The 57,671-nt window shown below is 64.2% G+C and carries 49 protein-coding genes and 1 pseudogene (2 of these 50 cut by a window edge); 23 read left to right on the top strand and 27 right to left on the bottom strand.

The annotated features are described in order from the left end of the window. The 7 genes in view from AC0L3C_RS09520 to AC0L3C_RS09490 are tightly spaced (at most 41 nt apart) and all read left to right on the top strand, a layout consistent with a single transcriptional unit that may run on beyond the window. A protein-coding gene (locus tag AC0L3C_RS09520) for a xanthine dehydrogenase family protein molybdopterin-binding subunit (protein WP_007593027.1) crosses the window boundary here: on the top strand, window positions 1–316 show its 3' portion. Its footprint begins 707 nt before the window's first position; 316 of the gene's 1,023 nt are visible here — the last part of the coding sequence; its start codon lies beyond the left edge, outside the window; its stop codon occupies window positions 314–316. A gap of 7 nt (window positions 317–323) precedes the next feature. Further along, the gene (locus AC0L3C_RS09515; protein WP_473258084.1) at window positions 324–1,205 is read left to right on the top strand and encodes an AAA family ATPase; all 882 of its coding nucleotides are present in this window, start codon (window positions 324–326) and stop codon (window positions 1,203–1,205) included. Further along, on the top strand, window positions 1,202–2,323 hold the full coding sequence (locus AC0L3C_RS09510) for a vWA domain-containing protein (RefSeq protein ID WP_473407784.1): 1,122 nt from the start codon (window positions 1,202–1,204) through the stop codon (window positions 2,321–2,323). Before AC0L3C_RS09515 ends, AC0L3C_RS09510 begins: the two co-directional genes overlap by 4 nt. Next, complete coding sequence (locus tag AC0L3C_RS09505) at window positions 2,320–3,204, top strand: amidohydrolase family protein (protein ID WP_473258088.1); 885 nt, start codon at window positions 2,320–2,322, stop codon at window positions 3,202–3,204. The genes AC0L3C_RS09510 and AC0L3C_RS09505 overlap by 4 nt, the downstream gene beginning before the upstream one ends. A 41-nt stretch (window positions 3,205–3,245) precedes the next feature. Further along, window positions 3,246–4,094, top strand: a complete 849-nt coding sequence (locus AC0L3C_RS09500) for an MBL fold metallo-hydrolase (protein WP_027569306.1) — start codon at window positions 3,246–3,248, stop codon at window positions 4,092–4,094. Between the two features lie 18 nt (window positions 4,095–4,112). Continuing rightward, complete coding sequence (locus AC0L3C_RS09495) at window positions 4,113–5,681, top strand: isochorismatase family protein (protein WP_473407783.1); 1,569 nt, start codon at window positions 4,113–4,115, stop codon at window positions 5,679–5,681. A gap of 3 nt (window positions 5,682–5,684) precedes the next feature. Then, window positions 5,685–6,311: an FMN-dependent NADH-azoreductase gene (locus AC0L3C_RS09490; protein WP_473407782.1), complete on the top strand. Its 627-nt coding sequence runs from the start codon at window positions 5,685–5,687 to the stop codon at window positions 6,309–6,311. A 23-nt stretch (window positions 6,312–6,334) separates the two neighbouring features. Here AC0L3C_RS09490 and AC0L3C_RS09485 read toward each other — a convergent pair whose 3' ends face one another. From AC0L3C_RS09485 to AC0L3C_RS09460, 6 genes are read right to left on the bottom strand one after another with little or no spacing between them, the layout of a single operon-like run. Next, the gene (locus AC0L3C_RS09485) at window positions 6,335–7,384 is read right to left on the bottom strand and encodes a LacI family DNA-binding transcriptional regulator (protein ID WP_473407781.1); all 1,050 of its coding nucleotides are present in this window, start codon (window positions 7,382–7,384) and stop codon (window positions 6,335–6,337) included. After that, a complete protein-coding gene (locus AC0L3C_RS09480) occupies window positions 7,381–8,025 on the bottom strand; it encodes a ThuA domain-containing protein (protein WP_473258096.1) in 645 nt (214 codons plus the stop codon). The genes AC0L3C_RS09485 and AC0L3C_RS09480 overlap by 4 nt, the downstream gene beginning before the upstream one ends. A 10-nt stretch (window positions 8,026–8,035) precedes the next feature. After that, the gene (locus AC0L3C_RS09475; protein WP_473407780.1) at window positions 8,036–9,133 is read right to left on the bottom strand and encodes a Gfo/Idh/MocA family protein; all 1,098 of its coding nucleotides are present in this window, start codon (window positions 9,131–9,133) and stop codon (window positions 8,036–8,038) included. 22 nt (window positions 9,134–9,155) lie between these two features. After that, complete coding sequence (locus AC0L3C_RS09470) at window positions 9,156–10,004, bottom strand: carbohydrate ABC transporter permease (RefSeq protein WP_473407779.1); 849 nt, start codon at window positions 10,002–10,004, stop codon at window positions 9,156–9,158. Continuing rightward, a complete protein-coding gene (locus tag AC0L3C_RS09465) occupies window positions 9,997–10,938 on the bottom strand; it encodes a carbohydrate ABC transporter permease (RefSeq protein WP_473258384.1) in 942 nt (313 codons plus the stop codon). Before AC0L3C_RS09465 ends, AC0L3C_RS09470 begins: the two co-directional genes overlap by 8 nt. A gap of 2 nt (window positions 10,939–10,940) precedes the next feature. After that, complete coding sequence (locus AC0L3C_RS09460; RefSeq protein WP_473407778.1) at window positions 10,941–12,200, bottom strand: extracellular solute-binding protein; 1,260 nt, start codon at window positions 12,198–12,200, stop codon at window positions 10,941–10,943. 164 nt (window positions 12,201–12,364) lie between these two features. On the opposite strand from AC0L3C_RS09460, the gene AC0L3C_RS09455 reads away from it, so the two are divergent. After that, window positions 12,365–13,123 (top strand): SDR family NAD(P)-dependent oxidoreductase, encoded by a 759-nt coding sequence (locus AC0L3C_RS09455; RefSeq protein ID WP_473407777.1) that lies wholly within the window; start codon window positions 12,365–12,367, stop codon window positions 13,121–13,123. A 34-nt stretch (window positions 13,124–13,157) separates the two neighbouring features. Here the strand turns inward: AC0L3C_RS09455 and AC0L3C_RS09450 are convergent, their stop codons facing one another. The 3 genes from AC0L3C_RS09450 to AC0L3C_RS09440 all read right to left on the bottom strand — a co-directional run bounded on the left by AC0L3C_RS09450 (window position 13,158) and on the right by AC0L3C_RS09440 (window position 17,596). After that, entirely contained in the window at window positions 13,158–14,306 is a 1,149-nt protein-coding gene (locus AC0L3C_RS09450) for an ABC transporter substrate-binding protein (RefSeq protein WP_473258106.1), read from the bottom strand. Window positions 14,307–15,263: 957 nt separating this feature from the next. Further along, a complete protein-coding gene (locus AC0L3C_RS09445) occupies window positions 15,264–16,289 on the bottom strand; it encodes a glycoside hydrolase family 5 protein (RefSeq protein WP_473407776.1) in 1,026 nt (341 codons plus the stop codon). Continuing rightward, entirely contained in the window at window positions 16,286–17,596 is a 1,311-nt protein-coding gene (locus AC0L3C_RS09440) for an O-antigen ligase family protein (RefSeq protein ID WP_473407775.1), read from the bottom strand. The genes AC0L3C_RS09445 and AC0L3C_RS09440 overlap by 4 nt, the downstream gene beginning before the upstream one ends. A 227-nt stretch (window positions 17,597–17,823) precedes the next feature. On the opposite strand from AC0L3C_RS09440, the pseudogene AC0L3C_RS09435 reads away from it, so the two are divergent. Further along, window positions 17,824–18,959: pseudogene (locus AC0L3C_RS09435) on the top strand (GNAT family N-acetyltransferase). Between the two features lie 27 nt (window positions 18,960–18,986). Here the strand turns inward: AC0L3C_RS09435 and AC0L3C_RS09430 are convergent. Continuing rightward, a complete protein-coding gene (locus AC0L3C_RS09430; protein WP_473407774.1) occupies window positions 18,987–20,210 on the bottom strand; it encodes an FAD-dependent oxidoreductase in 1,224 nt (407 codons plus the stop codon). A gap of 433 nt (window positions 20,211–20,643) precedes the next feature. Here AC0L3C_RS09430 and AC0L3C_RS09425 point away from each other — a divergent pair, with 433 nt between their 5' ends. Beyond that, a complete protein-coding gene (locus tag AC0L3C_RS09425) occupies window positions 20,644–21,990 on the top strand; it encodes a lipopolysaccharide biosynthesis protein (RefSeq protein WP_473258120.1) in 1,347 nt (448 codons plus the stop codon). A gap of 54 nt (window positions 21,991–22,044) precedes the next feature. On the opposite strand, the gene AC0L3C_RS09420 is transcribed toward AC0L3C_RS09425, so the two are convergent. Continuing rightward, complete coding sequence (locus AC0L3C_RS09420; protein WP_473407773.1) at window positions 22,045–24,138, bottom strand: GumC family protein; 2,094 nt, start codon at window positions 24,136–24,138, stop codon at window positions 22,045–22,047. A 281-nt stretch (window positions 24,139–24,419) separates the two neighbouring features. Here AC0L3C_RS09420 and AC0L3C_RS09415 point away from each other — a divergent pair, with 281 nt between their 5' ends. Continuing rightward, window positions 24,420–25,595, top strand: a complete 1,176-nt coding sequence (locus AC0L3C_RS09415) for a glycosyltransferase family 4 protein (protein ID WP_473407772.1) — start codon at window positions 24,420–24,422, stop codon at window positions 25,593–25,595. Between the two features lie 30 nt (window positions 25,596–25,625). Then, window positions 25,626–27,158, top strand: coding sequence for a glucosamine inositolphosphorylceramide transferase family protein (locus AC0L3C_RS09410; protein WP_473258127.1), 1,533 nt, complete (start codon window positions 25,626–25,628; stop codon window positions 27,156–27,158). Here AC0L3C_RS09410 and mdlC read toward each other — a convergent pair. The 6 genes from mdlC to AC0L3C_RS09380 form a co-directional block, all read right to left on the bottom strand. Next, a complete protein-coding gene (mdlC, locus tag AC0L3C_RS09405; RefSeq protein ID WP_473407771.1) occupies window positions 27,155–28,762 on the bottom strand; it encodes a benzoylformate decarboxylase in 1,608 nt (535 codons plus the stop codon). The genes AC0L3C_RS09410 and mdlC overlap by 4 nt on opposite strands. A 35-nt stretch (window positions 28,763–28,797) precedes the next feature. Then, complete coding sequence (locus tag AC0L3C_RS09400) at window positions 28,798–30,246, bottom strand: aldehyde dehydrogenase (RefSeq protein WP_473407770.1); 1,449 nt, start codon at window positions 30,244–30,246, stop codon at window positions 28,798–28,800. A 33-nt stretch (window positions 30,247–30,279) separates the two neighbouring features. Further along, window positions 30,280–31,605 (bottom strand): MFS transporter, encoded by a 1,326-nt coding sequence (locus AC0L3C_RS09395; RefSeq protein WP_473258132.1) that lies wholly within the window; start codon window positions 31,603–31,605, stop codon window positions 30,280–30,282. Between the two features lie 89 nt (window positions 31,606–31,694). Continuing rightward, complete coding sequence (locus AC0L3C_RS09390) at window positions 31,695–33,404, bottom strand: FAD-dependent oxidoreductase (RefSeq protein ID WP_473407872.1); 1,710 nt, start codon at window positions 33,402–33,404, stop codon at window positions 31,695–31,697. 46 nt (window positions 33,405–33,450) lie between these two features. Continuing rightward, entirely contained in the window at window positions 33,451–33,918 is a 468-nt protein-coding gene (locus AC0L3C_RS09385; protein ID WP_473407769.1) for a MarR family winged helix-turn-helix transcriptional regulator, read from the bottom strand. Window positions 33,919–33,961: 43 nt separating this feature from the next. Further along, complete coding sequence (locus AC0L3C_RS09380) at window positions 33,962–34,885, bottom strand: LysR substrate-binding domain-containing protein (protein ID WP_473277866.1); 924 nt, start codon at window positions 34,883–34,885, stop codon at window positions 33,962–33,964. A 108-nt stretch (window positions 34,886–34,993) separates the two neighbouring features. On the opposite strand from AC0L3C_RS09380, the gene AC0L3C_RS09375 reads away from it, so the two are divergent. The 11 genes from AC0L3C_RS09375 to AC0L3C_RS09325 all read left to right on the top strand — a co-directional run bounded on the left by AC0L3C_RS09375 (window position 34,994) and on the right by AC0L3C_RS09325 (window position 45,868). After that, the gene (locus tag AC0L3C_RS09375) at window positions 34,994–35,317 is read left to right on the top strand and encodes a Dabb family protein (protein WP_473277865.1); all 324 of its coding nucleotides are present in this window, start codon (window positions 34,994–34,996) and stop codon (window positions 35,315–35,317) included. Next, window positions 35,314–36,393, top strand: coding sequence for a maleylacetate reductase (locus AC0L3C_RS09370; protein ID WP_473277864.1), 1,080 nt, complete (start codon window positions 35,314–35,316; stop codon window positions 36,391–36,393). Before AC0L3C_RS09375 ends, AC0L3C_RS09370 begins: the two co-directional genes overlap by 4 nt. Before the next feature lie 4 nt (window positions 36,394–36,397). Then, window positions 36,398–37,768: an amidohydrolase family protein gene (locus tag AC0L3C_RS09365; RefSeq protein ID WP_473407768.1), complete on the top strand. Its 1,371-nt coding sequence runs from the start codon at window positions 36,398–36,400 to the stop codon at window positions 37,766–37,768. Window positions 37,769–37,788: 20 nt separating this feature from the next. Then, complete coding sequence (locus AC0L3C_RS09360; protein WP_473407767.1) at window positions 37,789–38,691, top strand: NAD(P)-dependent oxidoreductase; 903 nt, start codon at window positions 37,789–37,791, stop codon at window positions 38,689–38,691. A 15-nt stretch (window positions 38,692–38,706) separates the two neighbouring features. Beyond that, entirely contained in the window at window positions 38,707–39,591 is an 885-nt protein-coding gene (locus AC0L3C_RS09355) for an intradiol ring-cleavage dioxygenase (protein WP_473407766.1), read from the top strand. Window positions 39,592–39,648: 57 nt separating this feature from the next. Continuing rightward, complete coding sequence (locus AC0L3C_RS09350; RefSeq protein ID WP_473407765.1) at window positions 39,649–41,043, top strand: FAD-linked oxidase C-terminal domain-containing protein; 1,395 nt, start codon at window positions 39,649–39,651, stop codon at window positions 41,041–41,043. Beyond that, window positions 41,040–42,566, top strand: a complete 1,527-nt coding sequence (locus AC0L3C_RS09345; RefSeq protein ID WP_473407764.1) for a sugar ABC transporter ATP-binding protein — start codon at window positions 41,040–41,042, stop codon at window positions 42,564–42,566. The genes AC0L3C_RS09350 and AC0L3C_RS09345 overlap by 4 nt, the downstream gene beginning before the upstream one ends. After that, entirely contained in the window at window positions 42,559–43,509 is a 951-nt protein-coding gene (locus AC0L3C_RS09340; protein ID WP_473258157.1) for an ABC transporter permease, read from the top strand. Before AC0L3C_RS09345 ends, AC0L3C_RS09340 begins: the two co-directional genes overlap by 8 nt. Then, entirely contained in the window at window positions 43,506–44,483 is a 978-nt protein-coding gene (locus tag AC0L3C_RS09335; protein WP_473407763.1) for an ABC transporter permease, read from the top strand. Before AC0L3C_RS09340 ends, AC0L3C_RS09335 begins: the two co-directional genes overlap by 4 nt. A gap of 42 nt (window positions 44,484–44,525) precedes the next feature. Then, the gene (locus tag AC0L3C_RS09330; protein ID WP_473258161.1) at window positions 44,526–45,500 is read left to right on the top strand and encodes a sugar ABC transporter substrate-binding protein; all 975 of its coding nucleotides are present in this window, start codon (window positions 44,526–44,528) and stop codon (window positions 45,498–45,500) included. 80 nt (window positions 45,501–45,580) lie between these two features. Beyond that, complete coding sequence (locus AC0L3C_RS09325; RefSeq protein WP_473258163.1) at window positions 45,581–45,868, top strand: YciI family protein; 288 nt, start codon at window positions 45,581–45,583, stop codon at window positions 45,866–45,868. Between the two features lie 178 nt (window positions 45,869–46,046). Here AC0L3C_RS09325 and AC0L3C_RS09320 read toward each other — a convergent pair whose 3' ends face one another. The 10 genes from AC0L3C_RS09320 to AC0L3C_RS09275 form a co-directional block, all read right to left on the bottom strand. Further along, window positions 46,047–47,039 (bottom strand): ABC transporter ATP-binding protein, encoded by a 993-nt coding sequence (locus tag AC0L3C_RS09320; protein WP_473258165.1) that lies wholly within the window; start codon window positions 47,037–47,039, stop codon window positions 46,047–46,049. Continuing rightward, window positions 47,036–48,025, bottom strand: a complete 990-nt coding sequence (locus tag AC0L3C_RS09315; RefSeq protein ID WP_473258167.1) for an ABC transporter ATP-binding protein — start codon at window positions 48,023–48,025, stop codon at window positions 47,036–47,038. Before AC0L3C_RS09315 ends, AC0L3C_RS09320 begins: the two co-directional genes overlap by 4 nt. 19 nt (window positions 48,026–48,044) lie before the next feature. After that, window positions 48,045–48,968, bottom strand: coding sequence for an ABC transporter permease (locus AC0L3C_RS09310; RefSeq protein ID WP_007608574.1), 924 nt, complete (start codon window positions 48,966–48,968; stop codon window positions 48,045–48,047). Continuing rightward, window positions 48,965–49,906, bottom strand: a complete 942-nt coding sequence (locus AC0L3C_RS09305) for an ABC transporter permease (RefSeq protein ID WP_473258171.1) — start codon at window positions 49,904–49,906, stop codon at window positions 48,965–48,967. Before AC0L3C_RS09305 ends, AC0L3C_RS09310 begins: the two co-directional genes overlap by 4 nt. A gap of 17 nt (window positions 49,907–49,923) precedes the next feature. Beyond that, the gene (locus tag AC0L3C_RS09300; protein WP_473258173.1) at window positions 49,924–51,525 is read right to left on the bottom strand and encodes an ABC transporter substrate-binding protein; all 1,602 of its coding nucleotides are present in this window, start codon (window positions 51,523–51,525) and stop codon (window positions 49,924–49,926) included. A 140-nt stretch (window positions 51,526–51,665) separates the two neighbouring features. Next, complete coding sequence (gene nikE / locus AC0L3C_RS09295) at window positions 51,666–53,336, bottom strand: nickel ABC transporter ATP-binding protein NikE (RefSeq protein WP_473407762.1); 1,671 nt, start codon at window positions 53,334–53,336, stop codon at window positions 51,666–51,668. Then, complete coding sequence (locus AC0L3C_RS09290) at window positions 53,333–54,181, bottom strand: ABC transporter permease (RefSeq protein WP_007608569.1); 849 nt, start codon at window positions 54,179–54,181, stop codon at window positions 53,333–53,335. Before AC0L3C_RS09290 ends, nikE begins: the two co-directional genes overlap by 4 nt. Next, complete coding sequence (locus AC0L3C_RS09285; protein WP_473407761.1) at window positions 54,178–55,212, bottom strand: ABC transporter permease; 1,035 nt, start codon at window positions 55,210–55,212, stop codon at window positions 54,178–54,180. The genes AC0L3C_RS09290 and AC0L3C_RS09285 overlap by 4 nt, the downstream gene beginning before the upstream one ends. Window positions 55,213–55,238: 26 nt before the next feature. After that, window positions 55,239–56,858, bottom strand: a complete 1,620-nt coding sequence (locus tag AC0L3C_RS09280; protein WP_473407760.1) for an ABC transporter substrate-binding protein — start codon at window positions 56,856–56,858, stop codon at window positions 55,239–55,241. 119 nt (window positions 56,859–56,977) lie between these two features. Beyond that, window positions 56,978–57,671 carry the 3' end of an NAD(P)-binding domain-containing protein gene (locus tag AC0L3C_RS09275; protein WP_473407759.1) on the bottom strand. Its footprint extends 743 nt past the window's final position, so only the last 694 of its 1,437 coding nucleotides appear in the window; its start codon lies off the right edge, out of view; the stop codon is at window positions 56,978–56,980.

Genomic DNA, 57,671 nt, shown 5'->3' with positions numbered 1-57,671 from the left:
TCACGCGCTCTACGAGACGCCTGAACCCTATTATCCAGACCCTGTCCACGGCCCTCGCGACTTCGTCGAATATGTCATGCCCGGTCCTGGCGACATCTGCCCGCACGACATCGCCGTGTTGGAACGCCCCGCGCCCGATGGCCCTTTCGGCGCCAAAGGCCCCGGCGAAATGTGCGCGAATCCCGTATTGCCGGCCGTTGCGAACGCCATCTTCAACGCCGTCGGCGTCCGCATCGACGATCTGCCGATTACGCCGGAGAAGGTGCTGCGCGCGATCAAGGCTGAGGGCGGCGCGCGCCCTCAGGCGCGGCGCTGAGGGCGCGATGGCCGTCCGCAGCAACATCGTCGGCATCGATAGCCCCGAAGCACTGGAGAAGGCGCTTCGGGCGGCCTATTACCTCGCCGACGAGGGGCTGGCGACCGCAGCCTATCTCGCTCTCGCACTCGGCAAGCCATTGCTGCTGGAAGGCGCGCCGGGCGTCGGCAAGACCGAGGCCGCCAAAGCCATTGCCGCCGTCCTCGGCCGCCGCCTGATCCGCCTGCAATGCTACGAAGGCATCGACGCATCCGCCGCACTTTACGAATGGAACTATCCGCGCCAGATGCTCGCAATCCGCCAGGCCGGCGATGAGAGCATCGACATCTACGGCGAAACGTTTCTGATCGAGCGACCGATGTTGGCGACGCTCCGCGCGCCTGACTCAACTGTGCTGCTGATCGACGAAATCGATCGCGCCGACCAGGAGTTCGAAGCCTTCCTGCTCGAGTTTCTGTCCGACTTCCAGATCTCGATCCCGGAGCGCGGTACGGTGCGTGCCTCGGAGCGTCCGGTCGTCGTCCTGACCTCAAACCGCACGCGGGATCTTCATGAAGCGTTGCGGAGGCGCTGCGTCTATCACTGGATCGACTATCCCTCGGCGGAGCGCGAAGCCCGCATCGTGATGATGCGGGCCTCCAGCGTTGCGGAGGGGACCGCGCGCGCCGTCGTCGCGGCCGTCGAGAAGCTGCGGCGCGAGCCGCTCAGCAAGGCGCCAGGGATTGCCGAGGCCGTCGACTGGGCTGAGGCCGCCACGCTGTTGCACAAGGGCGGCGCGCGGTGGCCCGATGCCTTCAGGCGCTCGATCGGCGTTGCCCTGAAAGACGAGGAGGATCTGCACTTCATTTCGCCGCGGCTGGACGCCCTGCTGGCGGAGGCCTCTGCATGAGCGCCGAACCCGAACTGCCGCGCGCTGCGCGTGTTTTCATCTCGTTCGTGGGGCTCCTGCGAACGAACGGGTTTGCCGTCGCACCGGAACAGACGACCTCGTTCCTGGCCGCGATCCAGTTGCTCGGTCCCCGCAGCCTGGAGGACATTCGGCAGGCAGCCCTCGCGACACTGGCCCCTCCACCGGAGCGTCGCGCAACGTTCGACCGGCTGTTCGATCTGCACTTTCGCGGAAACGAGGCCATCGGGCGCGTCGATGATGGCGAGGACGAGGAGACGGTTCGGCTGCAGGAGGAGGCCCGTGGAAACGACGAGCCGCTGTTGTCGGACGAGGCCAACGAGTCCGGTCTCGCAGCTGCGCGCACCGAAGCTCTGGTCGAGCGCCGCTTTGCGCAGCTCTCGACCACCGATGCGCTGCGCCGGCTGTCCCGCGAGGCGTCCAGGCGCCTGCCGAAGCGGCGCGGCCATCGCCGCATGCGGGCACGCAGCGGTCCCTACGCGGATTTGCGCCGCACCCTGCGCGACTCCGTGCGCAGCGACGGCGAAATCCTCCGGCTGGGACGTTTGAAGCGGCGGCAGCGTCCACGCAAGGTGTTGCTTCTGATTGACGTCTCCGGCTCGATGAAGACCCGCACCGAAGAGAACATGAAGTTCGCGCACACGCTAGTGCAGGCGGCGCCCACCGTCGAGGTCTTCACCTTCGGCACGCGGCTGACCCGCATCACCCGCCCGTTGCGTCTCAAACGCCGTGAGCAGGCGCTCAACGCCGCAGCCTATGCGGTCAGCGACTGGGACGGCGGCACCCGGATCGGCGACGCGCTCCAGGCCTTTCTCGCCGTGCCCCGCTTCAGCGGATACGCGCGGGGCGCTGCCGTGATCATCGTTTCCGACGGCCTGGAGCGCGGCGAACCCGATGTGCTGCGCGATGCGGTCGCGAAACTATCGCGCCGTGCGTGGCGCGTGAGCTGGCTGACGCCGCTCGCGGCTGGTCCCGGCTTTCGCCCGCAGACCGAAGCGCTGGTCGCGATCGAACGCTTCGTCGACGACCTCGTCGATGGAGGATCGAGCGCGTCGATCGTCGCGCACGTGCTGGCGCTGGGACAAAGGAGAGTTGCGTGACCGACATCGTCGATGGGCACCATCATATCTGGCGCCAGGCCGACCTGCCCTGGCTGGTGGGTCCGATGCAGCCGCGCATCTTCGGTCCATACGAGCCGATCCGGCGCGATTACCCGATAGAGGAATATCTCCGCGACCTTGAAGGCAGCGGCGTCACCCGCTCGGTCTATGTCCAGACCAACTGGGCCAATGACCGCTTCGAGGACGAGGCGGCCTGGGTGCAGCAGACCGCCGAGGCGCACGGCTGGCCGCATGCCATCGTAGCTTACGCCGATTTTTCAGTGGACGACGTGCGTCCACAGCTCGACCGCCTGAAGCGCTATTCCCTCGTACGCGGCGTCCGCATGCAACTGCATTGGCACAAGAACCCGCTATATCGCTTTGCCGCGCGGCCGGATCTCTGCACCGATCCCGTGATCCAGCGCAACATCGCCCGCCTTGCGGGCTATGGCTGGAGCTTTGACCTTCAGGTGTTCACACCCCAGATGCCGGATGCCGCACACCTTGCGGAAGCCTGCCCCAAGGTGACCTTTATCCTGCAGCACGCCGGCATGCTGGAGGACCTTTCACCCTCAGGCCGCGCCGCGTGGCGCGCCGGGATGGCCCGCCTCGCAGCCTGCCCGAACGTCGTTTCGAAACTGTCGGGGCTCGGAACCTTCATCCACCGCAACGAGGCCGCGCATATCGCATCCGTCCTGGTCGATACGATCGCGATCTTCGGCGCTGAACGCTGCCTGTTCGGCTCGAATTTCCCAATCGAGAAATTGTGGACCAGCTATCGCGAGCTGATCGATGCGTTCCGTGCCGCAGCGGCGCCGCTACGAGATGATCAGCGCGAAGCCGTTTTCAGAACCACCGCCATGCGCGTCTATCGGCTCTGAGCCTGAGGAAACGAACGAAAACAGACACTGGGAGGGACGGAATGCCGCTGGAGATCAAGATCCTGGACTACGGCGATATCGAGCTGGAATCGAGTTTTCTGGTTCTCGGCCACGACTGCGGCCGCACCCGCCGTGTCCTCACCCTCGGCTTCCTGATCCTCGGCGGCAAATATCCGGTCGTGGTAGACACCGGTTACCGCTCCAACCAGATCATGGAAACGCTGGGCATGCGCGGCCTGCAGTATCACGAGCACATGATCGAGAACCAGCTTGCGCGGCACGGCGTGCGGATGGGAGATGTGCGTTTCGTCTGCCACACCCATCTGCATATCGACCACGCCGGCAAGGACGATCTGTTTCCGATGAACACGACCGTCGTCCTCAACCGCCGAGAGCTTGAATATTCCGTGTCCGGCCTGATGCATCCGCAATATCCGGCGCCGGATATCAAGCATCTGATCGACCGTCTGCACACCAAGAGTGCGCTGCGCTTTCTCGACCTCGAGATCACAGGTCCCATCGAGCTGATGCCGGGCGTCTACTGCGACGCCGCGAATGCGCATACCGAGGGCTCGATGAACATCATCGTCGAAACCGCCGACGGCATCGCCACCATCTGCGGCGACGTGATCTACGATTTTAACGACCAGATCGTGACGCCCTTCAACGAGATCCACGACTGGGAGCCACGCACCACCGGCAACCACGGCACCACCAAGCGCGCCGAGAAGGCTGCCATCAAGAAGCTGCTCAGCAATTCGCGCTATCTGCTGCCAGTCCACGACCGACCCGCCAAGATCGAAGGCGGCAACGTCGTCGGCCGGCTGCACGACCAGGTCCCTGGACCGATCGTGCAATCCCTGCCCCAGCGCAACTGGTTTCCGGCCTAGACGCCAGAGGATCGACCGATGACGCACGTCACCTTGCGTTCCGAATTCGAGACCCTGATCGACCCCTACGCACCGGTCGCCCAAGTCGGCACCGGTTTTGATTTCACGGAGGGACCGATCTGGCATCCGGTCGATCATTATCTGCTGTTCTCCGACATGCCGGGCGACGTACGCCGGCGCTGGGATGCGCGGCGCGGCGTCGCCGAGGTCAAGCGTCCCTCGAACAAATGCAACGGCATGACCTATGACGCCGAGCTCAATTTAATCGTTTGCGAGCACGCGACATCGTCGTTGATCCGCGAGCGGCCGGATGGGCGGCGCGAGGTGCTGGCCTCGCACTTTGGGGGACAGGAGCTCAACAGCCCCAATGACGTCTGCGTGCACTCCTCCGGGGCGATCTATTTCTCGGATCCCTGGTATGGCCGGATGCCGGTCTATGGCGTCGAGCGGCCAAGGCAGCTCGGTTTCCAGGGCGTCTATCGAGTCCTGCCCGGCGCCGAGCCGAAGCTCGTCGTGGACCGCAATCTGTTCGACCAGCCGAACGGGCTGTGCTTCTCGCCGGACGAGAGGCTGCTCTATGTCAACGACACCGTGCAGGCATTGATCCGCGTGTTCGATGTCAATTCCGACGGGTCTCTGTCGACCGCGCGGGTGTTCGCGAGCGGCATCCGCTCTGAGCTCGAGCCCGGCCTGCCCGACGGCATGAAGTGCGACCAGCACGGCAACGTCTGGGTCACGGCACCCGGCGGGGTCTGGGTCTATTCGCCGCGGAGCGAGCTGCTCGGCAAGCTCCGCCTGCCCGAACTCGTCGCCAATCTTACCTGGGGCGGGCCGGATTTCCGCACGCTGTACCTGACTTCGACGCACTCGGTCTATGCCATTCCCACCAAGGTCGGACCGCGCCACGAGCCCTATATGAGCGGCAAGCGAGGCGGCGGCACAGCGGCCGCCGGCTCTGCTTCCGCTGCACCCGTCGTTGCCGAGATGCAGATCGACCCGCGACGCTGTGCCATGATCATCCAGGATCTCCAGAACGACGTCATCATGGACGGGGGCGCATTCGCCGATTCCGGCGCGCCCGGGCATGCGCGCGAGCAGCATGTCGTCGAGAATGTCCGCCGCCTGGCCGAGACTGCGCGCGCGCACGGCGTCGCTATCATTCATGTCTGGTTCGTCGTCGAGCCCGGCGCGCCCGGCGTGACGCTGAATTCGCCGCTGTTCGAGGGTCTCGTCGACAGCAAGGCGATGGTGCGCGGAAGCTGGGGCGCGGCACCGGTATCAGGTCTGGAACCACGGCCCGGCGACTTCGTGGTCGAGAAGGTGCGAATGAGCGCCTGGGAAGGCACGAGGCTCGAAACGATCCTGAGAGCCACCGGCCGCGACATGATCATCAACACCGGCGCATGGACCAACATGTCGGTCGAGCACACGGCGCGGACGGGTGCCGACAAGGGCTACTTCATGATCGTTCCCGAGGATTGCTGCTCGACCATGAATGCCGATTGGCACGCTGCGTCGATCAACTTCGCCATGCAGAACGTCGCCGTCGTGACCAAGGCCGATGCGGTCATCAAAGCGCTGGGATGAGCGGTGGCGAAGCTCCTGCACCTGTCCTGCTCGCCCCGCGACGACTCCTGGTCGAGCGCCGGCGCACGCGTTTTCCTCGATGGCTTTCGCCGAGCCCGGCCCGATTGGGACGTGGACGTCATGGATCTCTGGCGCGAGCGCCTGCCGGAATTTTCAGGCCCGATTGTCGAAGCCAAATATGCACGGATGAAGGCGCAAGCCTTCAACGACGCGCAGCGGGACAGCTTCGCGGAAGCCGAGCGGATGGCGGTGCGCTTAGCGCTCGCCGAGCGGGTGCTGATTTCGACGCCGATGTGGAACTTCGGCATTCCCTATAAGCTCAAGCAATGGTTCGACGTCATCGTCCAGCCCGGGCTCACCTTTCGGTTCGACCCTTCGCTAGGGTATATTCCGCTGCTGAAGGACCGGCCGACCATCGTCATCATTGCCAGTGGCAGCGATTTCGCCACCGGAATGAACCGCGGGCGCATCGACATGGCGACGCCTTACCTGCGCGAAATTCTGCGTTTTGTCGGTATCAACAATGTCCGGTTCATTCCAATCGGACCAACCACCGGACCGCCAGAGCCCATTGAGGCGGCCCGCGAACGAGCCCATCAACGCCTGGCAGCAATGGCCGCGAGCGTCTGATGCACTCCGCAAGCGACTCGAAGTTACGGCAGATTGTCCCGCAGAAAAATATCGATACGAATGCGCTCCTGGTCGGGGCTGATGGGCTCACCCGAACAATGCGCGAGCAGGACTCGCGCCGCAGACCGTGCCTCGTGGCCGGGATCCTGGTTGATGATCGCATCGAGCGCGCCGCGGACCAGGAAACGCCGTGTGTATTGAGTCAGCTCATGGGCAATCCAGACCACCTCGCGCGCGCGTCCCGAGGCCTCGAGCGCGTCGGCGATCCCACGGTTCCCGGCACCACAGCAGTATATGCCGCGCAGATCGGCATGGCGCGCGAGCAGTGCCGCAGTGAGCTCCCGGGTGCGCTCGCTGTCGTCGCGGCCCTCGATCACCGGCAGCGCGAGCAGGTTCGGATACTCGCTGGACAGGATTTGGTGGAAACCGAATTGCCGCTCGGTGTGATCGCGCAGCGACAACGATCCTGCGATCACGGCCACCGTCCCCTCGCGACCAGTTAGGAACCGTCCCATCAGCGTTGCAGCGGTGCGGCCTGCCGCCGGGTTGTCGATGCCGACATAGTGCAGCCGGCGCGAGCTCGGCGCGTCCGACACAAGGGTCACCACAGCGACCCCGCGCGCGGTGAGTTCGTCGATCGCCGCGCGCACCCTGGGATGGTCGAGCGCGATCACGGCGACGCCCTGATAGGCGGGCGAGAGACTTTCCAGCGCGGCGGCGAGTACGTCCGGATCGAACACGTCAACACGGAGTATATCAATGAAGCCGCGCTGGCCGGCGAGCCAGTCCGCGGTGCGCTGGACCTGCTCGGTCAGGTTGCTCATGAAGCTGTTGCTACCGGTCGGCAGCACGAAGGCAAAGCGGAACGTCTGCCCGCGGGCAAGCCGAGCGGCCGCGACGTCGGCTCGATAGCCGAGTTTTGCCACCGCGGCCTCGACCCGCGCCACGGTCTTGGCGCGCACGCCCTCGCGTCGGTTGACGACGCGGTCGACGGTGGCGAGCGAAACACCCGCCGTGCGTGCGACGTCCTCGAGCGTAGCGCGCACCACCGACTGGGTCGCAACGGCTGTCATTCGCGCGCCGCCCACAGCATGCCGCGGGTCATCAACGTCCGGATCTCCGGTACGTCGAGCTCGTAAGCGCGATGGCCGAGGGAGGAGTAGAACACCCTGCCCGCGCCGTATCGCTTCTTCCAGACCACGGGCATCACCACGCCCTCGATCCAGGGCGCGTGCTCGCCAGTGAAGGTCGTGGTCGCCAACACCTCGTTGGCGGGGTCGACATGCATGTAGTACTGCTCGGAACGATGCTCGAAACTCTCTAGACCCTTCATGATGGGATCATCCGGCTTCGTCAAGTCGACCTTGTAGTCGATGATGTTGCCGGGATGCGCAACCCACTGTCCGCCGCACAGGAAATGGTAGTCGACGGAATCGCGGAACGCATCGCCCATGCCGCCATGATGGCCGGCGAGCCCGACGCCGCTCCGGACCGCAGCGCAGAGATTGAGCGCTTCCGCCTTCTCGATCTTCGACATGGTGTAGATCGGGATGATCAGTGACAGGTCGTGAATCGCGGGATCGGCGAACGCGGCGGTGGTGGTTTCGGTCCGCACCTCGAAGCCTTCCGCCTTCAGCCAGCCGCGGATCATCGAAGCGCAGAGATCGGGATCGTGTCCCGGCCAGCCGCCCCATACAATCATTGCCTTGCGCATGGTCATTCCCTCAGTCGATCTGTCCGGTTTCACGCCCGGCCGGCAGCATCGCCGGCCGCTCGACGCGGCTCTCGATCTTGACGCGCCGGCCTTCGTCGGCAGAGACCTGGAACGCCTCCATCACCTCCAGCACGTGGAAAGCGAGCGCGCCGCTCGCACGATGCGGCCGGTTGTTCAGGATCGCGGAAGCCATGTCAGCGACACCGATCGAACGGAACTCGCCGTCGACATGGCCGTGAGTCAGCGGCACCGGCTCCCAGTCGCCGCCGGTCTTCGCGACCTGCACCTCGCCGCCGAAGCGGTTCGGGTCCGGCACCAGCATGCTGCCCTGGTCACCGTAAATCTCGATCGGCGCGTGCCGGTGCTTCGGCACATCAAAGCTCATTGCGATCGAGACGACCGCCCCGCTCTCAAATTCGAGCGTGCCGGCGACATGGGTCGCAACTTCGACCGGGATCAACGTCCCGTTCATCGGCTGACTGGTGACCAGCCGCTCGGATTTCGGACGCGCGGTCGAGCCCATCACGCTCGCCACGGGGCCGAGCAACTGCACGAGATCGGTGATGTAGTACGGGCCCATGTCAAGCATAGGCCCGCCGCCGCGCAAATAATAGAAACCCGGCGCCGGATGCCAGCGCTCGTGGCCGGGGCAGCCGAAGAACGCGCTACCGGCCACGGGCGTGCCGATCGCGCCATCGTCGATCAGCTTGCGCGCGGTCTGGTGCCCGCCGCCAAGGAACGTATCGGGTGCGCAACCAACGCGAAGACCCTTTTGCGCGGCGAGGTCCATCACCTTGCGGGCTTCCGTGACGTTGATGCCGAGCGGCTTCTCGGAATGAACGTGCTTGCCGGCGTTCAGCACTGCGAGGCTGACGTCGGTGTGGGCGAGTGGCACAGTCAGATTGATCACGATCTCGACGTCGTCTCGCTTGAGCAGCTGATCAACCCGCATCGCCGGCAGCCCGAAGGCGGCACCTTCCCGCTCCGCGACGTCGCTGCGCATGTCGGCGAGCGCCTTGATTTCCATGACCGGGAAGCGCTGGGCTGCCTTCAGATAAGCGGTGCTGATATTGCCGCAACCGATGATGCCGATGCCGACTTTTCTCATTGTGATCTCCGTGAGGTACCGCTCATCCCTTGACAGCACCGGCGGTGAGGCCCGCGACGATGTGTTTCTGCGCCAGGAGGAAGAGAATGATCGTCGGCAAGATGGTCAACGTGATGAAGGCCAGGATCAGATGCCACTCGGACGAATACTCGCCCTGATAAACCATGATACCGAGCGGCCAGGGATAGAGCGCGTCGGTGTTGAGCATCACCAGCGGCAGCAGATAGGCGTTCCAGCTGTTAACGAAGGTGATGGTACCGACGGTCGCCAGGATCGGCCGGGACAAAGGCAAGGTCACATAGCGGAAGAATTTGACATAGCTGCAGCCGTCGACCAGCGCGGCCTCCAGCAGTTCGTACGGGATGTCCTTGAAGAAACGCCGCAGCAGCAGCACGCTCATCGCAAGACTGAAGGCCGCCTGAGGCAGGGCAACGCCAAAATATGTGTCGAGCAATCCGAGATCGCGCACTTTGATGAAGAGCGGCAGCACCGCTGTCGCGGCGGGAAACAGCAGGCCCAGCGTCAGATAGCTCAGCAGCATCGAGCTGCCGTAGAACCTGATATGGGCGAAGGTGAACGCCGCCATCGAAGCGACGATCAGGGTCAGGGCGACCGTGAGGGTCGAGATGATCAGCGAGTTGCGCAAGAGCTGCCAGTAACGTGCCGAGAACAGGATGTCAGCATAGTTCTGCCACTCCCAGTGACGTGGCAGGCCGAACGGATTGACGCGCAGTTCGCCGAGCGATTTGAAGCCACCAAACAAGGTCGCGAGCAGCGGCACCATGACGATAGTGGCAACGACGGCGAGGAACACGATCTTGAACAGCATCGAGGGATCGAACGGCGCGCGGGTGGCCTTGGCGTTACTCATCGCGCATGAACCATCGCTTGTACGTGAAAGCAAAGGTCACGCAGATCGCAAACAGGATGACGCCGATGGCGCTGCCGTAGCCGACCCGCATGCGCGAGATGCCGTTGTTGTAGAGAAAGCTCACCATCGTGTTCGAGGAGTCCGCTGGCCCCCCGCGCGTCAGCGGCATGACGAGATCGAACAGCTGCAGCGAGCCGACGATGGCGAAGAACACGGAGAGCCTTATGGTTGGATAGAGCAATGGAATGACCACATGTCGCAAGGCTTGCGATCGGGTCGCGCCGTCGATGCGTGCCGCCTCGACCAGGCTCTTGTCGAGGCTCTGGAGCGCTGCGATGAATAGCATCATGTGGAAGCCAAAGTACTTCCAGACGATTACGATCAACACCGCCGGCATCGCCGTATCCGTCGAGGCCAGTAGATGCGGAGGCTCGGCGCCGAAGGTACGCCAGATCGAGGCCACAAGGCCGTAGTCGCCATCATAGACGAAGCTGAAGATCAGTCCGGTCGCGATCTCCGCCAGGATATAGGGCATGAAGAACAGCATGCGCAGCGCCACGGCCCCGCGAAAGCGTTCGGCCAGCACCAAGGCCAGCGTGAGCGCAAGCGGCAGCTGGACGGCGAGCGAAACAGCGATGATCAGCCCGTTGTTCCGCAGCGCGAGCCAGAAGGCGCGGGTCTCCAGCACGAAGCGGTAATTGTCCAAGCCAATCCAGTTGGTCGGCCTGCCGAACCCATTCCAATTGAAGCCCGAATACCAGGCTGCTTCGCCGATCGGCAACACAACGAACAACGTGAACAATAGCAGCGCCGGTGGCAGGAACAGGATGAGCACCGTGAGCCTGCCGTCCCAACTCGGACCACGAACCGTGACCTGGGGCAGCATCTCGCCAGCAGCACCAATCGCCGACACGCTCGCGGTCCGCCGCGCCACCCTCAGTTGCCCTGCTTCCACGCCGCCTCGATCGCCTTGGCAGCCTCTTGCGGGCTCATGCTGCCGCCGGCGATCTCGGCGGTGACGTCGTTGACTACGCGGCCGACCGACGGACCCAGGCTCTGGTCATAGAAGTTCTGGTGGTAGTTCGACTTCGCCAGATTGGCTGCGATCAGCTTCATGAAGGCGTTGTTGAGGCCAACGTCCGCGCCCTGCACCACCGGGATAATGAAGTTTCCGGCGGCAAGCCGCGTCTGCACCTCCTTGGAGACGAAGTATTTCAGGAAATCGACAGCCTCCTTTGGCGAGCCTTTGGTAATCAGCCAACCGGTAATGCCGCCGAGCGTATCGGTCGGCGCGCCCTTGCCGCCGGTCACGACCGGAAAATCGAACCAGCACATGTTGTCTTCGGTCAATCCGACCTTGTCCGCGGCGAGCGCGCGCTGCAGGTGATAGACCGTGCTGATCGCGAGCGTCATCGCCACCTTGCCGTCGCCGAAATAGCCGACCGCCTGCGGGTTCTTGAAACCCAGGAAGCCATTCTGGAACGGCTGGAGATCCACGAGTTGCTTGAACAGCTCGCCGGATTTCTGGAAGGTTTCCCCGGCGAAGCCGCCGTTCTCGCCACGCAACGCCGCATCGAACGCCGCCTTGCCGCCGATGCGCACCGCAAGATGCGTCCAGTAGAAGTGCAGCGGCCATTTGTCGGCGCCGCCGACCACGATCGGGGTCACGCCAGCGGATTTCAGCGTCTTCACGGCAGCAAGCAGATCGTCCCAACTCTTGATCCCGGCAGGATCGACCTTCGCCTTGGCCATCAGCTCCTTGTTGCAGAGGAAGCCGACCTGCGAGAGCGCCGTGGGCAGACCATAAACCCGGCCGTTGCTGGTGAAGGCGGCGAGTGCCGCGGATGTGAGACTGTCGCTGTAACCCTTCACAGAATCGGTGATGTCGTCGAGCACGCCGGCCTCGATCTGCGTCTTCAGGACACCGCCGGCCCAGCTGTAGATGATGTTGGGCCGGTCCCTGGATTGCAGGATGGTCGGCAGCTTGGCCTTGTAAGCCTCGTTCTCGAGGAACTGCATCTCGACTTTGACGCCCGGATGCGACCCCTCATAGGCGCGCGCAACCTCCTCCCAGATTTTGACCTGGGCCGGGTTGGCCTCGATGTGAAGCCATTTCACCGTCGTATCGGCCGCAGCCAATTTCGCTCCGAACAGGCATGCGACAACAGCCAGTCCCAGTTTCCCGAGCAGTCTCATCACATTCCTCCCAGCGGCTTTTATTCTTTGGTGCAATCCTGCCTTCGATTTTTGAGGTACGCAACTGAAATTCTGATCTATGCACCTCACGAAGGAGATCGCTAAGTTGCGCGGGAGAGTCGGGCGGCGCCTCGCGCTGCCCCAACGCAAATCGAGGGATATCCATGGCTGCCGTTTATTCCGACCTCGCCGGCAAGGTCGTTCTCGTCACCGGAGGCGCATCCGGAATTGGCGCTGCGATCGTGCGGCGCTTCGCCCAGCAGAAATCCAATGTCGTGTTCTTCGACATCAAAGTTGACGAGGGCCAATCCCTGGCACGCGAGCTATCGGATCAAGGTCTTAGCGCGCGTTTTATGCGTGTCGATTTGACCGATATCGCCGCGCTACGTGCCGGTGTCGCGGAGGCGCGCAGCGCGCGCGGCGCGATCAACATCCTCGTCAACAATGCCGCGCATGACGAGCGGCACAGCACCGAGGAAATGACTCCGGAATATTGGGACGACCGCATCGCGGTCAACTTGAAGCACCAGTTCTTTGCTGCGCAGGCCGTGTTGCCGGACATGAAGGCGGCGAACGCCGGCGCTATCATCAATTTCGGCTCGGTATCGTGGATCGCCGGACAAGGCGGCATGGCCGCCTACACCGCCAGCAAATCGGGCGTGATCGGTCTCACACGCTCTCTGGCGCGCGATTACGGTGCCTACAACATCCGCGTGAACGCGATAGCGCCGGGATGGATCATGACCGAGCGCCAGCTCGATAAATGGATGACGCCGGAGGGCGAGGTCGAACTGATGCAGCGACAATGCCTGAAGCGCAAGCTCATGCCGGACGAGGTCGCGAAGTTCACCGTCTTCCTCGCTTCCGACGAGGCTTCCGCCTGCACAGCCCAGCACTACATCGTCGATGGCGGCTGGGTCTGAGGCGGACCTGACCAGATCGTGCAATGACGCGCCGCTACTTTGCCAGGCGGAACTTGCCGCCTTCGACCTTGATCAGAAAGGCCGAGCGCTCATCATAGCCGTTGTGATCGGTCTTGCTCATGTTCGACAGCCCATTGTTGAGATAGATGTTCTGGCCACGCTCGAGTGCATCCCGCAGAGTCGCGCGAAATTCGATTGTGCCAGGCTTTGCCATCTTCAGCGCATCCGGTGCAGCTTTTCCGATCAGCGCCACGACATCCCAGAGGTGAGCGGCGAACATGTTGGGCTTTTGCCCGTTCGCCGCTTCATACGCGGTCACGAACTCCTCCGTGGAGCGACGGAACGGATCTCCCGTGGGAAGATCGGCGGCAATGGTAAAAGCCTCGCCCGCGAATACGGCACCTTCGACGTTCGCGCCACCGAGCTTGATGAACTCCTCACTGGCCACGCCGTGTGTCTGAAATATCTTCCCGGCGTATCCGCGCTCGCGGAGCGCCTGCTGCGGCAAGACCGCTGGAGTTCCTGCGGACGCGATGAAGACGGCATCGGGATTGGTTGACATCACCTTCAGCGCCTGACCGGTGACGCTGGTGTCGGCGCGCGCGTAGACCTCGTGTGTGGTCACGGTCAGCCCCAGCCCGGGCGCAAGGCGGCTCACCTCCTTGTAGTAGCCCTCGCCGTAGCCATCCGAAACGCCGATATAGCCGAGCGTCTTCACGCCTGAATTCGCAATATGCTTGAGGATGGCGGCCGCCATGAGGTCGTCATTGGGAACGACCTTGAAAGCCCAGGCGCGCTTCTCATCCATCGGTTGAACGATGGCGGTAGCGGCGGCGAGCGACAGCAGTGGCGTCTTCGATTCAAGCGCGACATCCAGCATCGGCATGGTCACCGGCGTCAGAGAGGAGCCGACCAGCACATCGACCTTGTCCTGGATCACCAGCCGGCGTGCGTTCTGGACTCCTTTGGTCGAATCCGACTCGTCGTCCAGGACGATATAGGTGACCTTCTCTCCACCGATCTCTTTCGGAAGAGCTGCAACCGTCTTGAGCTGCGGTTGTCCCAATGCGGATCCCGGGCCGCTTGCCGAAATCACAATTCCAATTTTGATGTCCGCGTGAGCAGCATTTCCGTAAAGGACGCATGCCACAAGAAGCGAGGCTCGCGCGAAACCGATCTTCATGTCCTATTCCTCCCTGTCCGCTTTGATGACTCCGCCGGCTGCATCGGGCGCCCCGGCTTGAGCTTGCAGGTGCTCCCCACGAGGCACCGTCGCTCCTCAGAAGGCATGTCGTCCGCCTTACGCGCGTCCTCCTGCGGTCCCGAGCAACCAGGCGGACCATGCTAAGTGGACCGCAGCAACGTGTCTGTCCCTAGCGTTAGGGACAAGACATCGGCGCCCGAACCGGGATCTCGAGGGAGGCGGACGCACCCCTGCGTTCTCGCGGCGCGTTTCGCCCGAGCTTTGCTTGGTCACTTCACCCTCAAACCCAAGAGGGCGCAGGGAAGGCCGGGTGCTGACCTCGCACCCGCGGTCCGCTGCGCGAAAAGCACACGCAGGAAAACCGCACAGCAGCATACAGGTGTAGCCAATCACTCGGCCTTCCCTGCGCGATGGTTGGACGGCTTATGCCGTGATCTCCCGGGAGCCGAGTTCCTGCTGGCCTCCCTCGTCCCAACGAAATTCACCGACACCGCGCCGGTTGACGCAGATGCCGCATTCGCCGGGGCTTGACCGTAGCAACGACGGCCAGGACCACACGGTTTTGCCGTACGCACGGCCCGCCATTTCGCCGCAGTTTTTCCAGCCCTGTCGACGGAGCCGGAAACTTACAGACGAGACGAAGCCTGACAGCGCCGCTCGTCGGAACGAACCCTTGGGCTCACGGAGAGCAATCCGCCCTGCCCACGCCTCTCGCACCCGAACGCTGCCGCGTCCACCGCAAGTCCGGCTCGCGAACGTGACGACCACAAGATCGCCCCTCGAGGATGAGCCGGGATGGGCGACACATAAGCCAATTCCGAATTTCGGTAAAGCGGAATATATTTACCGAAAGGGGTTGACGGGATGGCGGGTGTTTTGCCCGACGGCTCTGACCCGGCACGCCTTCCGCGGAATGAGCGGACTCGGGACGCGATTTCAACGCGTCGGCGGCATCAGCGCACGCAGGATACCCGGCTTCCAGGCCTGGCGCGCACTGTCGAACGCTGCGAAGTCGTGATCGAACTGCCAGTAGGCCCATGACCAGCCGAGCCGGTCGGCGCTTCTCGCCACGAATGACAAATACCGATGCCGGCTGCCGGATGGCGCACGCTCGTACACTCCGAACTCACCGACATAAACCGGGCGCTGCTCTTTCTCCGTCCAGAGGCTCATCTTCCTGAAGTCGGCGGCAGCCTTGGCTTCATCCTCCGGGCTGCCCCAGTCCAGGGGCCCGATCCGGGAAAACGTCGGAGACCACGGCGCGCCCTGATGGGTGAACCGTATCGGCGCGTAATAATGAAACGTGACGATGAGATGCCTGTCCTCGGCCGGCAGAACCAGCTCCTCCACAGGGATCTCATCGGTGTTGAGAACGGCGGCGATGACCGGCCGTTCGGGATTGGTGTGACGGATGATGCCGAGACATTCATTGAGGAGCGAATTCCAGCTGGCGGACGTCATTTCTCCACCAGGCTCGTTCAACACCTCGAAGACGAGTGCCGGATATCTGCCGGCATAGCGCTCGGCGATCTGCCGCCAGAACGCCTTGAGCTTCTCGGCGCATTCGGAAACGTCGCGTTGGCAAAGGTGGGTATCGTGTTCGTCGACGATGGGAACGAGCTTCCTCGCGAGAACCTCCTCGATGACGGCGTCAAGCCGCCTCAGGACGATCTCGTCCAGGACATTCCCCGGGCCCATGAACTTGAAGCCGAAGAAATTGATCCTGACATGCGCGAACCCGGCCTTCTTGATCGCAGTCAGATTTTCCAGGCGAAATGGCGCGTTTTGGCCGCCTTCCCAGATTCCATCGTAGCCGAGAATGTTGATACCGCGACCCAGTTTTGGCGTGTCACGGGCGGCGGCTTGCTCGGCCCCATCGGCGTGGGAGAACAGCGATACAAGAAAAACCGCCGTAGCCGCAAGATTGAAGCTTCTCGGCCAACGCGCGCGCATGGAGGTCATACTGCTTCCATTCCTGGAGCCTGGACTTCCGTCGGCTGCACCGGCCTGCAAGTCGCGAAGAAAAACCCCACCAGGAGCACCGATGTGAACATCGTCGAACGAAGGAATGTCGTCTCCGTAAAATTGGTCTGAAAGCTGAGGACGACGAATCCGATGATGAGGGCACAGTGCGACCGGTCGATCGTGCGAGCGGAGATCAGATGGAGGATCTTGTGCGAGAACAGGAGGACGCTCGCGGTAAAGAGCGTATAGCCCAGAAATCCGGTCTCCATCAGGATCGCGATGTAGCCGCTGTGATAATTGTCGAGCACCCAGCCGTGATTCTGTTCGAAACAATCGTAGATCGACGGGATCGTCCAGAAGCCGTTGATGCCGAAGCCGAGCAGCGGCGCATCGTTGAAATGGCTGATCGCGTAGTGCCAGATGAAGGTCCGTTCGGTGAAATCGATACTGGCATCGCCGATATGGATGGCGTCGTATCCCGTTGCGTAGAAATAGAGGATCAGAAGGCCGGCCAGAATGCACATGACAAACGGCAGGAGCGCATAGAGCCTCATGCAGCCGACCGACCACATCGAGGTCACGAGCATGGCGCAAGCGGCCAGGGCGACAGCGCCGGCGCCACGCGATTCCGACGCGAGCACACATGTTGACGCCAGCAGGAACACGGCGAGGAAGGCCGGCCACCCCTGCCCCGTCATCTTTCGATAGCAGGCCAGGAACATCAGATACGCGCCGACGAAGCCGAGCGTCTGTTTCGATTCGTAGACGCCCTGCCATTGACCGTTGTGCATCCAGCTGTGATCGATCCCGATGTCGGGCACGGCCACCGCGCAGACCGCCGATGCGGCGACCAGTATGAAAAGCCCAAGGGCCGTGGCTCTCACGATTTCGTCGAGGTCGACGCGCGTGACGAGGCAAAATGCGCCGAACGTCGTCATCGCAAGCGCCGCGCTCTTCATGATCGCTGCGACGCTCAGGCTGGACCAGAACACCGAGACAATTGCGAAGGCATAGAATGCGACCAGCGCCACCAGATCGGGATTGACCTGCAGCCGCAGGCGCGGCTGCACGAATGCACTTGCGTAGATCAGGACAGCCCACATCAGAAGGGCTATGGCCTGCTGCAGAAAGCTCAGCTCCGCCGGCAGCAGCGCGGCGTTGAAGATGCCCATCGATGCGACCACGTTGATGGTGATCGAACAGCTGATCGCGAACCTGGCTATCTTCTCGACGCCAACGCTGCGCGTCGTCCAGATCGCGCTCCCGGGTGTCCCGGAATCCACCTCGGTCTGCAGGCTGGCCATGAGATGACCTTCCTTAAGCGCGGTTAATAATTTGCTAGCGCAGGTCGATCTCCATCGCTGCGTCGTGGCGATATTGCGAAATTAACGATTTGGTCACGATATGAGCCCTGCGCGAGGCATTAATGCAAACTGCACGCCGCCGGTGTCTCGCCCGTAACGACCCTGCTATAAAGCGCAGATCCGGCTCGAGCGCCCCGTCCCGAGCTATCCGGTTTCCCTGGTTGTGCATGAACAAAGCTAGCAACACGTTCGACATCGCCATCGAGCAGGAATTCGATTTCCTGTCGCCTGATTACGCGGAGCTGTTTGACAATTCGGCCGCCACCGCGTTCCAGCATCCGCTCTGGCTGGACACCCTCTACACCAGGCTCGCGTCTCATGCAGGCGCAACTCCTCTGGTTGTCGTGGTCCGCCACCGCGCAACGCGCGCCCTTGCGATGGTGCTGCCCTTGCTGCGGATCCGGCGCGGCCCGATACGGACCGTCGAATTCGCCGACCTCCGCGTCTCCGACTATCTGGCCCCGGTGTGCAGCCCGCAGGTGTTTTCCGAGTTGCTCAAGGACGAGAGTGCGTGCGCGGAAATCAGGTACCTCGTCCGCCCGTTCGATCTGCTCCGAATGACCAAGCTGCCGGATGGACGGCTTCCGATCGAGAATCTCCTGGCGACGCCTCGCCGCGTCGCGATGGACTCCAATGCCTATGCGACCGTTCTGGTCGCGCCGTTCGAGCAATGGCGCGCCAGCGCGATGGACCGTTCCTACCAGAAGGAGCTCGCAAAAAAATCCCGGCAGCTCCAGAAGAAGGGCGACCTGAGTTTTTCATGCTGCGGCGACAGCGCCTCCGTGATCGAGGCGCTGGACGTGATGCGGAAATTTCGCGGGCCGCGCTTTCAGGCTCAAGGCGACGGCGATCTGCTCCAGCGCCCCGAATATTACAACTTCTATTCCGAAATGGCACAGCGCGGCCTCGGCTCCTTTGTCCGGCTCTATGCCATGAAGATGGATGGCGAGGTGATCGCCGCCGTGCTCGGGCTCTGCCATCAAGGCAGCTTCCTCGTCATCATGAGCGCCTTCGACATTGCGGATACAAGAGCCAGTCCCTGGGCGCGCTGATGTTCGAGCAGGTCGCGAAGGACTGCATCGAGCGCGGGGATCAGATGCTCGATTTCACCATCGGTGACGAGCCCTACAAGAAACTGTTCGGCGCGCAGCCCTCGCCGATGTGGGCGGTCACGCAGGCCGGCAGCACCGTGGGCGCCATTTCCCTGTTCGCACTGAAACAGGCTCCCTGGCTGAAACTGGCCGCCAAGCGAATGTCGGAGTTCCGGCTCCTGCCGACCCGGACCTCAACGCCCACGCGCTGACCGGCGAGGCCCCGACAGACGCGGCTCTCAGGCCCGCAGCGCGCTTCGAACATGCGCGAGCCAGCCTGGCCGCATTTGATCGACCCGGTGGGTGATACTGCGTCGCAGGAAGTGCAGGCGCCGCCGCACGTCCCAGCCGATATCGTTGCGGGACGTCAGAGCCTGCCGGAAGCGCGCCATCTTCAGCGACTGCTGGTCCGCCGCGACCTTGTCGGGATCGGAATAGAATTCCGAAACCTTCTCCCGGCTCATGCCTTCGGTCACGAGCCAACGCGGCGCATATTCACTGCAGAGGCGGTCGACGTCGACCAGCAGGCGGGCAACGCCGGTGCCGGCGGCAGGGCAATTGGTCTGGAACGCATCGCCGATGAGCACGACGCCGGGTTGGAGATGTCCTTCCACGACGGACAGGTCCATCACCCAATTCTGCACCCGGTCGGTCACGTGGAAATCGCCAAGGTAAGGCCGCAATCCCGGCAGCAGGCGCAGAACCGTCGCTTCCGGTTCGCGGCGCAGCTCGCGCATAACAGGATCGGACGGGTCGCGGAACATGAATAGGTTTGCCCGCATGCCGGCACGCACGGGAAACAGGCTGAGATAATCGATGCCGTCCGTCGTGCGCTCGCCGTAACAGGTCAGCGCTTCGAAATCGAACGGCGCATCGTCCCGGCGCGCGATCGTGAATCCGAACGTGACCGAATGACGCTCGGCCAGCACCCGCCGCTTGATGCCGAGCTTGTAGCCGAGAACTCCCGCCATGCCCGTGGCCAGCACGACGAGGCGTGCAGTTACGCTCCGTCCGGAAGCGAGCTCGACATGCTGGATATCGTCGCTACAGTTGACGGCAGTGACTTCGTCGACGATCAGGCTGGACGGATCAGGCAGTTGGCTGCGCGCCATCGCGACGAGATCGGCATATGGAAGTCCGTAAGCCCGGCCGACGCTGACATCGACCACCTTGCCTTCCCTGATATTGAGCACCTGGTCATATCGGCTGGCCACGCTATCGAGCGCGTCGAGGAAGCCCAGCTTGCGCAACATCTCCAGCTGATGGCCGCCGATTTTCTCGACCCGGAACTCGTCCGGATGAACCGCGCGCTTGTCGACGAGAGCGACACGATGCCCTGACCGCGCGAGCACGGCCGCCGCCAGCGAGCCCGCAAGGCCGCCGCCAACGATCGCGATGTCGGCGACGATCGTCGAAGGGCCGGCTGCGGCGTTCGGCTCGGGCACGTTGCTATCCGCCGTCATGGTCCAGGCTCCCGCGGTCAACTATGATTGCCCATGCAATTCTCTCGCCTGATGTCGCATCGCAGGACCAAACGCGATCATTTCTCGATATCTCGGTTAATTGCAGCGGAGACTGCCCGGCCCGATGAGAACCGGCACGCGCCTTGCTCTGGATGGTCGTTCCCGGCGAGCCGGTCCGCATTCCAGCGGCTTATATCGCCTGATTGGCCGTCGATGCGGCGCTATGCCGCCACGCGATCAGGCCGCACTTTGCTCTATCTGGGACAATGGGGTCAGCGATGTTCCATAGTGAAGCAACGGGCATGGCCGCGACGTCGCCGCGGCCGGCAGGATCATGGAGGCCGTCCATTAACACTCGCGGTTTTTCGGCATGCTAGGCTGTCGCAGGTAATCGGAAAATGTCTCTCCAGGGGAAGTTGCCCCTTAAATTTCCATGATCGAATCCATCATCCAGTTCATGCGGCGCGACGTGACGCGCGGTGTTGCCGGAACCATCCTTCTCAAGGTTGGTAGCGGCGCGCTTGCGTTCGCGTTGTTTTCGCTTGCGGCACGAACGATGTCGCCCGATGGGTTCGGCATCTTTGCGACCTGGCTTTCGGTGGCCCAGATGGCAGCAGTCGTCGGTCTGGTGGGCCAGGAATCGCTGCTGGTGCGATTTCTAAACGAGTATCGGGTAGGAAATCAGCCCGACCTCACCAAAGGCGTGCTGCTATCGAGCCTAAAGATTTCCTCGGTCGCGATGCTGATTGCGATCGGCACAATGGCGATCGGCGCGAACATCAAAGGCGCCTCGTGGCTGCTGGTCATCGCGGTGTCGGCCTACACGGCCGTGAATGCGGGGCTGATGCTTGGCAGCCAGATCGCACGCTCGCTGGTCAGCATTCTCATGGGCGAAGGAAACAGGGAGTTCTTCTGGCGCGTCAGCGTCGTGCTGTTCCTGCTCGCAATCATGTCCGGCCATCGCCAGCTCGATCCCGCCGAATTGATCGCCGTAATGACGATTGCCATGTCGGTCGGACTGATTGCACAGATCATCGCGATTGCGCGAACCCTGCCGAATTTCCGCGGCACGGCGGTGAGGTCCGAGACGTCGCGCTGGAGATCGAGCGCGCTTCATTTCTGGGTCGCATCCATCCTCGAAGCCGCGAACCAGTATTTCGACGTCATTCTGGTCTATTGGATGTTGGACCCGGCAACCGCCGGAATTTACTTTGCCGCTTCGCGGCTGGCCAACATCTTCGCCATGCTGTCGGCCGCACTGTACAGTTTTGGCGCACGTCGGCTTCCGTCGCTGTACTTCAGCAAGAACCATCAGGAATTCGAGCGAACGTTGCGGCTCATGGCGGAAGTGACCGCGGTGTGCGTGGTCAGCGGACTTCTCCTGATCTGGGTTGGCGGCCCCCACCTGCTCAACCTATTTGGGCCGCATTTCGCTGCGCAACACTGGGTCCTGATCGTGCTCGCGATCGGAACGGCGTTCCAAGCGGCGGGCGGTCCGTCTGCGGCGATCTTGCAGCTGACCGGCTATGAGCGCGAGTATGTCCCCGTGATTGCCGGGAACGTCGCGCTGCGGCTGGTCGGATTTCTCGTCCTCATTCCCTGGCTCGGCGTTCTTGGCGCAGCGATCTCGGCCACTGTGTCGCTGGCGCTCGCGACCATCGCTCTCAACATCCTCTGTCGCCGGCGAACCGGGGTCGATCCTTCGATTCTGGGGCTTCTGCGCTTCTCGCCATCGAAGCCTAGCGCCTACGCCGTCCGTGGCGCGGACTCCGGCGAATAGACCTCTGCTCAGCCGAGGCAATGGCGCGGCTCGGCAATCCGTTGCCGGGTGGCGTCAACCAGCCAGCCCCAGCACTTCGCCGCGACGCGACGCCGAGGGGCCGCCAGGCACGCGATTGACGACGATGCCTGTCGGCACTTGGGGAAACCGGGAGAGCGCAGCCATCGCCCTGCGCATCGCGGCCGAGTCGACGGCGTCTTCGCGCGCGACCAGCACGACAAGGTCGGCGTGAGCAGCCAGCGCCGCCGCCTCCGGCTGCAAGGCCAGGGAGGTGGCGTGGACGACGATCAGATCGAACTCCGAGCGAATATCGTCCGCGGGCGGCGGCCCGGGCCGCTTGCTGGCACTCAGGAGCTCATCGACGCTGCGAAAGTCCGCGGTGGTCATGCCGTCGGCCTGGCCCTTGGGAAGGCCGGCCCCGGCACCGCCGAGGTCCGGCTCGACCCGGATCAACACGCTCAGCTTCCCGGTGTTCAACGCCCATCGATTCAGCGACCGCGCGACAGTGTTGCCGCCGGCGCGCTTCCCGACCGACATCACGAGGACGACCTTGCCACGAGGTCCCGGCACCTTCTCCAGCCGCTCCAGCAGCGGACGCAGATGGGGACCGAGATCGAGTTCGGTCGTCGCAGACACCGGACCTTGCCAGATGTTTCTGGGGACTTCGCCAGGCGTCAGGTCGGGAATGCGGGCCCACACGGGCGGACGTGACCACGTCGCGGGCTGGCGCGAAGCCGGTTCGGGGTCGTGGATATCAGGCGCGGATTTGTCCAATCCGCGTCCCGTGGCGGCAACGACCGCCGTCGATGTCAGCAGCGAACCGATCGCGAGAGCGGCGAGCAGTAAAGACAGCGGTGGAAGGGTCGAGCGCAACGGCGGAATGGCGGACGACGCAATCTTGGTCTGGGAGCTCTGCAAGAGGCGTTGCTCGTTCGTCGTCTTGGAGCGCGAAAGAAACTGCTCGTAGATGTTTCTGTTGGCCTCGGCGTCGCGCTGCAGCTCCTGGAGCCGGACCAGAGCCTGGCCGTCGACCAGAAGCTGAGATTCCGCCGCCTTCATCTGGCCTTCCAGCGCCTTCTGCTGTTCGCGCTGGGCCTCGTATTCCGATTTTGCGGTATCGATGCCCTTCGTCCGCTCGACCTCGATCTGCCTGTTGAGATCGGTCAACTGGCTATAGGACATAACGAGGTCGGGATGGCGATCGCCGAACACCGCCCGCTTCTGCGCAATCTGGTCATTGAGCGCCGATCGCTGTGCGCGCAGGGCGCTCAGCAGATCCTGCTTGACCGGGCTGTCGACATTCGCCTTCACGTCCCGCTGTGCCTGCTCGTAGCGGGCCTTCGCCTCTTCGGTCCGGGCGCGCGCAGCGGCAACCTGCTGCGACAGTTCGGTGACCCGCAATTGCTGGGTGGTGGAATCCTTGCCCGCGTTGACGATCCTGTGCTCGAGCTTGAACGTGGCCACGGCGTCCTCTGACGCCCTCAACCGTTCGTTCAATGATTTGAGCCGGCCACTGAGCCAGTCGGCGGCCTCGTCGGTCGCATCGGTGCGGCTGCGGCCCTGGCTGGCGACGAACGCCTCGGCGATGGCATTGGCGTAGTAGGCCGCCCGCTCCGGCCGGTTCGACGTGAAGCGGATGGCGATGACATAGGTCAGCCCGCGCCGGGAAATGTCGAGGCGGTTGCGGAATCTCTCGAGAAGGCGCGCGGGGTCGGTATGTCCCCCGGAAATGTCCTGGTCGTCCCGAATTTTGAGCTGCTGGATCAGCGGCTCGAGAAAGCCGTCGGACTTCGCCACTTCGACCAGGCTTTGCAGCGCGGCGCTATCCTGTCCGATGCCCGGCAGAACGTCCTGCTCCGAGGTCACGCGTTGCTCGCGGGGATCGACCACGACCAGCGCGGTCGCCGCAAATCGCACCGGGATCACCAGGAGAACGACGACGCCAAGGGCAAAAATCGCGAGAGCGAGCGTCAGGATGCGGCGAGCGTTGTCCCGCATGAAGGAGAGCGCACCCGCGGCCGTGAGCGCACCGCCCAAGCGTGCGGCGGATGCGCGCGACTCGCCGTTCGACGCCTGTCGCGTCTGCCACGACGCGGCGGCACCGGTCGATCCGGAACTTGTCGGGTCTGCGCGGCGACCGAACGTCATGGATTTTACTCGGATTCAACTGCGAACACTGTTCAGTGCCTGCTCCAACGTAAATATCTATGGTTAATCCGCGGTTACCCGCGCCTGGCGCGGCCGTGACCAATTGGTTAACGCGCGCGCCTCGCTTCGTCGGGAACCAGCGGAATTCATTCGCGAACGATGCCCTTGCGGCAGGGCGCGCATTAACTCCGTTTATTGCTAGTCGGTGTCCGCGCGAGGCCCCCATGGTAAGCACGGGGTTAAGAATGTGAAGAATTCGTTTCTCTAGTGGGTCGGGATCCGTGCTCCATTACCAGCCAGACAAGGCGTTGGGCGAGACGACTGCGACAGCACTCTCGCCGCCCAACGGTGGCGGACGAAAGCTGCACGTGCTTCTCGTACAGACCCAGGCCGAGAACGCCGGTGCGCAGGAGATCTCGCGCCTGCTTGGCGCCGGGCTGACCGCCCGCGGCTACCGGGTCACCAATCTGTTCTTCTTCCGTAAGTCGGATTCCTTCGATGAGCCGCCCGACACCATCTATTGCGCGTCGAGCCGGCCGGGAAATCCGCTGGCGCTGCTGCAAATGCTGTGGACGCTCGGCGGCCATATCAGGGCCACCAGGCCCGACGCCGTTCTGACCTTTCAGCACTTCGGCAATGTCATCGGCGCCGGCGTGGCGCGCCTGATCTGCCGTGCGCCTGTCATCGCCAATCAGGTTTCATCCGCGCTGTCGATGAGCTGGCCGGTCCGTATGGCCGACATCGTCATGGGCAGCCTCGGCTTCTTCGACCGCATCACGCTCAACTCGCTGGACATGCAGCGTGAGTATTCGCGCTACCCCAGGGCTTATCGCGCGCGGATGGTGCATGTCCCGCACGGCTTCGACGACAAGGCGCTCACCCTGACGAAGCAAGCCGCGCGACAGAAATTCAATCTTCCGCCGGATCGCACCCTGCTCGGCTGCGCAGCAAGATTGCACCCGCACAAGCGGCTCGACGCGGCGATACGTCTGTTGCCGGATCAACCATCCTGGCACCTCGCACTGGCTGGCCAGGGAGCCGACGAGGCCCGGCTGCGGCAGTTGGCGGATGAGCTGAGAGTATCGGACAGGCTGCATCTGCTCGGCGAAATTACTCCGCGCCAGATGGCGGAGTTTCTCGCCGCTCTCGACGTGTTCGTATTTCCGACGCAGGCGGAGACCTTCGGCCTCGCCGCTGTGGAGGCCGCAAACGCCGGCGTTCCCTCGGTCGTCACCGATCTCCCGGTCTTGCGCGAGGTGTTGTCCGTCGAAGGAAAACCGACAGCGCTGTTCGTCGATGCCTCCGATCATACCAAGCTGTCGGCCGCCGTCTCCAGGCTCCTGACCGACCAAAAACTGAGCGACGAACTGCGACAAAACGCCAAAGGTCTGAAGCTGCGCTATTCAGTGGACGCCATGGTGGAGGAATACGTTCGAATTCTCGGCCAGGTCATTTGATCGGGGCGCATTGAAACGGATCGGCTCGACATGACCATCGAGTTTCGCTGTGAAATTGAACATGCGCGGCGATGGATGGGCCGCGAGACGCTGTCGATCGACGGCCGGGATGTACCGGTCCAGATCGCATGGACGGCAACGGCGGAGCCGCGACCGACGGCTCTCGACATGCTGTTCGAGCTCGAACGCCTGGTGTTGCACAAGGGCAAACACTGCGGCGCCGACAGGCTGAAGATCAGTCCCGAACGGATGCAGGCTCGCGCCGGCACGGCGGACGTCATCGTCGATTTCACCGGTGGCGCGCGGGATCCGAACTGCTCGGCCCGGCAGTATCTCCGCCCGCTGTTCAATGGAGCCGCAGGCGAAAACGCAGCCCTTGCCGCCATTCTCGCCGGTGATCTGCCGGTGATCGAAATCGTCGACGAGGTCGACGGTGCCGTCCTCGATCGCGGCCACCCCTCCGCCGAAATCGCGGCCGGTCTGAGCGGCGGACTGGAAACCGTCATGGCGCGAACCCTGACCATGGTGGCGGCCATCCTGTCGGGACGACCGCGCATCGTGCCGCAGCTGCCACGACCGGCCCGAATTGGTAACGGCAGCCCGCCGGCGGCGTACGTCGCGCGCGGCCTAGCGACATCGATCGCCAAGGAGATCTATCGCCTCTGCTGCTATGCCCCGCATTGGCATGTCGGATGGCGCTGCAATGATGGTGCCGGCGTCTGGCAGACCGGAGATCTATCAGGGCCTCGCTGGAACGTCCTTGCAGATCCCGGAAACCACTTCTACGCCGATCCCTTCCCCATCACGTGGCAGGGAAGAACATTCGTCTTCTTTGAGGATCTCGATCACCGAATTGGAAAAGGAATCATTTCCGCGATCGAGTTCGACGGCGCGGGCCCGGTCGGGAAGGTCGTACCCGTGCTGGACGAGCCCTGGCACCTCTCCTATCCGTTCCTGATCGAGGACGATGGCGCGTTGTGGATGATCCCGGAGAGCTCGACCAACGGGGACGTCGCCATCTATAAATGCGTTCGGTTCCCGGACAAATGGGAGCGCCACGCGACGCTGCTTTCAGGACTTGAACTCGCCGATGTGACGATCACGCGGCACAACGGCCTGAACTATCTGTTCGGGGCTTGGCGCGACGGCACCGGCGGATATTCGGATTCGCTGGCGATCTATTACGCCGAGCACCTCATGGGCCCGTGGCTTCCGCATGCCAGCAACCCCGTCCTCATCGACCGCGCGAGCACGCGGCCTGCGGGGAATTTCGTCACCATCAATGACAAATTGTGGCGGCCGGTCCAGGATTGTGCCGGCGGATACGGCGCAGCGCTCGCGCTGGCGGAAATCGTCGAACTGTCGCCGACGACGTTCAAGCAGATCGTCCGCCACTCTCTGCGGCCAGGGCCAGCATGGCCTGGCAGGAAGTTGCACACGTTGAACCGCTGCGGCCGGCTTGAGGTGATCGACGGATCGCGTGTCCAACCCAAGACCCGCGCCTTCACCAGCAAATTTCCATCGGCTGTTTTGTCGCCGCGAACCAGTCCCTCTACCAGCTAGCGCGGATGGCTGAACAGGTCGGTCGTGGCGTCGTCGACGGCGATATCGACCAGCGCCGGGCCGCTCGATGCCAACGCTTCGGTCAAGGCGTAGTCGACATCCCCGGCATCGGTCACGCGCCGCCCCGGACAACCCATTCCCCTTGCGAGCGCCACAAAGTCGAGCCCGGGCAGGTCGATTCCGGGCGGGCGATACGCCTGCATCAGCTGGCTGAAGGCGCGCATCGCGCCATAGCCTGAATTGTTCATGATCACGAAGGTGATCGGCAAGCGGCGTTGCACCGCGGTCCAGATTGCCTGGATGCAATACATCGCCGATCCGTCACCGATCAGGGCGACGATGCGGCGACCGGGCCGCGCCAGCGCCACGCCGACGGAGGCCGGCAGGCTGTAACCGAGTCCGCCGCTCGCCATCGTGTAGAAGCTGTCCGCGCCCGGCCGCGGCAGGAATTGTTGAATGGCGGGGCGATGCGACGGCGCCTCCTCGACCACGATCGCATTGCCCGGCATCAACGCCGAGAGCCGGGCGAGCGCATAGGCCGGTGGAATCGGATTTTGTACCGCTGGAGCCGCAGGCCGCATCCGCGCGGCCGGCACCTCGCGCTCCGCGATGTCAGGCATCGCCGACAGCAGCCCAGCCAGCGCCTTCGGGAGCGTGCTGATGATGGTGTCACCGGCAGAAGCGGATGCGGCTTCCGTCGGATCATCCGTGATCTGCCAGACCGGCGTTCCGTCGTCGAGCAATTCGCATTGTCCTTCGACATGGAAAGTAAACACCGGCGCGCCGACCACGACGATCAGATCGGCGCCGCGCAGGGCGCGGGCGAGCCCTCCTGGTGCTGCCGGAAGAAAGCCGGCAAACAGCGGATGCAATTCCGGAAAGCTCGAACGGCTCGACATCGGACTTGCCCAAACGGCCGCGCTCGCCTGCTCGGCCACAGCGACCATCGCGTCGACGCAGCCGTTGCGATCGATCTCGGGCCCGACAACGAAGATAGGTTTTTTGGCGGCTCGGATCGCCGCGCCGAGCCGAACGATTGCCGCCGGATCCGGCGCAAACTCCGTCGCGATGTGGCGGACCGGCGGAGCGATTGCGGGCCGCGCCCAATCATCCGACGGGACCGACACGAATGTCGGACCGCGCGGATGCTGCATGGCTGTGAGGAAGGCCTGCGCAATCGCCGCTGGGACATCTTCGGCGCGCGCCGGTTCGGCACTCCATTTCACATAGGGCTTTGGAAACTGTGCGGCGTCCTCGGCGAAGAGGTAGGGTCGCATCCGCAACAGGCTGCGCGCCTGCTGCCCGGCTGTCACGACCATCGGCGTCTTGTTGCGGAACGCTGTGAAGAGATTGCCGAGGGCATGACCGAGTCCGGCCGCCGAGTGCAAATTGACGAACGCCGGACGCCCCGTCGCCTGCGCATAGCCATCCGCCATGCCGACGACGCAGGCTTCCTGCAAACCGAGCACGTAGTCGATGTCGTCGGGCCAATCGCCGAGGAAGGCAAGCTCGGTCGAGCCGGGGTTGCCGAAAACGCGATCGACGCCAAACGAGCGAAGCACACCGAGGGTCGCTTCCCGAACCGTGAGAACTTTCGAATTCATGAATGGCGTCCTGATGGGCTTCGCTTGCTGCGCGGTCAGAAGGGATAGTGCTGCGGCTGGGTCTCGATGGTGATCCAGCGCAGATCGGTGAACTCGGCGATCCCGGCCTGGCCGCCGAAGCGGCCGTAGCCCGATCCCTTCACGCCGCCGAACGGCATCTGCGCCTCGTCATGCACAGTCGGGCCGTTGACGTGGCAGATGCCGCTTTCGATCCGCTGCGCCACCGTCAGCGCACGCGCGACGTCGCGGCCGAACACGGCGGCCGAGAGGCCATACTCCGTGTCGTTGGCGAGCCGCACGGCGTCGTCCACGCCACGCGCGCGGATCACCGAGACGACGGGACCAAAGCTCTCCTCGGTGTAGATGCGCATGCCGGGCACCACGCGGTCGAGCACGGTGGCCGGAACGACCGTGCCAACCCGGTCGCCGCCCGCGAGCTTGACGGCGCCTTTGGCGATCGCGTCCTCGATCAGTGCAACGACGTGCTTGGCCGGCGCCTCGTCGATCATCGAGCCGACCACCACCGGACCGCGGCGCGGGTCGCCGGCCGGAAGCGCGCCTGTCTTCCTGGCAAGCTTCGCGACGAACTGATCGGCGACGGCCTCGTCCACGATCACGCGCTCAGTCGACATGCAGACCTGACCCTGGTTGATGAAGGCGCCGAAGGCCACGGCGGCAACGGCGGCATCGAGGTCGGCATCGTCGAGCACGACCAGGGGCGCCTTGCCGCCGAGCTCGAGCAGCACCGGCTTGAGGTGGCGCCCGGCGAGCTCGGCGATGACGCGACCGACGCGGGTCGAGCCGGTGAAATTGATCCGCCGCACGGCCGGATTGGCGATGAGACGTTCCACCACCGCCGGCGCATCGGCCGGCGCATTGGTCAAGACGTTCACGACACCGGGCGGGAAGCCCGCGTCCTTGAACACCTCTCCGATCAGCCGGTGCGTTCCCGGACAGATCTCGGAGGCCTTGAGCACGACCGTATTGCCGCAGGCGAGCGCCGTCGCCACGGCGCGAACGCCGAGAATGATCGGCGCGTTCCACGGCGCAATGCCGAGGCACACGCCGGCAGGCTGCCGGACGGACATCGCGAGACATCCAGGCTTGTCCGACGGGATCACCTCGCCGGCGATCTGCGTGGTGAGCGACGCCGCTTCGCGCAGCATGCCGGTCGCGAGCTTGACGTTGAAAGCCGACCAGATCTCCGTCGTGCCGATCTCGGCCATCATGATCCGGATGAAGGCGTCGCGCTTGGCCTCGAGCGCATCTGCGGCCTTCAGCAACAGGGCTCGCCTCGCATTCGGGCCAAGTGCCGACCATCCTGGCAATGCCGCGGAAGCAGCCGCCACCGCAGCGTCGGCATCGGAAGCGGTCGCGGCGGCCGCGCGGGTTGCGACCTCCTGCGACAGCGGATTGCGGCGCTCGAACACCTTGCCGCCGGAAGCAGCCTGATCCTGCCCGTTGATGAGAAGACTGACGTCCATGAAAACCTCCCTGATGTGGTGATGGCGCTCGCCCTAGCCGAGCAGCCGCGACTTGCCGGTTTCATGCGCGAAGCCGAGCGCGATCATCGCCGCGAGCGCGAGCACGACGTAGTATCCCGTGATCGCATAGGTGGAGCCCGTCTGCGCAAACAGGCTGGTGGCGACCAGCGGCGCGATGCCGCCGCCCAGCACCGTCCCGAGCTGCTTTCCGATCGACACGCCGGTGAAGCGAATGCGGGTCGGAAACAGTTCGGGGAAATAGCTTCCTTCGCTCCCGAACATCAGCGGATGGATCACCCCCGCGGCGAGGATTACCGCACCCGTCACCAGCATCGTGTCACGGCTCGCGACCACACCGTAGAATGCAAACATCGAGATGGCTGCGAGCACCACGCCCGCCAGGAACAGACGCTTTCGTCCGATACGGTCGGACCAGGCGCCGATGAGGGGCATCGCAACGAGCCCGACGAGATTGGCGAACAGCACGGCCTGCGTGATGACGTCTTTCTGGACGCCGAGCTGACGGGTCGCGAAGGAGATGGTGAAGATGGCCGTCAGATAGAAATAGGATGTCTGTGCCATCTCGGCAAAGAACACGATGAGGATCGGCCGCCAGTGCTCCCGCACTGCTTCGACCACAGGCGCCACTTCAGTCACCTTTGCTTCGCGGAATGTCGCGCTCTCCTCGATGCGCAGGCGCATGTAGACGCCGAGCGCGACCAGCACCGCGCTGATCAGGAACGGAACACGCCAGCCCCATGACAACAGGTCCGCTTCCGGCAGCCGCGAAATCGTGAGCGCCGCGAAGGAGGCGAGCACGACACCGACGGGTCCTGCGGCCTGGATCACCGCGGCCGAGAAGCCGCGCCGGTGCCCGGGCGCCGTCTCGATCGCCATAAGGATCGCCGCGGTCGACTCGCCGCCGAGCGCAAACCCCTGGACGAACCGCAACGCCACGAGCGCGACGGTCGCAGCCACGCCTGCACTGGCGTAGGTCGGCAACAATCCGATCGACATGGTCGCAAGTCCCATCATGAGCAGCGTACACAGCAAGACAGACTTTCGGCCGAGGCGGTCGCCAAAATGACCGAACACCAGCCCGCCGAGCGGACGCGCCAAAAATCCGACGGCGAACGTCGCGAACACCGCAATGGTCGCCGTGAGCTGGTCGAATTTCGGAAAGAACAGCTGATCGAACACCAACGGCGCGATCAGGCCGTAAATGAAGAAGTCGTACCATTCGATCGCGGTGCCGATGGTACCGGCGATCAGGATACGCCGGCGGCTGCTCGCCGTCTGCTCGGCAGTGACGACGGTCGCAACATGATCGTCGTAGTCCTCCAATGCTTTGGTCGTCACGGTTTCCTCCTCCGGTGTCATTTGTCGTTTTTGTTGTCTTGTTATTGTTGGCCGCGCAGCCGCTGATCGGATGCGACGGCGAGAGTCGATCAGCTTGCCAGCCGTGCGCCGTCGCTCGCATTGTGTCCGAGTGCTCGGGCCAGGACGCGCCCGATCGTGCCAGCCTGTGACGCGCTGCCGCGCCAGGCCACGATCTGGTCGGGGCGTATCAAAGCCAGATCCGCCTCGTAGAGATCGCGCAGGGATTTCGGCAGCGTGACGAGTTTCACATCAACCCCGATCGCGCGGATGGTCTCAGGGACCGACGCATGCGCGGTCATGACCTCGCCGAACTGGAGCAGCGTCCACTCGAACCCGAACAGATCGTACAAGGAGACGCCGTCGTCCAACCACGCATGCGGGGCGCGCCCGCCGGGACAGGCGCTCGGAACGTAGACGTTCGCGGCATCGGGCGGCGGCTGGCTGCCATCGGAAACGATGATCGGCGAGCCGTCGTAGCGCCCGCCGAAAGTGACGCCGGGGATGTTGAATTCGGCGCGGGCGTGCTGTTCGAGATAGATGCCCGCGATCCGCCGCGCCTCCTCGCCGGCGTCGGTGGCATCCTCGATGTCAGGCGCGGGAGCGAACAGACCGAGCGAGTCGGCAAAGCGACGCGCATAATCGGTGTTGCGCAGCGCCACCGGACGCCGCTCGACCTCATAGCTGTCGAGCAGCCCCGCCGGGCTCACGCCCTTGACGACGCTTGCGAGCTTCCAGCCGAGATTGACCGCATCCTCGATCGCGGTGTTGTAACCAAGCCCGCCGGTCGGCGTGAACAGATGCGCCGCATCGCCGCCGAGGAACACCCTGCCCCGCTGCATTCCATTCGCGACCAGCGCGTGGCCGGCGGTCCAGGTCAGGAACGACAACACTTCGCAGTCGATCGGCGCGCCGCAAGCGCGCTGGAACGCTGCTTTGGCTTCGTCGATCGTGATCGCATTTTCGTTCTCATCGAGCCGAAGCTGCGTGTGAAACGCAAACTCGTCGCGACCGTTCACCGATGCCATGAAGGCGCGGCGGTCGCCGTTGAAGCAATTGTACATCCACGCCTTCGGATGCGGGATGCTCGCGTAGAAGTCGGGCGAACGGAGATAGACCGCCAGCATGCGGCCGCCCATGAAATCGCGCTGCGTTCCGGTTTCGCCGCCGTAGACGATGCCGAGCGATTGCCGGACCATCGAGCGCGGCCCGTCGGCCCCGACCAGGAAGTCGGCCCGGACCTCCAAGCGGCTGTTGTCATCGAGACGTTCGATCTGGGCGACGACGCCGTCATCGCTCTCGACGTAGCTGATCAGACGATGACCGTAGCTAAGCCGTATTCCGGGAAGCCGTTCCGCATGGCGGCGCAGCACCGCCTCGACATATTTTTGCGAGACGCGATGCGGCAGCTCCGCCGCGCTCCAGGAGCCCGACATGCCCTTGACGAGCTCGCCCGCGCGTGACGATGACGGCAACTGAAATCGAGCCAGCTCGTAACCGGTGTAGCGCGTGAAATACGCAACGTCGGTCGGGTAATCCGCAGGCAGACCTTCGCGTCGGATCTCGTCGGCAAACCCCAGCCGCCGATAGTGCTCCATCGAGCGGGCCTGCGTCGCATTGGCTTGCGGATTGAATGCCGTGCCCGGCTTTTCATCGACCAGGATCGCGGACACGCCGCGGCGGCCGAGTTCGTTGGCCAGCATCAGCCCGCAGGGCCCCCCGCCCACGATGAGCACCGCGGCCGTCAGACGTGTTTCCAAGGCGCTTCTCCCTACCAGCATTATCATGCATGGTAAGGTCGCCTGACGATATCGTCAAGTAGCCTGACTACTCGGGCTCGTGGAGCGTGTCGAATTGCGCGCCATAGACCGCCAGCCCTTTCAGGATCGCGTCCATCGTGGCCTTGCCGAGCTCGGCGCGCATTTCCTGCTCGGCGACGTCGACCGCATCGCGGAACGCATCGAGCCATTTGCGCCCAGCCGGCGTGAACATGACGATGCGCGCGCGCCGATCGGTGGGATCGGCGATGCGATCGATCAGGCCGAGTTCGGCGCATTGATCGACCAGCTCGCCCATCGCCTGCTTGCTCATGGAGGCGCGGCGGGCGAGCTCCGTCAGTCTGGTCCCCTCGACGTCGAGATTGCGTGTGAGGCCGACATGCGCGATCCGCGTTTCGCCATGCCCCTTCTCGCTCATCAGTTCGAGCACACGACCTTCGAAGCGCCGCACTGCGTTGTTGAGCAGCCGACCGATGTTGGCATGCCGCCATGCGGTGCCGGATGTCCTGGCTTTCAATGGATGTGCCTTCTACAAAGCCGCCTGAATTCGAAAATGTCGCTCACTTCGTCGCGTCGATCCAGATCCCCGGCTGCGAATGCTCGCGGATGTGGCTGACCAGGAAGTCGGAAAACACCCTGATCTTGGCGGGCAGTCCGGCACGGTTCTGGTAGGCGATATTCATCGTGAGCAGCGGCAGCTCCCAGTCCATCAGAACCGGGACGAGACGGCCCGCAGCGATATCGCTTTGCACGATATAGAGCGGCTGGATGAGGATGCCGAGCCCCGCCAGCGCGGCGCCGCGGATGACCTGGCCGTCATTGCTGTCGAGAGTCGGCGTGACGCGAACAGTCTGCGCGCCATTGCCTTTGCGCAGGCGCAGCGAATAGGGATCGTTGGCGAGATTGTAGACCAGCATGTTGTGGCGCGCGAGATCGACGGGCTGTTCCGGCTCGCCGCAGCTTGCGAGATAGGACGGCGCAGCAGCGAGCACACGCCGCATCTGGCCGATGCGCCGGACGATGATGTTGGAATCCGGCTCCTGCTCGCGTGTCCTGATCGCCACGTCGATGCCGGCCTCGATGAAATCGGAGTACCGGTTGGCGGTGGTGATCTGCATGTTGAGCTTGGGATAGCGCGCGCGGAAGGCTGGCAGCATCGGCGCCAGATAGATCACCGCAAAGGACAGCGAACTCGTGACCCGCAGCGTGCCCTGCGGCGACAGCGCGCGATCGCTGACGATGTCCTCGGCCTCCGCCAGTTCGCTCAAGACGCGGCTCGAGCGCTCCAGCAATACCTGCCCCGCCTCCGTCAACCACAGTCGACGGGTGTTACGCTCGATCAGCCGGACCGCAAGGCGCTCCTCGAGCGCGCTGAGATGGCGGCTCGCGGCAGCGTTCGACATGCGCAGGGCTTCGGCAGCTTTGGACATGCTGCCGAGCTCGGCCGTCTTGGCGAATACTTCCAACTGGAGCAGGCGGTCCATTTTTTCGCAAACAGGAAAAGAGACTTACGATTATTGACCTTTATTTCCGCATCCCGCAAGTCAAAATGGCGCAAACAGAAGCAAGATAGCAGGCGAGGAAACAGGGAAATGTCGGGCCCGATCAGGCACATCGTGATGTGGCGGCTGCGCGGGGAGACGCCAGCGGAGCGTTCCGCCGCCCGGGTCAAGGTCAAGACCCTGTTCGAGGGGCTGCGCGGCCGGATCGACGGCCTCACCCACATCGAAGTCGGCCTCGACGTCAGCAATGTCGACTACGCCTGCGACGTCGTTCTGTTCTCCGAATTCACCGACCACGCTGCGCTCGCGGCCTATGCCACCCACCCGGAACATATGCGCGTGCGCGAGGCGCTGGGCGACTTGCGGATCGGACGCTTCCAGGTCGATTATCCCATCAAAGAGACCGGCGCATGATCGGTACGTTCACCTTTGAAAACCTGCCCTGCCGCGTCGTGTTCGGCAGCGGTACGCTGGCTAGCGCCAAGACCGAGGTCGAGCGTCTCGGCGGCAAGCGCGTCCTGGTGCTGACGACGCCACAGCAGGAGGCGCAAGGCAAAAGCTTGGGCGCGGCGCTCGGTCCGCTCTACGCCGGCATCTTTCCTGGCGCGACCATGCACACGCCGCTCGAGGTCACGGAGCGGGCGCTTGCGGCGATGAAGGCGTGCGATGCCGACTGCGTCGTCTCGCTCGGCGGCGGATCCACGACCGGGCTCGGCAAGGCGCTGGCCTTGCGCACCGGAATCAACCAGCTTTGCATTCCCACCACCTATGCCGGCTCGGAGATGACGCCGATCGTCGGTCAGACCGAGAACGGGCTGAAGACAACGGTACGCGACGCCGCCATCCTGCCGGAGACCGTGATCTACGATGTCGACCTCACCTTGACGCTGCCGGCGAGCCTGGCCGCGACCTCAGGCATCAACGCGATCGCACATGCGGCCGAAGCGCTCTACGCGCGCGACACCAATCCCGTCACGTCGCTGATGGCGGAAGAAGGCATTCGCGCGTTGGCACGTGCCCTGCCTGCCATCGCCGCCAACAGCGACGATCGCGAGGCTCGCACCGAAGCGCTCTATGGCGCCTGGCTGTGCGGCGTCTGCCTCGGCACCGTCGGCATGGCGCTGCATCACAAGCTTTGCCACACGCTCGGCGGCACCTTCGACCTGCCGCATGCCGAGACCCACACCATCGTGCTGCCGCATGCGCTGGCCTACAACGCGCCGGCCGTGCCCGACGCGATGGCGCGGATCTCACGCGCAATCGGCGCCGCCGATGCATCGCAGGGACTTTTCGAGCTCGCGAAGCGGCTTGGTGCGAAGGTCGCGTTGCGCGACATCGGCATGCCCGAAGCCGACATCGACAAGGCCGCGGACCTCGCCGTCACCAACGCCTACTGGAATCCGCGCCCGCTCGAACGCAACGCCATTCGCGACCTGATCGCGCGCGCCTGGGCCGGTGAGCCGCCTGTCACCGGCAAAGCGGTGGCTTGAAGCGATGCGGCGCACGCTGATCAAATCCGCCACGATCATCAGCATGGATGACACGATCGGCGACCTCGACATCGGCGACGTGCTGATCGAGGGGAGCCGCATCGTTGATTTGCGTCCATCGATCGACATCGGTGGCGCGCCCGAAACGGAGATCGTTGACGGTACCGGGCGCATCGTCATCCCCGGCCTGATCAACGCCCATATGCACACCTGGCAGACGGCCTTGCGCGGCTATGCCGCCAACTGGACGCTGCTGGAGTATTTCCGCCGCATGCATGCCGGGCTCGCTACGATCTTCCGACCAGAGGACATTTATATCGCGACCTTGGTGGGCGCGCTGAACCAGATCAACCACGGCACGACCACGCTGGTCGACTGGTGCCACAACAATCCGACGCCCGATCATACCGACGCCGCCGTGCTCGGCCTGATCGAGAGCGGTATCCGCGCGGCTTTCTTCCACGGCTCGCCCAAGCCCGAGCCGAAACCAGGCGAACCGCACTTCTCGGAAATCCCGCATCCACGCCGCGAAGTCGAGCGACTGCTGGCGGGCCCCCTGGTCGACCGCGACGGCCTCGTCACGCTTGGGCTTGCGATCCTCGGCCCGCACTATTCGACGCTCGACGTCGCCATGCACGATTTCCGCATGGCGCGCGAGTTCAAGCTGATCGCATCGATGCATCAGGGCGGCGGTCCCGCCAAGACGCCCGGCGGCTGGGAGAAGCTGATCGAGGCGGGCCTCGTCGGCGCGGGCACCAACATTGTCCATGGCAACGACCTGCCTGACGATCTGCTGGATCGGATGGTCGATCTCGGCGTCTCGTTCTCCGTGACGCCGGAGAACGAGATGATCCAGGGCCACGGCTTTCCGATCACTGGACGGCTGCTCATGCGCGGCGTGCGGCCGACCATTGGCATCGACCTGGAATCCGTGCTGGCCGGCGACCTCTTCTCCGCCGCGCGCGTGGCGCTCTCGATGCAGCGAGCACTCGACAATGCGGAGTCGCGCAAGGCCGGCGGCACCATTCCGGCGACGACCACGATCCCCGTCCGCGAGGCGCTGCGCTGGATCACGACGGAAGGCGCCCGCATGCTCGGCCGCGAGCACCAGATCGGCTCGCTGACGCCGGGCAAGCTCGCCGACCTCGTCGTCATCGATTGCTCCGATCTCAACCTCGTCCCGGTGCACGATCCCGTTTCCACCGTGGTGATGCAGACGAGCCTTGCCAATATCGAGGCCGTGATGATCGGCGGCGTGTGGAAGAAGCGGAATGCACGGTTGCTGGCCGACGGTCTGGAGGCGAAAAAGCAACTGCTCGTGCAATCCGGCCGGCGGCTGGTGCAGGACATCGAACGACAGGGACACGCCGTGTGAAGGCGTCAAGGACAACAACAATGACAGCTTCTTCGAGGAACATCGCTTTCATCGGGATCGGCAAGATGGGCCTGCCGATGTCGGTGCTCGTCGCCAAGGCTGGTTACGCCGTGACCGCGTTCGACCGGAGCGCCGCACGACTCAACGAGGCGCGCGCGCAAGGCATTTCGGTTGCCGCTTCACCGGCGGAGGCCGTGGGGGGCAAGGCCGCGATCGTCACGTCCTTGCCCGATGACGCCGCCTTGCGCGGCGCGTTGCTCGGCCCAACCGGCCTCATCGCCGCGATGGCGGCTGGATCTGTTGTGATCGAGACCAGCACCGTGAGCGTCGAGGCGTCCGCAGAGGTCGATGCAGCTGCACAGGCACGCGGTGTCTTCTACCTGCGTGCGCCGGTCTCGGGCAATGCCAGCATCGTCCACACCGGCGCGCTGAGCTGCTTCGTCTCGGGCCCGAAGGACGCCTACGAAAAGGCAAAGCCGCTGCTCGCCGCCTTCACCCGCGCCCAGACCTATCTCGGGCCCGGCGAGGAAGCGCGATATGCCAAGCTTGCGGTCAATTTGATGATTGCGGTGTCGGCCGCCATGATGGCGGAGAGCCTGGCGCTGGCGCGCAAGGGCGGCATCGGCTGGCAGGACATTCTGAAGGTTCTCGACGACAGCGCGGTCGCCTCACCGATGGTGAAATACAAGACCGCGCCGCTGCGCAGCCGCGACTTCGACTCGACCTTCTCCTGCAGGCAGATGGCCAAGGATCTCGACCTGATCCTCGGCGCCGGCCACGCCGTCGGCGTGCCGCTTCAGCTCGCAGCCCAAGTGCGCGAGACCTATGGCTCGCTGGTCGCGCAGGGCGACGGCGACACCGACTTCATCGCGACCGTCAAGCACGTCGAGCGGCTGTCCGGCCTCGGCGAGCCAAAACTCTGATTCACGGAGGCTTCTATGCGCAATTTCAACGAGAACACGATCACGGACGCGGTGCTGGAGCGGATCGCGGGCGCGACCGATCCGCGCATCAAGCAGGTCAGCGAAGCGCTGGTGCGCCACCTTCATGCCTTCGTCCGCGAGGTGCGACCGACCCAGAAGGAGTGGGAATACGGCATCGACTTCCTGACCCGCACCGGCCATATGTGCGACGACAAGCGCCAGGAGTTCATCCTGCTGTCCGACGCGCTCGGCGTCTCCATGCTGGTCGACGCGATCAACCATCCGGTGCCGGAAGGCGCGACCGAAACCACGGTGCTCGGTCCGTTCTTCGTGCAGGCGTCGCCCGAGAAAGACAACGGCGCTGACATCTCCGGCCCGATGGAAGGCGATCCGATGCTCGTCACCGGCTCGGTATCGACCGTCGACGGACGGCCGCTTGCCGGCGCCGTCGTGGACGTCTGGCATTCCGACGATGACGGCTATTACGACGTGCAGCAGCTCGACAAGATCGGCGATCTCGCGATGCGGGCGCGCTTCCACACCGACCAGAATGGTCGCTTCAATTTCTGGTCGATCAAGCCGGCTGCCTATCCGATCCCGCATGACGGCACGGTCGGCGACATGCTGGAGGCACAGGGCCGCCATCCCTGGCGCCCGGCGCACGTGCATTTCATGATCTCGGCGCCCGGCTTCGAGCAGCTCGTGACCCATGTGTTCGTGGCTGGCGACCAGTATCTCGACTCTGATGTGGTGTTTGGGGTCAAGGACAGCCTGATCCGCGAATTTGTGCGGTGCCCGCCCGGCCGTGCGCCGGATGGTCGCATGGTGGACGGCGAATATTATCATCTCAACTACGATTTCGGCCTGAAGCGGGTCGCGAGCGACGCAAGAGCCGCATAAGCTGAACGACTGCGGACCAGACAAGAGTCCGGCAACAGGGCGAGACAGGGAGCAAGGATGGGACCGCGGGTCAGCACGAGCATATTGGCCGATCGCCTCACAGGCATGATCGGCCCGCGCGCGAGCGTTGCGCGTGGCGTGCTCGATCACCACGGGCAGAGCGAGTCGCATTATCGCAACCTGCCGCCCGACATCGTCGTCTTCCCTGAAACCACGCAGGAGGTCGCGGAGATCGTCAAGCTGTGCGCGGGCGCGAATATGCCCATCGTGCCGTTCGGCGCCGGGACCTCGCTCGAAGGCAATGCGGCCGCGGTCGCGGGCGGCGTCTGCTTCGACTTCGCACGCATGAACAAGGTGCTGACGGTGCACGAGAGCGACATGGACGTCGTCGTGCAACCCGGCATCACGCGAAAGCAGCTCAATGCGGAATTGCGCGGCACCGGATTGTTCTTTCCGATCGATCCCGGCGCCGACGCCTCGATCGGCGGCATGACGTCCACGCGCGCGTCCGGCACCATGGCGGTGCGCTACGGCACCATGAAAGACAACGTCATCGCGCTGGAGGTGGTGCTGGCCGACGGCCGCGTGATTCGGACCGCCAGACGCGCGCGCAAGTCAGCCGCCGGTTACGACTTAACGCGCATGTTCGTCGGCGCCGAGGGCACGCTCGGTGTCATCACCGAGATCACGCTGAAGGTGCATCCGGTGCCGCAGGCGATCTCGGCCGCGGTGTGCAGCTTCGATACCCTGCAGGACGCCGTCGACACCGCGATCTCCGTGATTCAGTCCGCGATCCCCGTCGCGCGCATCGAGTTGCTCGACGACGTCATGATGCGCGGCATCAACGCCTATGCGAAGCTCGGCTATCGCGAAGCCCCGACCCTGTTCTTCGAATTCCATGGTTCCGAGACCTCCGTCGCCGAACAGGCCGAAGCCGCACAGGCCATTGCCGCCGACCATGGCGGCCATGGCTTTGCCTGGGCCAAGGCGCCCGAGGACCGCAGCCGGCTCTGGCACGCCCGCGACAACACGCTCTATGCGGGCCTGGGCCTGCGCCCCGGCGCGCGCGCCGTGATCACCGATGTCTGCGTGCCGATCTCGCGGCTGGCGGAATGCCTGACCGAGACCCGGCGCGACGCGGAGGAGCACGGGTTCACCGCGCCTATCGTCGGCCATGTCGGCGACGGCAATTTCCACATGCTGATCCTGATTGACCCGGCAAGGCCCGAGGAAGCCGAAGGCGCCAAGGCGCTCCAGGCCCGCATGGTCGCCCGCGCCATTGCCATGGACGGCACCTGCACCGGCGAGCACGGCATCGGGCTCGGCAAGATCGACTATCTCACCGACGAGCTCGGCGAGGCCGTCGATGTGATGCGGTCGATCAAGACCGCGCTCGACCCTCACGGCCTTATGAATCCCGGAAAGATCTTTGCAAGCGGAGCGCAGGCATGAGCACCGCCGCATTGGCCGTCGAGCCCTCCTCGCCTGTCCCGCTGCTGGAGCTGCGCGGCATCAGCAAGGAGTTTCCCGGCGTCAAGGCGCTGGATGACGTGTCCTTTGCCGTCTTCCCCGGCGAGGTCCATATGCTGCTGGGCGAGAACGGCGCCGGCAAGTCGAGCCTGATGAAGGTGCTGTGCGGCGCCTATCGCGCCGACGCCGGCGAGTTCTATTACAAGGGCGAGCCGGCCGCGATCAACTCGACCGTGGACGCGCAGAAGCTCGGCATTGCCGTGATCTTCCAGGAATTCTCGCTGGTGCCCCATCTCGATATCGCGCAGAACATTTTTCTTGGCCGCGAGCCGAAGGGCCGCATCCCCGGCACCATCGACCGCCGCAAGATTCTCGCCGACGCCGCGCGCGTGCTCGGCACGATCGGCTTCGAGATCGATCCGTCCACCATCGTCGACAAGTTGGGCGTGGCGCAGCAGCAGATGGTCGAGATCGCCAAAGCGATCAGCCAGAGCGCCCGGATCCTCGTGATGGACGAGCCGACCGCGGCGCTGTCCGATCGCGAGACCGAGCTGCTGTTCGCACTGATCGCGCGACTGAAAGCCGACGGCGTCTCCATCGTCTACATCTCGCACCGCATGGCGGAGGTGTTCGCGCTCGGCGACCGCATCACCGTGCTGCGCGACGGTCGTCGCATCGACGGCGTTCGCCCGGCCGACGTCACGCCGGACCAACTCGTCCGCATGATGGTCGGTCGCAACGTCGACATGACCTATCCGCGCAACTTTGCCGACAAGCCCGGCGAAGTGCTGCTCGAGGTCAAGGGCCTGAGCGCCACCACCGGAATCTCCGACATCAACATCGAGGTGCGCCGCGGCGAGATCGTCGGCCTGTGTGGGCTGGTGGGCTCCGGTCGCAGCGAGGTCGCGCGCGCGATCTTCGGCGCCGATCCCGTGACCTCAGGCGAGATCGTCTTCGACGGCAAGACTATCTCCGGCGAGCCTGATCTTGCCGCGCGCCGCGGCATCGCGCTGATCCCGGAGAGCCGCAAGAGCGAGGGCCTGGCGCTGTTGCGGTCGGTGGGGGACAATCTGGTGGTGTCGGCGCTGCGAAAACTGTTCCCGAGCGGTCTGTTCGATCAGCGCAGCGCGCAGCGCACTGCCGACGGCCTGATCCGTCAGCTACGCATTGCGACGCCCAGCGCGCGCCAGATCGTCGGCCTGCTCTCGGGCGGCAATCAGCAGAAGGTCGTGATCGGCAAGTGGCTCGCCGCCGGCTCGAAACTCTTCATCTTCGACGAGCCGACCCGGGGCATCGATATCGGTGCCAAGGCCGAAATCTTCGCCCTCATCGACCGCCTCGTCGCGGAAGGCGCGGCGGCGCTGATGATCTCGTCCGAACAGGTCGAGATCTGCCATGTCTGCGATCGCGCCTATGTGATGCGGGGGGGTCGCATCGCCGGGCACCTCGCGCGCAACGAGCTGACAGAGGAGAACATCGTGCGACTGGGGATGCATCATGCGTGAGGCCGCGGTCGTCTCTCAACCGAATCCGCTGCAACGGATTCCCGGCGTTGCCATCGTTCTGGTGCTGTTGATCGCGCTGTTCAGCACGATCGCGCCCGGCTTCCTGTCGGTCGCCAACCTCTCCAACGTGCTGGTGCAGTCGACGATCCTGACCATGCTCGCGCTGCCCATGACCTTGATCATCATGACCGAGGGGCTGGACCTGTCGATGGGCGCGGTGCTGACGCTGACCTCGCTCTGCGTCGCCATCGTCTCGCTCGCCACCCACTCGATGTTGCTCGGCCTCGGCGCCGGACTCCTCGTCGGCGCGGCCTTCGGTTTCGCCAACGGCTGGCTGGTCGCGATCGTTGGCATCCCGCCGTTCGTTGCGACCTTGGGCACGCTCGGCATGGCGCAGGGCCTGTCGCTGATCGTCAGCGACGGCCAGAGCGTGGTCGGCATTCCCCACAGCGTGCGCGACATCTACTCGGCGACGCTGCTCGGCGTGCCCGTGCCGATCGTGATGGCACTCGTCACCTATGCCGCCTTTCATGGCCTGCTCTATCACACCCGCTTCGGCACCTATATCTTCGCGCTCGGCGGCAACCGGGAGGCGCTCCGCTATGCCGGCCTGTCACCCAACCGGCTACTGATCGCGGTCTATGCGATCGGCGGCGCCATGGCCGGCACCGCCGGCCTGCTTATGACGGCGCGGATGAATTCCGGGCACCCAACCGCGGGCCTCGGACTCGAATTCGATGCGATCGCGGCCGTCGCCGTCGGCGGCACATCGTTCGAGCGCGGCAATGGATGGCTGCTCGGCACTGTGCTCGGCGTGCTCTCGGTGGGCGTGCTGCGCAACGGGCTGAACCTGATCTCGCTGCCGTCCTCGGTGCAGGTCGCAAGCGTCGGCGTTCTCGTCATCGTGGCGCTGTTCCTGGATGGCCTGCGGAGCCGCGCATGACCGACATCAGCAAAGAGGCCATCGCGCCGCCCCGTTCGTTCCTGTCGCAGGACGCGATCCAATTGTTCTATCGGTTGCTTGCGGCGCTGCTGATCTGCGCGGTGCTCGCCGTGCTCAGCGATTCCTTCCTGAGCCTCGGCAACATCCTCAATGTGCTCCGGCAGGCGAGCCTGACCTTCTTCATCGCGTCGGGCCTGACGCTGGTGGTCCTGACCGCTGGCCTCGATCTCTCCGTCGGCGCCAATGTCGCGCTGTCCGCCTGCATCGCCGGGACCGTGATCCACAAGACCGGCTCGCCGGCGCTTGGCATCCTCACCGGGCTTGCCTGCGGCGGCCTCGTTGGCCTCCTCAACGGCGTGATGGTCACCGCGCTCCGCATCCCCTCCTTCATTGCCACCTACGGCATGCTCTGGGTGCTGAACGGCCTCACCTATTGGTACATGGCGGGCGAGACCCTTCACGGCTTCCCGGCCGGCTTTCGCCAGATCGGCAGCGGCTATCTGTTCGGCCTGCCAATCCCGGTCTATCTGCTGCTGGTGTTCCTCGGGATTGGAACGCTGTTTGCGCAGCGAACGATCTGGGGCCAGGAGATCTATGCGATCGGCGCCAATCCGGTCGCGGCCCGGCTCTCCGGCATTCCGGTCGCGCGCCGCCTGCTGCTGGTCTACGCCGTCTCCGGCACCATGGCCGGGCTAGCCTCGATCATCTTCCTGTCGCGACTCAATTCGGCCGAGGCCGACATCGGCGAAAGCCTGACGCTGCCCGCGATCGCCGCCGTGCTGATCGGCGGCACCTCCCTGTTCGGCGGCGTCGGTACTGTCTTCGGCACCTTCATCGGCGCACTGATCCTGACGCTGGTGCTGAACGGCATGAACCTCTTGTCGGTCAGCGCCAACTGGCAGCCGCTCGTCACCGGCATCATCGTCATTCTCGCGGTCTGGCTCGATATGAAAACCCGCCGCCGCGCGCAATGAGTTCTTGAACGACCAACAAGCAAAACGAGGGATGGAGGCAACATGAAACAGAAACTGGGTTATTTGACGCTGCCGCTGCTGATGGCGGCCGTGTTCACCACGCAAGCGCGAGCCGACGGCGAAACCATCGCCGTCTTCACCAAGAACCAGACCAACCCGTTCTTCCAGACGGTGCGGGTCGGCGCCGACAACATGGCGAAGACGCTGAACGCGAAGACGCTGCAGTACATCCCGACCAAGCCCGACAGCATTCCCGAGCAGCTCAGCCAGATCGAGGATGTCGTGGTGAAGAAGCCGAGCGCCATCGTCTTCACGCCGGTCGACTACAAGGCGATGGTACCGGGTGTCGAGAAGATCAACGAGGCCAAGATCCCCGTCGTCAACATCACCGACCGCTCGGCCGGCGGCAAGTTCCTCTCCTTCGTCGGCGCCGACGATTACAGCCTCGGGCTCGAAACCGCGCGCTTCCTGCTCAAGACGCTGGGCGGCAAGGGCAACATCGTCATCATCGAGGGCGTCAAGGGCTCGCTGACCAATGTCGACCGCGTCCGCGGCTTCAACGACGCGCTGAAGGAAAATGCCGGTGCGAAACTGCTGGCCTCGCAGCCCGGCAATTACCAGCGGCTCCAGGCGCTGCAGGTAATGGAAAATCTGATGCAGTCGAACGCGCAGATCGACGGTGTGCTCGCCGCCAACGACGCCATGGCCGTCGGCGCGATCGAGGCGCTCGACGGCGCCAACCGCAAGGCGCAGGTGATCGGCATCAATGGCACCAAGGAAGCGATCGACGCGATCAAGTCCGGCAAGCTGCTCGCGAGCGGCGACTACAACGGATTTTTTCAGGGATGCCTTGGCACCATGATGGCGATCCGATCCCTGCGCAACCAGCCCGTCATCGCCGAGATCGTGCTGAAGCCGACCGTCATCACCAAGGACAATTACCAGCCGTTCGACGTGCCGCTGGAGCAACGGAGCTGCCCGACGTTCGAGGAAGCCAGCAAGCTCGGCGGCAAGTAACCAGGCGCACCCATCACAACAAGCCCGGACGGCCGCTGTCGCGGCCGTCCCAAGAAAACGAGACATAAACGGAGACCACCATGCTGTTCGCCATTCACGCTCTCGACCGCGACGGCGCGCTGCCGACCCGGCTCGCGAATTACGATGCCCACAAGGCTTTCCTGAGCGACACCTCCCGCTTCGGCGTCAAGATCGTGATGTCGGGACCGCTGGTCTCCGACGACGGCGAGAGGATGATCGGCAGCCTGTTCCTGATCGAGGCAGCGGGCCGTGACGACGTCGAGGCCTTCAACCGAGCCGATCCGTTTGCGGCGGCCGGCATCTGGGACAAGGTCACGATCACCGGCTTCCTGCGCCGCCAAGGTTGAAGGCCGCTAAACAAAAAACGCGAAAACAACCCCATGCACAGTAGAACGATGTTGTTTTTGCACATGAATTTTCGTCGTAGACGTCTTTGACTCGTCGGGCAAAACAGGAGCAGAGTGGCATCATCGCCCGATTGTCGCGCCTACGCCTCGATCCAGAGGATTGCCGCCGGCCCAACGGCTAGCCGCTCGCCACCGCTGCACTACCTTCGAGATGACAGGCCACCCACTGCTCGGGTCCAGCCGCACGCAATGTCGGCTCCTCGGTCCGGCAGCGATCGAACACGAGCGGGCAACGGGTGTGGAAGCGGCACCCGCTCGGCGGGTTGATCGGGCTCGGCACGTCGCCCTTGAGGATGATCGGATTGCGCTGGGCCCCCGGCTCCGGCAGCGGGACCGCCGAGAGCAGCGCCTTGGTGTAAGGATGCTTTGGCGCGGCGAAGATCTCGTAGCGCGGCGCCACCTCGACGATCTTGCCGAGATACATCACCGCGACGCGATGGGTCATGTGCTCGACGATCGCGAGGTCATGGCTGATGAACAGCAGTGCCAGGCCGAACTCGCGCTGGAGATCCTGCAGCAGATTGACGATCTGGGCCTTGACCGAGACATCGAGCGCCGAGACCGCCTCGTCGCAGACGATCAGCTCGGGCTCGGCGGCGAGCGCCCGCGCGATGCCGATGCGCTGGCGCTGGCCACCGGAGAATTCGTGCGGCCTGCGGTTCAGCGCCTCGCGCGGCAGGCGCACGGTATCCATCAGCGCCGTCACCCGGGTTTCGAGATCGATCGCGGATTTGGCGAGGCCGAAATTGCGGATCGGCTCAGCCAGGATGTCGCGCACGCGCATGCGCGGATTGAGGCTCGAGAACGGATCCTGGAACACCACCTGCACGCGGCGGCGCATCTGGCGCATCGTGCTCGGATGGGCGTCGTCGATGCGCTGGCCGTCGAGGATGACCTGGCCTGCCGTGATGTCGAACAGGCGCAGAATGGCGCGGCCGACCGTCGATTTGCCGCAGCCGGATTCGCCGACCAGCGAGAGCGTCTCGCCGCGCGCGATCTCGAACGACACGCCGTCCACCGCATAGACCCATTCAGACTTGCGGCTGAACAGGCCCTTTTTGACCGGGAAGTGCTTCTTGAGGTCGTTGACCTGGAGCAATGGGGGACTCATGCCGCGACCGCTCCCTTGGCCGCATAGTGGCAGGCCGCGACGTGACGTGGCCCCTTCTCTTCGAGCCCCGGCGCGTACTGCCGGCAGAGATCGGTCGCGAGCGCGCAACGGCCGGCGAAGACGCAGCCGACGATGGGCTTGCGCAGATCAGGCACCTGCCCGGGAATCTCTGCCAGCCGCCTCGCGGTGCCGGTTAGCGACGAGCCGAGCCGCGGCACTGCACCGAGCAGACCCTGCGTATAGGGATGACGCGGCGATCGGAACAGGTCCGCCACCGGCGCTTCCTCGACCTTGCGGCCGGCATACATGACCATGACGCGCTCCGCGATTTCGGCGACCACGCCGAGATCGTGGGTGATCAGGATGATCGCCGCGCCAACCCGGTGCTTGAGGTCCAGCATCAGCTTCAGGATCTGCGCCTGGATCGTCACGTCGAGCGCGGTGGTCGGCTCGTCCGCAATGAGAAGCTTTGGATTGCAGGCGAGTGCAATGGCGATCATGACGCGCTGGCGCATGCCGCCGGAAAGCTGATGCGGATATTCGCGCACGCGACGCTTCGGCTCGGGAATGCCGACCAGAATCAACATCTCGATGGCGTGCGCCTCCGCGGCCTCCTTGTCGAGGCCCTGGTGGATCATCAGCGTTTCGCGGATTTGACGCCCGACGGTCAGCACCGGGTTGAGGCTGGTCATCGGCTCCTGAAAAATCATCGAGATGTCGTTGCCGCGGATCGCGCGCATCTCGCGATCCGACATTTGCAACAGGTCCTTGCCCGCGAAGCGGATGCTGCCGGCGATCCTGCCCGGCGGTTCCGGGATCAGCCGCATCAGCGACATGGAGGTCACCGACTTGCCGCAACCGGACTCACCGACGATGGCGAGGGTCTCGCCCTCGTTGACATGGAACGACACGCCTTCCACCGCGCGGTTGATGCCGCTGGGCGTGCGGAAGTGCGTTTGCAAATTCTCGACTTCGAGCAGTGCCATCGCGATCAGTCCCTCACCTTCAGAGGCTCTTGGCCATGCGCGGATCGAGCGCATCGCGAAGGCCGTCGCCGAGCAGGTTGACGGCGAGCACGGTGACGGACAAGAAGGCCGCCGGAAAGAACACAATGTAGGGCTTGACCTGCCACAGCGCCCGCCCCTCGGCCATGATGTTGCCCCAGGACGGAATGGTCGGCGGCGTCCCCGCGCCGATGAAGGACAAGATCGCCTCCGTGATCATCGCACTGGCGCAAATGTAAGTCGCCTGGATCAGCATCGGCGCCAGCGTGTTGGGCAGGATGTGGCGCAGGATGATCATCGGTGTGCGCGTGCCGCAGGCTACCGCCGCATCCACGTAAGGCTGCTCGCGCAGCGACAGCACCACACTACGGACAAGACGGGAAACCCGCGGTATCTCGGCAACGGTAATCGCCAGAATGACGTTTCCGACGCTGCCGCGTGTCAGCGCCATCAGCGCGATCGCCAGCAGGATCGGCGGGATCGACATAAGGCCGTCCATGAAGCGCATCAGGATGCCGTCGGCCCAGCGGATGAAGCCGGAGACGATGCCGATGGCGAGACCGGCCGCGGAGGCGAAGATCGCAACGGACAAGCCGACCGTGAGGGAGACCCGTGCGCCGAACAGCACGCGCGAATAGATGTCGCGGCCGAGAACGTCGGTGCCAAACCAGTAAAGCGCCGACGGCGCGCGGGTCCGCTTGGCCGGCGCAAGTGCGGTCGGATCCACCGTTCCAAGATAAGGCGCAAAGATCGCGATCAGGACGAGCAACAGCAGCAACGTGCCGCCGATGGCAACGGTGGGATGGCCGCGCAGCAGCCCGATGAAGCCGCGCCGGATCGTGACCGGCCGGAGGATCTCGGGCAGTTGCGGCGCGAGGACGAAGCCCGCCGGCAGCGCTTGCGGATTGACGGTCGTGTCGGTCAATAGCGGATCCTCGGGTCAACGAGCGTATAAATGACGTCGATCATCAGATTGACGAGGACGTAGACGAAGCTGAACAGCAGCACGATGCCCTGGATGACGGGATAATCGCGGCGCAGGATCGCGTCGATGGTGAGCCGGCCGAGTCCGGGAATCGCGAACACGCTCTCCGTGACGACCGCGCCGCCGATCAGGAGCGCGATGCCGATCCCGATCACCGTGACGATCGGCACCGCCGCGTTCTTCAGCGCGTGGACGAACAGGATGCCGCCCTGCCCGAGCCCCTTGGCGCGCGCGGTGCGGATATAATCCTGCTGCAACACTTCGAGCATGGTGGCGCGCGTGATACGCGCGATCAGTGCGATGTAGACACAGCCGAGTGCGATCGACGGCAGGATCAGGTTTTGCAGCCAGGGCCAGAAGCCTTGAGCGAGCGGCGTATAGCCCTGCACGGGAAGCCATTCGAGCTCCAGCGCGAAGACGTAGGCGAGGACATAGCCGACGACGAAGACCGGCAGGGAAAAGCCGAACACGGCAAAGGCCATGATGGCCCGGTCGATCAGGCTTCCCGCCTTCCACGCCGCCAGCACCCCGAGCGGCACCGCGACCACGATCGTGAGCAGGAGCGTGACCATCATCAGCGACAGCGTCGGGCCGAGACGCTGCCCGATCATCGTCGAGACCGGTAGATTGGTGAAGATCGAGGTGCCGAGATCGCCGTGCAGAATGCGCCAGACCCAGCTGCCGAACTGGATCAGGAAGGGGCGATCGAGGCCGAGGCTCTGACGAATGCGCTCCACATCCTCCGGACTTGCCTGATCGCCTGCGATCACCACGGCGGGATCACCCGGCGCGATGTAGAGCAGGCTGAACACGAACAGCGCGACGATCGCCATCACGGGCAAGGTCGAGGCGATACGCCGGAGGATGTAGGAGAGCATCTGGCTTCAGCGCAGGGTCATGCGGATTTCGACACGCCCCAGAAGAACGGCAGCGGCCCTTTCGTGATGCCGGAGACGTTCTTGCGCCAGGCCGTGTAGCTGAGGAAGAAGCCGGTTGGCGCGTAGACGACGTCCTCGAGCGCGACCTTGTTGAGGCGAGCGACCGCGGCCTTCTCCTCGTCGAGGTTCTTGGCCTCGAACCAGGACGTGACCTCCTTTTCCGTGCCGGGGCTGTTCGGCCAGCCGAACCAGGCCTTGTCGCCGTTGGCGCGAATGGCGGTGTAGGGCGCCGGATTGATGCAGTCCGAACCCGCATGCCAGGTGTGGAACATGTTCCAGCCGCCCTGTCCGGGGGGAGTCTTCTGCGCGCGGCGGGAGCCGACCGTGCCCCAATCGGTCGCGACGAAGTCGACATTCATGCCGAGCTTCTTTAGGAGATCGGCGGTCACATCGCCGAACGCCTTGGTGATCGGCTGGTCCTGCGCTACGAGGCACGTAACCGGCTGGCCGGAATAGCCGCTCTCCGCGAGCAGCTTCTTGGCAGCGTCGAGATCGCGCTTGCCCTTCAGGACCTCGCCGCCCGCCTCGGTATAGAGCGGCGTATCCGGCGTGAAGTAGCCGGGCAGCGGCTTCCACAGCGAATTGTCGTCGCCGACGAGCGCACGCATATAGTCTTCCTGGCTCATCGCCATCAGCACCGCGCGCCGCGCCCGCACGTCGTTGAAGGGCGGGTACAGGAAGTTCATGCGGAACGAGCCGACATTGCCGAGCGGATCGCCGATGTCGACGCTGATGTTCTTGTTCTTCTTCAGGATCGGGACGAGGTCCGCGATCGGGTTCTCCCACCAGTCGATCTCGCCGTTTTGCAACGCGGCCGCGGCGGTCGCCGGATCGGGCATCACGATCCATTCGACGCGGTCGAGCAGCATCTGCTTGCCGCCGGCGAGCCACGACGCCTTCTCCTGCCGCGGCACATAATCGGCGAATTTTTCGAACACTGCTTTCGCACCGGGGACCCACTCACTCTTGGTGAACTTCATCGGCCCCGAGCCGACATAATCGCCGATCTGCTTGAACGGGTCGGTCTGCGCAATGCGCTCCGGCATGATGAAGGCGCAAGGCGAATTGTTCTTGCCGAGCGCATAGAGCATCTTCGGGAACGGCTGCTTCAGCACCCATTTGAAGGTACGATCGTCGACAGCAGTGAGCTCCTGCTGCAGTGCCTTGAGCATCAGCCCCATCGGATCGCGCGCCGCCCAGCGTGTGAGACTCGCAACGACGTCCTTGCTCCGAACCGGCTCGCCGTCGTGGAATTTGAGCCCCGGCCGCAGTTTGAACGTCCAGGTGGTGCCATCGTCGGTCACTTCCTCGGACTCGACCATCTGCCGCTGCGGCTGCAGCGAGGAATCGACGCCGTAGAGCGTATCCCAGACCAGCGCGGCGGCATTGCGCACGACATATTGCGTGCCCCAGATCGGGTCGAAATTGGCGAGGTTTGCTTGCGGCACGAAGCGCAGGGTGCGCGCGGAGGCGCCTTGTGCGATCGCCGGGGCCGAAAGGCCGCTCAACGCCAGACCGCCCGCGCCGGCAAGTCCCTTCAATACGGTCCTGCGATCCATGAAATCCTCCCAATAGTGCCGTGATGCCGGCCATCGTTGGCCAAGAACAGGTGAAACCAGAGCTCATTGGCGTGCAAATGGTATGCCACTCCGCACCTTCGTCAGCGGGATATCCGCACCATCTGGGCCGGTCGCGCACCTCAAAGCGCAGCCGCCAGTACCGGCCCAGTCTCGATATGCGGGATCGCCTCGACCAGCTTGCGCGTGTAGTCGGTCTTGGGATTGTCGAACAGCGCCCGGCTCTCGCCCTGCTCCACGATGCCGCCATTGCGCAGCACGATGGTGCGGTCGCAGAGCATCCGCACCACGTTGAGATCGTGGCTGACGAACAGCAGCGCAATGTCGTTCTCGCGCCGCAGGCGATCGAGCAGTTGCAGCACCACCGCCTGAACGGAGACATCGAGCGCAGCGGTCGGCTCGTCCAGCACCAGGAGCCGCGGTCGGCAGGCGATGGCGCGGGCGATGCCGACGCGCGCCTTCTGGCCGCCGGAGAGCTGATGCGGAAAGCGCGGCAACAGATCCAGCGGCAGCCCCACACGCTCCGCGCAGTCTTCCACCCGCTTGCGCAGTGCATCGCCCCCACGCATACGATCGAGCCGCATCAGGGGATGGGCGATGCAATCGAAGGCGGTGAAGCGCGGGTTGAGGCTCTCGTTCGGATCCTGGAACACCATCTGGATGTCTTTGCGGAACTGCGAGCGATGAAAGTCGCGCGACGCCACGTGGCCGATCGACTGCCCGTCGAACACGATCTCGCCCTCGCTCGGATCGATCAGGCGGCAAATCATGCGTGACGTCGTGCTCTTGCCGGAGCCGGATTCGCCGACGAGGCCGACACTCTCGCCGCCGGCCATCGTCATCGAGAAGTCCGCCACCGCCGCAGCACCCTCGTCGAAGCGTTTTGCGAGCTGGCGCACTTCCAGCAGCGGCGGAGTCCCGTGAACGGGCTCCTGCCTCGGCCTGCTGACGACAGCCGCGTAGCCTTCCCGCTCCTCTTCCGTCACGAGGTCCGCGATCCCGGAGGTCGCGGTCGGCGACGCCGCCACCAGGCGCCTGGTATAGGCGTGCTGCGGCGCGCCGAACAGCGCCCTCGGGCTTGCCTCTTCGACGATGCGGCCGCGTTCCATCACGGCGATACGGCGGCAATACCGCGCCGCTAACCCGAGATCGTGCGTGATCAGGATCGTCGCCATGCCGCGCGCGGCGGCAATCTCCGCCAGGAGGTCCATCACCACCTTCTGCGTGGTGACGTCGAGCCCGGTCGTCGGCTCATCGGCGATCAAGAGCGCGGGATTGCAGGAGATCGCAATCGCGATCATGACGCGCTGGCACATGCCGCCGGAGAGTTCGTGCGGATAGGCGTTCATCCGCGCTTCGGGATCGCGGATCTGGACGGCGCGCAGCAGCTCCAGCGCCTCGGCGCGGGCGTTGTCCTTTGATATCCGCTTGTGCGTGAGGATCGCGTCCGCGATCTGCAGACCGATCGCGCGGATCGGATTGAGCGCCGCCCGCGGGTTCTGGAAGATCATCGACATCGCGGCACCCTGGAGCTGCCGGAGATCGTCGCCCCTGAGTTTTGTGACGTCCTGGCCGCGAAACAGGATCTTGCCCGCGGTGACGCGCCCGGCTGAGTCCAGGAGCCGCGTCGTCGCAAAACCGGTCACCGACTTGCCCGAGCCGCTCTCGCCGACGAGGCCGAGCATCTCGCCGGCTTCGACCTTGAGCGTGACCCCGCGCACGGCCTCGACCATCCCTCGTCGCGTCGAGAATGCGACGTGGAGGTCATCGATCCTGAGCAATTCCCCGCTCATGTGCGCATGCGCGGGTCGAGAATGTCCCGCATCCCGTCGCCGAGGAGGTTGAAGCACAGCACGGCCATCATCAAGGCGAGGCCCGGAAAGGCCACCAGCCACCACCGCCCGGTCGAGATGAAGCGGGCGCCTTCCGCGACCATGATGCCCCATTCCGGCGTCGGCGGCTTGACCCCAAGACCGATGAAGGACAGGCCGGCGGCGTTCAGGATCGCCCAGCCGAGGTTGAGCGAGATCTGCACCGCCATCGCCGGCAGGATGTTCGGCAGCAGGAAGCGCAGCACCACCGAGAAATGGCTCTCGCCGCAGGAACGCGCCGCCTCCACCCAGCCGACATTGCGCCTGACGTTGACCTCGGCCCGCGCGAAGCGGATGTAGAACGGAAGATTGATGATCGCGGTCGCGATCACGATGTTCTCGATCCGATTGCCGAGCGCCGCAACCATCGCCATCGCCAGCACGAACAGCGGAAAGGCCATCATGACGTCGACGAAGCGGCCGACCGAGCGGTCGAGCCTGCCGCCGGCATAGCCGCAGAAAGAGCCTACGACGGCGCCGATCACGAAGGAGATGCCGACCGCCGAGACCGCGATGGCGAGGTCGAGCCGTGCCGCAACGACGAGGCGGCTGAACACGTCGCGCCCGAGCTGGTCGGTGCCGGCGAGATGCGCCGCGCTCGGCGGCTGCAAGGCTTCCGAGACATTGGAGACGACGGGATCATAGGGCACGAGCCAGGGTCCGAAGATCGCGACCAGGACAAACAGCAGGACACCCGCCGCGGCGACACCGGTCAGCGGATTGCCGCGCAAGATCCAGACCGAATGGCGGAGGGTTGCGCTCGTCATCCGATCGACACCCTGGGATCGGCGATGCCGTAGCAGATGTCGACCACGAGATTGACCAGCACGAAGATGCCAGCCATCAGCAGCACGAAACCCTGCACCGGCGCATAATCGGACGACAGCAGCGCATCGAGCGCATAGGAGGCGACGCCCGGCCAGGAGAACACCTTCTCCACCAGGACATTCGCGCCAAGCATGGTCGAGAACACGATGCCGGCAATGGTGATGACGGGAAGGATCGCATTGCGTAGCGCATAGGTGACGACGACCTTCTGCCAGGACAATCCGACCGAGCGCGCGGTGCGCACGAAATCGCTGCCGAGCGAGACCAGCATCGACGCACGGGTAATCCGCGCCAGCGGCGCGATGACGAACAGGGCCATGCTCACTGCCGGCAGGATCAACTGCTTGCAGGCCGCCCACCAGCCCTCGATGTCGCCCGCGAGCAGGAAATCGACCGACAGAAACCCGGTGCGCTGCGGCGGCAGCGAGGTGAAGACGTCGATCCGCCCGGTCGGATCAGGCGCAAGACCGAGCAGATAGTAGAACACATAGATCAGCAGCAGGCCCGACACGAAGGTCGGCACGCAGACGCCGAGCGCGCAGAACAGCCGCACGCCATGATCGACCAGCGATCCCGGTTTCAAGGCTGCGACCACGCCGAGCGGCACCGCCGCGATCAGCGCGATCAGGAGCGCCGTGAAGGTCAACTCCAGCGAGGCCGGCAAACGCTCGCGCAAATCCTTGAGCACCGGCTGTCCCGTCATCATGGAGCGGCCCAGATTGCCGCGGCCGATATCGGACAGATAGAACACGAGCTGCTCCGGCACCGACTTGTCGAGCCCCATCTGCTTGCGGATCTGCTCGATCTCCTCCTTGCCGGCGTTGGGCCCCGAGGCGAAGAACACCGCGGGATCTCCGGGGAGGACCCGCATCAGGAGAAAGGTGAAGACCAGCACGCCGAACAACGCCGGCAGCGACGACAGAAGCCGCCTCCCCGCGCGCGTCACGGTCGCACCAAGTCCGGTCATCACCTTTCAGAGCCTCTGGGTTGCGGATGTCACTTGCGGCTGACGTCGCGATAGTCCACCTGACGATGGAACTCGTAGGTATAGCCCTCGATCGACGAGGCCATCACGGCGTCCTGATTCGGCTGCCACAGCGGGATCTGCGGCATCTCGCTGAAATGGATCGCGTTGAGCTTGCGGCCATCCTCCTCGTACTTGGCCTTGTCGGGCTCGAAGCGTGCTTCCTGCGCGATCGCGGCCAGCTCGGAATTGTTGATCGAACTGTAATTCCAGCGCTGATTGCCGGTGTAGAAGTTGCGGTAGAAGTAATCGGTCGAGGGCAGCCAGGCGACGATGCCTTCCGTGAACAAGGGCAGCTTCTTTTCGTTGATCTGCGTCGACATCTGCGCATCGGGCAGCTTCTGGATGTCGACCTTGATCCCGATCTTGGCAAGCGATTCCTTCACGAGAGCAGCCATCGGCTCCGCGGTCGAGGCCTGGCCGACGTTGAAACTGAAGGTGGTCGAAAAACCCTCGGGGAGTCCTGCGGCCTTCAGATATTCTCTCGCCTTGTCGAGATCGGTCTTCACCGGTGCCTGGAACGGATAGATCCCGTTCAGCGGCTTGCCATCGGGCCAATTCGCACCGAACAGCGGCGCTCCGCGGCCGAACAAGGCAGCCTTGAACATGTCCTCATAGGGCAGCGCGAAGGCGATAGCACGTCGGACATTGACGTTATCGAAAGGCGGGATCTGGTTGTTCATCGAGACGAAGGTGATCGAATTGTATTGCGGCGTCGAGACCACCTTGAGCTTGCCCTTGGCCTCGAGCGACTGCACGTCGCTGGCCTGGAGATCGACGACGAGATCGGCGTCGCCGCGCTCGACCAGATTGGCGCGGGTCGCGGGCTCCGGCACGGACTGCACGATCACGCGCTTGAAAAAGGCCGGCTTGTCGGGCGAGCCGCGGTTCCAGGCCTCGTTGCGCTTGATGATCACCTGCTCGCCGGGCTTGAAGCTCTCGATCACGTAAGCACCGCTGCCGGCGGTATGCTCCTTCAGCCAGGCCGTGGCCCAGGGATCGTCCGGGGTCGCATGCTCCTTGGCGACCTTCGAGTTGATGATCAACGGGTAGACCGTCGCGAGATTCGGCAGCGCCAGCTTGTCGGGCTTCGGCAGCGTCACTTCGATCGTGAGGGGATCGATCACCTTGAACTGGTCGGCCGACGTCAACGATCCCGTCAGCAATTGTGCCTTGCCGAGGATCGGCGCGGTGACGCAGCGATCGAGCGACCATTTCACGTCCTCGGCGGTCACGGGCGAGCCGTCCTGGAACTTGGCATCCTTGCGCAGACGGAACGTCAGCTTCAGTCCGTCCGGGCTGACGTCGTAGGATTCGGCGAGTTCGCCGGTGATCTTGTCGAGATCGAACACCCATTTGCCGTTGAGCTGCTTGCGGCCGAACGCGACAAGGCGGTCGTAGGTGCTCATGCTCAGCGCGAAGGATTCGCGCGTCGAGCCCGGGATGTTGGGATCGAGCGTGTTGACGGACGCGCCGGTGACATAGCGCAAGGTCTCCGCCCTGGTTTGCGCTTGCGAAGGCGCAGTGGCGACGAGCAACAACGCGGTGGTGGCGAGCACGGAGGATGCCGATCTGAAAGACACAAAACGCATTCGTTTTCCCCAAAATTTTCGACAGGAACGCCAGCAGGACAGGTTAAGAAAGAAGCAAGTTGCGCGCCAGTCTCATGATGCGCTCTTGTGGACGCTTTGTCGCGGCGGCGCATGGACGATCATCGCGATTCCTCCATTTTTCGCGCTGGCCGCGTGACCACGGCCTGCGGCACGTCATAGGCGCGGAGCGAGGCCCAGTGCCGTTCCACATCGGCGCGGAACAGGCCGCGCGTCAGGCCATTCACCAGCTTCGGCACCGCGGTCGTCATCGCGTTGATCGACGATCCCGACGGGCCAAAACTCATGGTGGAGGCGATGGCGAAGAGATGGATATTCGAGATCCACGACGTCTCGCCCGCGACACGCTCGGTGAAGGCGTAGTCGTCGGCAAGATAGGGAAAGCGGCCGAGCCGCGCGTTGCGCTCGCTCTCCGGGGGCTGGTAGCGGTCGGCCCAGGTTGCGATATTGCCGGCAAATGCGGACAGCTCGCCACGGCCGGCAAAGTTCATGTCGATGCCGGTGCCGCAGATGACGAAATCCGCTGCGATGATGCCGCGCGGTGTCTGCAATTCCACGCCACGATCGGTCTCGCCGGCGGCCTCGATCGGCGCGCCCTCGTGCAATGTGAAATTGGCGTGACGTGCGCAGCGATCGTAAGTGGCCTGCGGAAAGCCTTCGCGCATCTCAAGGATGGCGCGCATGAAGCGCCAGCGCCAGGCATCATCGAGATCGCTGAGATGGCGCAGGAAGCCACGAAAGGTCAGCCAGCGATAGGGCTGGATCAGCTGGATCTGCGCACGACGACACAGCAGA

This window comes from Bradyrhizobium sp. WSM4872, assembly GCF_055811715.1.
This window is presented reverse-complemented; position numbering and strand designations above follow the sequence as displayed.

Excerpts from the sequence above, each read along its gene's own strand:
- AC0L3C_RS09340 (WP_473258157.1), top strand. The coding sequence starts at position 42,559 with ATGCGTGAGGCCGCGGTCGTCTCTCAACCGAATCCGCTGCAACGGATT.
- AC0L3C_RS09335 (WP_473407763.1), top strand. The coding sequence starts at position 43,506 with ATGACCGACATCAGCAAAGAGGCCATCGCGCCGCCCCGTTCGTTCCTG.
- AC0L3C_RS09460 (WP_473407778.1), bottom strand. The coding sequence starts at position 12,200 with ATGAGACTGCTCGGGAAACTGGGACTGGCTGTTGTCGCATGCCTGTTC.
- AC0L3C_RS09355 (WP_473407766.1), top strand. The coding sequence starts at position 38,707 with ATGCGCAATTTCAACGAGAACACGATCACGGACGCGGTGCTGGAGCGG.
- AC0L3C_RS09350 (WP_473407765.1), top strand. The coding sequence starts at position 39,649 with ATGGGACCGCGGGTCAGCACGAGCATATTGGCCGATCGCCTCACAGGC.
- AC0L3C_RS09300 (WP_473258173.1), bottom strand. The coding sequence starts at position 51,525 with ATGGATCGCAGGACCGTATTGAAGGGACTTGCCGGCGCGGGCGGTCTG.
- AC0L3C_RS09320 (WP_473258165.1), bottom strand. The coding sequence starts at position 47,039 with ATGAGTCCCCCATTGCTCCAGGTCAACGACCTCAAGAAGCACTTCCCG.
- AC0L3C_RS09280 (WP_473407760.1), bottom strand. The coding sequence starts at position 56,858 with ATGCGTTTTGTGTCTTTCAGATCGGCATCCTCCGTGCTCGCCACCACC.
- AC0L3C_RS09445 (WP_473407776.1), bottom strand. The coding sequence starts at position 16,289 with ATGACCTCCATGCGCGCGCGTTGGCCGAGAAGCTTCAATCTTGCGGCT.
- AC0L3C_RS09480 (WP_473258096.1), bottom strand. The coding sequence starts at position 8,025 with ATGCGCAAGGCAATGATTGTATGGGGCGGCTGGCCGGGACACGATCCC.
- AC0L3C_RS09375 (WP_473277865.1), top strand. The coding sequence starts at position 34,994 with ATGTCGGGCCCGATCAGGCACATCGTGATGTGGCGGCTGCGCGGGGAG.
- AC0L3C_RS09420 (WP_473407773.1), bottom strand. The coding sequence starts at position 24,138 with ATGACGTTCGGTCGCCGCGCAGACCCGACAAGTTCCGGATCGACCGGT.
- AC0L3C_RS09370 (WP_473277864.1), top strand. The coding sequence starts at position 35,314 with ATGATCGGTACGTTCACCTTTGAAAACCTGCCCTGCCGCGTCGTGTTC.
- AC0L3C_RS09330 (WP_473258161.1), top strand. The coding sequence starts at position 44,526 with ATGAAACAGAAACTGGGTTATTTGACGCTGCCGCTGCTGATGGCGGCC.
- AC0L3C_RS09360 (WP_473407767.1), top strand. The coding sequence starts at position 37,789 with ATGACAGCTTCTTCGAGGAACATCGCTTTCATCGGGATCGGCAAGATG.
- AC0L3C_RS09390 (WP_473407872.1), bottom strand. The coding sequence starts at position 33,404 with ATGCTGGTAGGGAGAAGCGCCTTGGAAACACGTCTGACGGCCGCGGTG.
- nikE (WP_473407762.1), bottom strand. The coding sequence starts at position 53,336 with ATGAGCGGGGAATTGCTCAGGATCGATGACCTCCACGTCGCATTCTCG.
- AC0L3C_RS09450 (WP_473258106.1), bottom strand. The coding sequence starts at position 14,306 with ATGAAGATCGGTTTCGCGCGAGCCTCGCTTCTTGTGGCATGCGTCCTT.
- AC0L3C_RS09400 (WP_473407770.1), bottom strand. The coding sequence starts at position 30,246 with ATGGACGTCAGTCTTCTCATCAACGGGCAGGATCAGGCTGCTTCCGGC.
- AC0L3C_RS09425 (WP_473258120.1), top strand. The coding sequence starts at position 20,644 with ATGATCGAATCCATCATCCAGTTCATGCGGCGCGACGTGACGCGCGGT.
- AC0L3C_RS09510 (WP_473407784.1), top strand. The coding sequence starts at position 1,202 with ATGAGCGCCGAACCCGAACTGCCGCGCGCTGCGCGTGTTTTCATCTCG.
- AC0L3C_RS09455 (WP_473407777.1), top strand. The coding sequence starts at position 12,365 with ATGGCTGCCGTTTATTCCGACCTCGCCGGCAAGGTCGTTCTCGTCACC.
- AC0L3C_RS09485 (WP_473407781.1), bottom strand. The coding sequence starts at position 7,384 with ATGACAGCCGTTGCGACCCAGTCGGTGGTGCGCGCTACGCTCGAGGAC.
- AC0L3C_RS09440 (WP_473407775.1), bottom strand. The coding sequence starts at position 17,596 with ATGGCCAGCCTGCAGACCGAGGTGGATTCCGGGACACCCGGGAGCGCG.
- AC0L3C_RS09325 (WP_473258163.1), top strand. The coding sequence starts at position 45,581 with ATGCTGTTCGCCATTCACGCTCTCGACCGCGACGGCGCGCTGCCGACC.
- mdlC (WP_473407771.1), bottom strand. The coding sequence starts at position 28,762 with ATGAATTCGAAAGTTCTCACGGTTCGGGAAGCGACCCTCGGTGTGCTT.
- AC0L3C_RS09500 (WP_027569306.1), top strand. The coding sequence starts at position 3,246 with ATGCCGCTGGAGATCAAGATCCTGGACTACGGCGATATCGAGCTGGAA.
- AC0L3C_RS09345 (WP_473407764.1), top strand. The coding sequence starts at position 41,040 with ATGAGCACCGCCGCATTGGCCGTCGAGCCCTCCTCGCCTGTCCCGCTG.
- AC0L3C_RS09315 (WP_473258167.1), bottom strand. The coding sequence starts at position 48,025 with ATGGCACTGCTCGAAGTCGAGAATTTGCAAACGCACTTCCGCACGCCC.
- AC0L3C_RS09290 (WP_007608569.1), bottom strand. The coding sequence starts at position 54,181 with ATGACGAGCGCAACCCTCCGCCATTCGGTCTGGATCTTGCGCGGCAAT.
- AC0L3C_RS09470 (WP_473407779.1), bottom strand. The coding sequence starts at position 10,004 with ATGAGTAACGCCAAGGCCACCCGCGCGCCGTTCGATCCCTCGATGCTG.
- AC0L3C_RS09380 (WP_473277866.1), bottom strand. The coding sequence starts at position 34,885 with ATGGACCGCCTGCTCCAGTTGGAAGTATTCGCCAAGACGGCCGAGCTC.
- AC0L3C_RS09365 (WP_473407768.1), top strand. The coding sequence starts at position 36,398 with ATGCGGCGCACGCTGATCAAATCCGCCACGATCATCAGCATGGATGAC.
- AC0L3C_RS09515 (WP_473258084.1), top strand. The coding sequence starts at position 324 with ATGGCCGTCCGCAGCAACATCGTCGGCATCGATAGCCCCGAAGCACTG.
- AC0L3C_RS09430 (WP_473407774.1), bottom strand. The coding sequence starts at position 20,210 with ATGACGGCGGATAGCAACGTGCCCGAGCCGAACGCCGCAGCCGGCCCT.
- AC0L3C_RS09305 (WP_473258171.1), bottom strand. The coding sequence starts at position 49,906 with ATGCTCTCCTACATCCTCCGGCGTATCGCCTCGACCTTGCCCGTGATG.
- AC0L3C_RS09495 (WP_473407783.1), top strand. The coding sequence starts at position 4,113 with ATGACGCACGTCACCTTGCGTTCCGAATTCGAGACCCTGATCGACCCC.
- AC0L3C_RS09410 (WP_473258127.1), top strand. The coding sequence starts at position 25,626 with ATGACCATCGAGTTTCGCTGTGAAATTGAACATGCGCGGCGATGGATG.
- AC0L3C_RS09475 (WP_473407780.1), bottom strand. The coding sequence starts at position 9,133 with ATGAGAAAAGTCGGCATCGGCATCATCGGTTGCGGCAATATCAGCACC.